The 56089-nt window shown below is 61.3% G+C and carries 55 protein-coding genes (1 of these 55 cut by a window edge); 33 read left to right on the top strand and 22 right to left on the bottom strand.

The genetic code is table 11. The annotated features are described in order from the left end of the window. Positions 1 to 393: the 3' end of an aldehyde dehydrogenase gene (locus ACU680_RS22270; protein ID WP_448180537.1), read on the top strand. It extends 1101 nt beyond the left edge of the window; only the last 393 of its 1494 coding nucleotides appear in the window; the start codon falls outside the window, past its left edge; its stop codon occupies positions 391 to 393. A gap of 243 nt (positions 394 to 636) precedes the next feature. Further along, on the top strand, positions 637 to 1779 hold the full coding sequence (locus ACU680_RS22265; RefSeq protein WP_448180536.1) for an MFS transporter: 1143 nt from the start codon (positions 637 to 639) through the stop codon (positions 1777 to 1779). Between the two features lie 87 nt (positions 1780 to 1866). On the opposite strand, the gene ACU680_RS22260 is transcribed toward ACU680_RS22265, so the two are convergent. Further along, positions 1867 to 3435 carry a phospholipase D family protein gene (locus ACU680_RS22260; protein ID WP_367082047.1) on the bottom strand — a complete coding sequence of 523 codons (1569 nt, stop codon included), beginning with the start codon at positions 3433 to 3435 and terminating at the stop codon, positions 1867 to 1869. Between the two features lie 60 nt (positions 3436 to 3495). Further along, a complete protein-coding gene (locus tag ACU680_RS22255) occupies positions 3496 to 4917 on the bottom strand; it encodes an aminotransferase-like domain-containing protein (RefSeq protein ID WP_448180535.1) in 1422 nt (473 codons plus the stop codon). 179 nt (positions 4918 to 5096) lie between these two features. Between ACU680_RS22255 and ACU680_RS22250 the strand changes: the two genes are divergently transcribed. Beyond that, positions 5097 to 5342, top strand: coding sequence for a DUF1127 domain-containing protein (locus tag ACU680_RS22250; RefSeq protein ID WP_448180534.1), 246 nt, complete (start codon positions 5097 to 5099; stop codon positions 5340 to 5342). A gap of 142 nt (positions 5343 to 5484) precedes the next feature. On the opposite strand, the gene ACU680_RS22245 is transcribed toward ACU680_RS22250, so the two are convergent. Then, on the bottom strand, positions 5485 to 6795 hold the full coding sequence (locus ACU680_RS22245) for an NAD(P)/FAD-dependent oxidoreductase (RefSeq protein ID WP_448180533.1): 1311 nt from the start codon (positions 6793 to 6795) through the stop codon (positions 5485 to 5487). Positions 6796 to 6942: 147 nt separating this feature from the next. On the opposite strand from ACU680_RS22245, the gene ACU680_RS22240 reads away from it, so the two are divergent. Further along, positions 6943 to 7296 (top strand): YkgJ family cysteine cluster protein, encoded by a 354-nt coding sequence (locus ACU680_RS22240; protein WP_367082042.1) that lies wholly within the window; start codon positions 6943 to 6945, stop codon positions 7294 to 7296. A 143-nt stretch (positions 7297 to 7439) separates the two neighbouring features. Here the strand turns inward: ACU680_RS22240 and ACU680_RS22235 are convergent, their stop codons facing one another. Continuing rightward, a complete protein-coding gene (locus ACU680_RS22235) occupies positions 7440 to 7928 on the bottom strand; it encodes an Lrp/AsnC ligand binding domain-containing protein (protein ID WP_003177284.1) in 489 nt (162 codons plus the stop codon). Positions 7929 to 8085: 157 nt separating this feature from the next. Here ACU680_RS22235 and dadA point away from each other — a divergent pair, with 157 nt between their 5' ends. The 6 genes from dadA (at position 8086) to ACU680_RS22205 (ending at position 14178) form a co-directional block, all read left to right on the top strand. Further along, positions 8086 to 9390 carry a D-amino acid dehydrogenase gene (dadA, locus tag ACU680_RS22230; RefSeq protein ID WP_025112723.1) on the top strand — a complete coding sequence of 435 codons (1305 nt, stop codon included), beginning with the start codon at positions 8086 to 8088 and terminating at the stop codon, positions 9388 to 9390. Beyond that, positions 9362 to 9715, top strand: coding sequence for a RidA family protein (locus ACU680_RS22225; RefSeq protein WP_448180532.1), 354 nt, complete (start codon positions 9362 to 9364; stop codon positions 9713 to 9715). Before dadA ends, ACU680_RS22225 begins: the two co-directional genes overlap by 29 nt. Before the next feature lie 96 nt (positions 9716 to 9811). Then, complete coding sequence (gene alr / locus ACU680_RS22220) at positions 9812 to 10885, top strand: alanine racemase (RefSeq protein WP_448180531.1); 1074 nt, start codon at positions 9812 to 9814, stop codon at positions 10883 to 10885. Between the two features lie 88 nt (positions 10886 to 10973). After that, positions 10974 to 11522 (top strand): cupin domain-containing protein, encoded by a 549-nt coding sequence (locus tag ACU680_RS22215; RefSeq protein WP_007920393.1) that lies wholly within the window; start codon positions 10974 to 10976, stop codon positions 11520 to 11522. Positions 11523 to 11703: 181 nt separating this feature from the next. Further along, complete coding sequence (locus tag ACU680_RS22210) at positions 11704 to 12120, top strand: c-type cytochrome (RefSeq protein WP_108588940.1); 417 nt, start codon at positions 11704 to 11706, stop codon at positions 12118 to 12120. Positions 12121 to 12255: 135 nt separating this feature from the next. After that, the gene (locus tag ACU680_RS22205; RefSeq protein ID WP_448180530.1) at positions 12256 to 14178 is read left to right on the top strand and encodes an acetyl-CoA hydrolase/transferase C-terminal domain-containing protein; all 1923 of its coding nucleotides are present in this window, start codon (positions 12256 to 12258) and stop codon (positions 14176 to 14178) included. A 127-nt stretch (positions 14179 to 14305) separates the two neighbouring features. On the opposite strand, the gene ACU680_RS22200 is transcribed toward ACU680_RS22205, so the two are convergent. Further along, positions 14306 to 14878, bottom strand: coding sequence for a xanthine phosphoribosyltransferase (locus tag ACU680_RS22200; protein ID WP_007962388.1), 573 nt, complete (start codon positions 14876 to 14878; stop codon positions 14306 to 14308). A 55-nt stretch (positions 14879 to 14933) separates the two neighbouring features. Continuing rightward, a complete protein-coding gene (gene rep / locus ACU680_RS22195; protein ID WP_448180529.1) occupies positions 14934 to 16943 on the bottom strand; it encodes a DNA helicase Rep in 2010 nt (669 codons plus the stop codon). 262 nt (positions 16944 to 17205) lie between these two features. Between rep and ACU680_RS22190 the strand changes: the two genes are divergently transcribed. Next, a complete protein-coding gene (locus ACU680_RS22190; protein WP_448180528.1) occupies positions 17206 to 18876 on the top strand; it encodes a putative bifunctional diguanylate cyclase/phosphodiesterase in 1671 nt (556 codons plus the stop codon). A gap of 70 nt (positions 18877 to 18946) precedes the next feature. Here the strand turns inward: ACU680_RS22190 and ACU680_RS22185 are convergent, their stop codons facing one another. Then, on the bottom strand, positions 18947 to 20341 hold the full coding sequence (locus ACU680_RS22185) for a NorM family multidrug efflux MATE transporter (RefSeq protein ID WP_448180527.1): 1395 nt from the start codon (positions 20339 to 20341) through the stop codon (positions 18947 to 18949). Between the two features lie 158 nt (positions 20342 to 20499). On the opposite strand from ACU680_RS22185, the gene ACU680_RS22180 reads away from it, so the two are divergent. The 3 genes from ACU680_RS22180 to ACU680_RS22170 all read left to right on the top strand — a co-directional run bounded on the left by ACU680_RS22180 (position 20500) and on the right by ACU680_RS22170 (position 25019). Then, positions 20500 to 21420 (top strand): LysR substrate-binding domain-containing protein, encoded by a 921-nt coding sequence (locus tag ACU680_RS22180; protein WP_202369178.1) that lies wholly within the window; start codon positions 20500 to 20502, stop codon positions 21418 to 21420. A gap of 188 nt (positions 21421 to 21608) precedes the next feature. Continuing rightward, positions 21609 to 23585 (top strand): methyl-accepting chemotaxis protein, encoded by a 1977-nt coding sequence (locus tag ACU680_RS22175; protein WP_448180526.1) that lies wholly within the window; start codon positions 21609 to 21611, stop codon positions 23583 to 23585. 219 nt (positions 23586 to 23804) lie between these two features. Then, positions 23805 to 25019: an aldose 1-epimerase family protein gene (locus ACU680_RS22170; protein WP_448180525.1), complete on the top strand. Its 1215-nt coding sequence runs from the start codon at positions 23805 to 23807 to the stop codon at positions 25017 to 25019. Here ACU680_RS22170 and ACU680_RS22165 read toward each other — a convergent pair. Both ACU680_RS22165 and ACU680_RS22160 read right to left on the bottom strand, forming a co-directional pair. Continuing rightward, a complete protein-coding gene (locus ACU680_RS22165) occupies positions 25016 to 26509 on the bottom strand; it encodes a YifB family Mg chelatase-like AAA ATPase (protein WP_448180524.1) in 1494 nt (497 codons plus the stop codon). The two genes, ACU680_RS22170 and ACU680_RS22165, sit on opposite strands and share 4 nt — an antisense overlap. Positions 26510 to 27271: 762 nt before the next feature. Beyond that, positions 27272 to 27532, bottom strand: coding sequence for an accessory factor UbiK family protein (locus ACU680_RS22160; RefSeq protein ID WP_011336527.1), 261 nt, complete (start codon positions 27530 to 27532; stop codon positions 27272 to 27274). Between the two features lie 413 nt (positions 27533 to 27945). On the opposite strand from ACU680_RS22160, the gene glnK reads away from it, so the two are divergent. The 4 genes from glnK to sutA all read left to right on the top strand — a co-directional run bounded on the left by glnK (position 27946) and on the right by sutA (position 30730). After that, the gene (gene glnK, locus ACU680_RS22155; RefSeq protein WP_002555808.1) at positions 27946 to 28284 is read left to right on the top strand and encodes a P-II family nitrogen regulator; all 339 of its coding nucleotides are present in this window, start codon (positions 27946 to 27948) and stop codon (positions 28282 to 28284) included. A 37-nt stretch (positions 28285 to 28321) separates the two neighbouring features. After that, positions 28322 to 29659: an ammonium transporter gene (locus ACU680_RS22150; protein ID WP_448180523.1), complete on the top strand. Its 1338-nt coding sequence runs from the start codon at positions 28322 to 28324 to the stop codon at positions 29657 to 29659. 216 nt (positions 29660 to 29875) lie between these two features. After that, the gene (locus ACU680_RS22145) at positions 29876 to 30301 is read left to right on the top strand and encodes a secondary thiamine-phosphate synthase enzyme YjbQ (protein ID WP_367082020.1); all 426 of its coding nucleotides are present in this window, start codon (positions 29876 to 29878) and stop codon (positions 30299 to 30301) included. Positions 30302 to 30403: 102 nt separating this feature from the next. Next, entirely contained in the window at positions 30404 to 30730 is a 327-nt protein-coding gene (sutA, locus tag ACU680_RS22140) for a dormancy-specific transcriptional regulator SutA (protein ID WP_007964546.1), read from the top strand. A 233-nt stretch (positions 30731 to 30963) separates the two neighbouring features. Here the strand turns inward: sutA and ACU680_RS22135 are convergent, their stop codons facing one another. The 6 genes from ACU680_RS22135 to lptM are packed head-to-tail and all read right to left on the bottom strand — an operon-like array spanning position 30964 to position 35573. Beyond that, a complete protein-coding gene (locus ACU680_RS22135; RefSeq protein ID WP_448180522.1) occupies positions 30964 to 31671 on the bottom strand; it encodes an HAD family hydrolase in 708 nt (235 codons plus the stop codon). After that, positions 31668 to 32567 carry a tyrosine recombinase XerC gene (gene xerC / locus ACU680_RS22130; RefSeq protein WP_367082016.1) on the bottom strand — a complete coding sequence of 300 codons (900 nt, stop codon included), beginning with the start codon at positions 32565 to 32567 and terminating at the stop codon, positions 31668 to 31670. The genes ACU680_RS22135 and xerC overlap by 4 nt, the downstream gene beginning before the upstream one ends. A gap of 2 nt (positions 32568 to 32569) precedes the next feature. Then, positions 32570 to 33295 carry a DUF484 family protein gene (locus ACU680_RS22125; protein WP_097089519.1) on the bottom strand — a complete coding sequence of 242 codons (726 nt, stop codon included), beginning with the start codon at positions 33293 to 33295 and terminating at the stop codon, positions 32570 to 32572. Positions 33296 to 33308: 13 nt separating this feature from the next. Beyond that, positions 33309 to 34139, bottom strand: coding sequence for a diaminopimelate epimerase (dapF, locus tag ACU680_RS22120; RefSeq protein ID WP_007964539.1), 831 nt, complete (start codon positions 34137 to 34139; stop codon positions 33309 to 33311). Positions 34140 to 34142: 3 nt separating this feature from the next. Further along, positions 34143 to 35390, bottom strand: coding sequence for a diaminopimelate decarboxylase (gene lysA, locus ACU680_RS22115; RefSeq protein ID WP_098966238.1), 1248 nt, complete (start codon positions 35388 to 35390; stop codon positions 34143 to 34145). A gap of 9 nt (positions 35391 to 35399) precedes the next feature. After that, positions 35400 to 35573, bottom strand: coding sequence for an LPS translocon maturation chaperone LptM (gene lptM, locus ACU680_RS22110; protein WP_007911098.1), 174 nt, complete (start codon positions 35571 to 35573; stop codon positions 35400 to 35402). Between the two features lie 317 nt (positions 35574 to 35890). On the opposite strand from lptM, the gene cyaY reads away from it, so the two are divergent. The 3 genes from cyaY (at position 35891) to rnk (ending at position 37112) form a co-directional block, all read left to right on the top strand. Continuing rightward, a complete protein-coding gene (gene cyaY / locus ACU680_RS22105; protein WP_007964535.1) occupies positions 35891 to 36217 on the top strand; it encodes an iron donor protein CyaY in 327 nt (108 codons plus the stop codon). A 2-nt stretch (positions 36218 to 36219) separates the two neighbouring features. Further along, positions 36220 to 36435: a DUF1289 domain-containing protein gene (locus ACU680_RS22100; protein WP_367082010.1), complete on the top strand. Its 216-nt coding sequence runs from the start codon at positions 36220 to 36222 to the stop codon at positions 36433 to 36435. A gap of 257 nt (positions 36436 to 36692) precedes the next feature. Beyond that, on the top strand, positions 36693 to 37112 hold the full coding sequence (rnk, locus tag ACU680_RS22095; RefSeq protein ID WP_003229397.1) for a nucleoside diphosphate kinase regulator: 420 nt from the start codon (positions 36693 to 36695) through the stop codon (positions 37110 to 37112). A gap of 7 nt (positions 37113 to 37119) precedes the next feature. Here the strand turns inward: rnk and ACU680_RS22090 are convergent, their stop codons facing one another. The 3 genes from ACU680_RS22090 to ACU680_RS22080 form a co-directional block, all read right to left on the bottom strand. Further along, a complete protein-coding gene (locus ACU680_RS22090) occupies positions 37120 to 39963 on the bottom strand; it encodes a class I adenylate cyclase (protein WP_448180521.1) in 2844 nt (947 codons plus the stop codon). 181 nt (positions 39964 to 40144) lie between these two features. Continuing rightward, the gene (locus tag ACU680_RS22085) at positions 40145 to 40390 is read right to left on the bottom strand and encodes a TIGR02647 family protein (RefSeq protein WP_007964531.1); all 246 of its coding nucleotides are present in this window, start codon (positions 40388 to 40390) and stop codon (positions 40145 to 40147) included. A gap of 223 nt (positions 40391 to 40613) precedes the next feature. Continuing rightward, the gene (locus ACU680_RS22080; RefSeq protein WP_367082007.1) at positions 40614 to 40898 is read right to left on the bottom strand and encodes a hypothetical protein; all 285 of its coding nucleotides are present in this window, start codon (positions 40896 to 40898) and stop codon (positions 40614 to 40616) included. Between the two features lie 123 nt (positions 40899 to 41021). Here ACU680_RS22080 and ACU680_RS22075 point away from each other — a divergent pair, with 123 nt between their 5' ends. After that, a complete protein-coding gene (locus tag ACU680_RS22075; protein ID WP_448180520.1) occupies positions 41022 to 41681 on the top strand; it encodes a glutathione S-transferase family protein in 660 nt (219 codons plus the stop codon). Positions 41682 to 41801: 120 nt separating this feature from the next. Here the strand turns inward: ACU680_RS22075 and argH are convergent, their stop codons facing one another. After that, positions 41802 to 43196 carry an argininosuccinate lyase gene (argH, locus tag ACU680_RS22070; protein WP_027610449.1) on the bottom strand — a complete coding sequence of 465 codons (1395 nt, stop codon included), beginning with the start codon at positions 43194 to 43196 and terminating at the stop codon, positions 41802 to 41804. 472 nt (positions 43197 to 43668) lie between these two features. Here argH and ACU680_RS22065 point away from each other — a divergent pair, with 472 nt between their 5' ends. The 7 genes from ACU680_RS22065 to rsd all read left to right on the top strand — a co-directional run bounded on the left by ACU680_RS22065 (position 43669) and on the right by rsd (position 50067). After that, the gene (locus ACU680_RS22065) at positions 43669 to 44415 is read left to right on the top strand and encodes a LytR/AlgR family response regulator transcription factor (protein ID WP_003229385.1); all 747 of its coding nucleotides are present in this window, start codon (positions 43669 to 43671) and stop codon (positions 44413 to 44415) included. Positions 44416 to 44552: 137 nt separating this feature from the next. Then, positions 44553 to 45494, top strand: coding sequence for a hydroxymethylbilane synthase (gene hemC, locus ACU680_RS22060; protein ID WP_448180519.1), 942 nt, complete (start codon positions 44553 to 44555; stop codon positions 45492 to 45494). Beyond that, positions 45491 to 46258: a uroporphyrinogen-III synthase gene (locus ACU680_RS22055; RefSeq protein WP_448180518.1), complete on the top strand. Its 768-nt coding sequence runs from the start codon at positions 45491 to 45493 to the stop codon at positions 46256 to 46258. The genes hemC and ACU680_RS22055 overlap by 4 nt, the downstream gene beginning before the upstream one ends. A gap of 16 nt (positions 46259 to 46274) precedes the next feature. Beyond that, positions 46275 to 47417: a uroporphyrinogen-III C-methyltransferase gene (locus ACU680_RS22050; RefSeq protein ID WP_346649947.1), complete on the top strand. Its 1143-nt coding sequence runs from the start codon at positions 46275 to 46277 to the stop codon at positions 47415 to 47417. Continuing rightward, the gene (locus ACU680_RS22045) at positions 47414 to 48652 is read left to right on the top strand and encodes a heme biosynthesis protein HemY (protein ID WP_367082001.1); all 1239 of its coding nucleotides are present in this window, start codon (positions 47414 to 47416) and stop codon (positions 48650 to 48652) included. The genes ACU680_RS22050 and ACU680_RS22045 overlap by 4 nt, the downstream gene beginning before the upstream one ends. Positions 48653 to 48870: 218 nt before the next feature. Beyond that, entirely contained in the window at positions 48871 to 49422 is a 552-nt protein-coding gene (locus ACU680_RS22040; RefSeq protein ID WP_448180517.1) for a disulfide bond formation protein B, read from the top strand. Positions 49423 to 49608: 186 nt separating this feature from the next. Continuing rightward, positions 49609 to 50067, top strand: a complete 459-nt coding sequence (gene rsd / locus ACU680_RS22035; protein WP_448180516.1) for a sigma D regulator — start codon at positions 49609 to 49611, stop codon at positions 50065 to 50067. A gap of 77 nt (positions 50068 to 50144) precedes the next feature. On the opposite strand, the gene ACU680_RS22030 is transcribed toward rsd, so the two are convergent. Next, complete coding sequence (locus tag ACU680_RS22030) at positions 50145 to 50810, bottom strand: FKBP-type peptidyl-prolyl cis-trans isomerase (protein ID WP_448180515.1); 666 nt, start codon at positions 50808 to 50810, stop codon at positions 50145 to 50147. A 192-nt stretch (positions 50811 to 51002) separates the two neighbouring features. Between ACU680_RS22030 and ACU680_RS22025 the strand changes: the two genes are divergently transcribed. Next, positions 51003 to 52124, top strand: coding sequence for an AlgP family protein (locus ACU680_RS22025; RefSeq protein WP_448180514.1), 1122 nt, complete (start codon positions 51003 to 51005; stop codon positions 52122 to 52124). Here ACU680_RS22025 and ACU680_RS22020 read toward each other — a convergent pair. Continuing rightward, positions 52121 to 52585 carry a TIGR02444 family protein gene (locus ACU680_RS22020; protein ID WP_448180513.1) on the bottom strand — a complete coding sequence of 155 codons (465 nt, stop codon included), beginning with the start codon at positions 52583 to 52585 and terminating at the stop codon, positions 52121 to 52123. The two genes, ACU680_RS22025 and ACU680_RS22020, sit on opposite strands and share 4 nt — an antisense overlap. A gap of 50 nt (positions 52586 to 52635) precedes the next feature. On the opposite strand from ACU680_RS22020, the gene ACU680_RS22015 reads away from it, so the two are divergent. The 3 genes from ACU680_RS22015 (at position 52636) to rhtB (ending at position 55927) form a co-directional block, all read left to right on the top strand. Next, entirely contained in the window at positions 52636 to 54546 is a 1911-nt protein-coding gene (locus ACU680_RS22015) for an ATP-binding cassette domain-containing protein (protein ID WP_448180512.1), read from the top strand. Further along, positions 54546 to 55127, top strand: a complete 582-nt coding sequence (locus tag ACU680_RS22010; protein WP_367081993.1) for a mechanosensitive ion channel domain-containing protein — start codon at positions 54546 to 54548, stop codon at positions 55125 to 55127. Before ACU680_RS22015 ends, ACU680_RS22010 begins: the two co-directional genes overlap by 1 nt. Before the next feature lie 167 nt (positions 55128 to 55294). After that, entirely contained in the window at positions 55295 to 55927 is a 633-nt protein-coding gene (gene rhtB / locus ACU680_RS22005; protein WP_448180511.1) for a homoserine/homoserine lactone efflux protein, read from the top strand. A gap of 39 nt (positions 55928 to 55966) precedes the next feature. On the opposite strand, the gene ACU680_RS22000 is transcribed toward rhtB, so the two are convergent. Then, positions 55967 to 56089: integrase core domain-containing protein (locus ACU680_RS22000; RefSeq protein WP_448180583.1), on the bottom strand; the 123-nt coding region annotated here is incomplete at its 5' end.

Genomic DNA, 56089 nt, shown 5'->3' with positions numbered 1-56089 from the left:
GTGGCGGGCGGCAAGCGCATCCTCCAGGAAACCGGCGGTACTTACGTCGAGCCGACGATTTTCGACGGTGTGAGCAACGCGATGAAGATCGCTCAGGAAGAGATCTTCGGCCCGGTGCTGTCGGTCATCGCCTTCGATACCGCCGAAGAAGCGATCCAGATCGCCAACGACACGCCGTATGGCCTGGCCGCTGCGGTCTGGACTCAGGACATTTCCAAAGCACACCTGACGGCCAAGGCACTGCGCGCCGGCAGCGTGTGGGTCAACCAGTACGACGGCGGCGACATGACTGCACCGTTCGGCGGCTTCAAGCAGTCGGGCAACGGTCGCGACAAGTCGCTGCACGCGTTCGACAAGTACACCGAGCTGAAAGCGACGTGGATCAAGCTGTAAGCCATTGAAAGGAGCCTGACTCGGTCAGGCTCCCGGACATACAGAGATCCCCTGTGGGAGCAAGTCTCTGTGGTGAGGGGATTTATCCCCGATCGGCTGCGAAGCAGTCGCAAAACCATTGCATCTGATGGTGCAGGTTTTGAGGTCGCTGCGCGACCTGTCGGGATGAATCCCCTCACTACAGGGTTTGCTCCCACATTTGGTTTTGTGGCGCACATAAAAATATCCACAGGAGCGTGGACCATGCGTTGGGCGACGTATTTCGCCGTGTTGGCGTCTGTCTTGAGTGTCGGTCTGGCCCTGGGGGTCAGCATGCCGCTGGTGTCGTTGCGCCTGGAGGGCTGGGGTTACGGTTCTTTTGCCATCGGTGTGATGGCGGCGATGCCGGCCATTGGCGTGTTGCTGGGGGCGAAGATTTCCAGTCATCTGGCGGCACGTTTCGGCACCGCCAACCTCATGCGCCTGTGCCTGTGGGCCGGGGCGTTGTCGATCGGCTTGCTGGCGCTGTTGCCGAGTTATCCGGTATGGCTGGTGCTGCGCCTGATGATCGGGGTGATTCTGACCATCGTATTCATCCTCGGCGAGAGCTGGATCAACCAGTTGGTAGTGGAGAACTGGCGCGGGCGCCTGGTCGCTCTGTATGGCAGCAGTTATGCATTGAGCCAACTGTCTGGTCCGCTGCTGCTGGGCGCGCTGGGCACTGAACATGATTACGGGTTCTGGGTCGGTGTCGGGCTGCTGACAGTTTCGCCTTTTCTGCTGATGGGCCGCAGCGGTGCGCCGAGCAGTGAGGCCAGCAGCGTGACGTTCAGCGATCTGTGGGGTTTTGCCCGCGAGCTGCCGGCGATTGCCTGGGCGGTGTCACTGTTCGCCGCGTTCGAGGCGATGATCCTCACGTTGTTGCCGGTGTATTGCCTGCGGCAGGGCTTCACCGCCGAGATTGCGTTGGCGATGGTCAGCACCGTGGTGGTCGGTGACGCGCTGCTGCAGCTGCCGATTGGCGCGTTGGCGGATTATCTGTCGCGACGCACGTTGTTCGCCGGTTGCGCGGTGATACTGATGCTGTCGAGCCTGGCGATTCCGCTGTTGATCGACACGCTGCTGATCTGGCCGTTGTGGGTGTTGTTCGGCGCCAGCGCGGGTGGCTTGTTCACTCTGTCGCTGATCCTGATCGGCGAGCGTTATCGCGACGATGCGCTGGTGCGGGCCAATGCGCACATTGCGCAGCTGTGGGGTGTGGGTTGTCTGATCGGGCCTTTGCTGGCGGGGGCGGGCAGTCAGTGGATCAGCGGGCATGCGTTGCCGTTGTTGATGGCGGCGGGGGCGTTTGGATTGGTGATTCTGCTGATGCGCCAAGGTGCATTCGGGGCGGCGCAAACGGCTTAAGGTCAAAAGATCGCAGCCTGCGGCAGCTCCTACACTGGAATGCGTTTTCCCTGTAGGAGCTGCCGCAGGCTGCGATCTTTTGCTTTTTCAAAGCATCCGCTCGAGGCCGACGCTGGTGCTGAACCAAGCATTGAAGCGCCGCCACCAGCTCCCCGGTTCCTTGGTCAGCGTGTGCATCTGGCCGTTGTCCTCGGTCACCCAGACAATCTTGCCATCCTGCAGTTTCGCCTGATAACTCAGGGCCGGCGCCATGCCTTGCAGCGCCAGTTCGCGCACATGTTCGGCCAGTTCCGGGCTGTCCACCAGGACTCCGACTTCGGTGTTCCACAACACCGAACGCGGGTCGAAATTGAACGAGCCGATGAACGCTTTCTGCCGGTCGAAAATCATCGCCTTGCTGTGCAGACTGGAATCCGAACCACGAAACGACTTGCTGTAGAACAGATGCGGGCCGCTGCCATAGTTATCCCCGGGCTGACGGCGCAGCTCATACAGTTTCACGCCGTGCTCCAGCAGCGCCTTGCGATACGGCGCATAACCGCCGTGTACCGCCGGCACATCGGTGGCTTCCAGTGAGTTGGTCAGCAGGCTTACCGAGACCCCGGCGTCGGCGCGCCCGGTCAGGTACACCAGCCCTGGCTGGCCGGGCACGAAGTACGCCGAAATCATGATCAGCTCTTTGCTGACGCCGCGCAGCTCCGGCGCCAGTTGCGTGGTCAGCAGCAGTTGCGGATCCGGCTCGTCCTTGGCCAGCACCTTGCTCGGCGCGTCCCACAGCGCCTGGTTCCAGGCCCAGATCAGCTCTTTGCGCCAGATATCCATGCGTGGCGCGGTCTTGAACGTCATCAACTGCTGATACAGCGCATGGTTCTGTTTGCGAGTTTCCTCCAGCGACTCTTCCAGGCGCGTGCGGGTGTTCTGCAGGTCCTTGGCGCTCGGCTGGCTGGAGAGGAATTCGTCGATCGGCTTGCTCAGCGCGCTGTTCCAGTACTGGTCGAAACTGTGCCCGAGCTGCTCGGCCACAGGTCCCACGCTGAGCATGTCGATGTCGGTGAAATTCAGGTTCGGTTCTGCATCGAAATATTCGTCGCCCAGATTGCGCCCGCCAACGATGGCCACGCTGTTGTCCGCCAGCCACAACTTGTTGTGCATGCGCCGGTGTTGCAGCGACAGGTTGAACAGGCGTCCGGCAGCGCGGGTCACCCCGGTGCTGCGGCCCAGGTGCAGCGGGTTGAACAGGCGAATCTGGATCTGTGGATGCGCCGCCAGCGTGGCGATGATCGTGTCCAGACCATCGCTGGTGGTGTCGTCGAGCAGGATGCGTACGCGCACGCCGCGGTCGGCCGCTTTGAGCAGTTCCTCTACAAGCATCCGCGTGCTGACGCCGTCATGGACGATGTAGTACTGCAAGTCGAGGCTGGTTTGTGCATTGCGGATCAGCTCGGCGCGAGCGGTGAACGCCTCGGTGCTGTTGGACAGCAAGCGGAAGCCGGAACGGCCCTGATAGGGCGCGGCCTGGGCCTGGATCGAGCGGCCGAAGCTGGACTTCGCCGCCGGCAAGGCCTGGCTCGGCTCACGGGGTACATCAAGGCTGGCGCAGCCGCTCAGGAGCGAGGCGAACATCAGCAAAGCGAGTAGGGGCTGTCTGAAGCTCACGTAGGAACGTTCCGGTCGGCTGCAAAGGTCGGCATATGGACGCTGATCACTGGAAAAAGGTCAGTCGGTTTCGGCCAGCAATCTGATTGCTGCTGCGCCGACCTTGCGCACCGCTTCTTCGATCTGCGGTGTCGGTTTGGCAGCGTAGTTCATTCGCAGGCAATTGCGGTACTTGCCCGAGGCGGAAAAGATGCTGCCCACGGCAATCTGTACGCCTTGGTCATGCAACGCACGATTGAGTTTCAGCGTATCGAAACCTTCCGGCAACTCGACCCAGAGCATGAAGCTGCCTTGCGGACGACTGGCGCGGGTGCCGGCCGGGAAGTAGCGGGTGACCCAGTCGATCATGACGTCGCGATTGCGCTGATATTGAGTGCGCATCCGCCGCAAGTGTGGTTCGAAGTAGCCACCCTTGAGAAATTCGGCAATGGCAATTTGTGGCTGTGGCGCGGTGGAGCCGGTGCTGATGTATTTCATGTGCAGCACCCGTTCCAGATACCGTCCCGGCGCGACCCAACCAATGCGCAGTCCTGGCGCCAGGGTTTTGGAAAACGAACTGCACAGCAATACGCGGCCGTCCTCGTCGAAGGATTTGATCGTGCGCGGACGTGGGTAGGTGTAGGCCAGTTCGCCATACACATCGTCTTCGATGATCGCCACGTCGTAGCGTTGCGCAAGGTTGAGCAGGGCGCGTTTGCGCGACTCCGGCATGATGTAGCCGAGCGGGTTGTTGCAGTTGGGCGTGATCTGGATGACCTTGATCGGCCACTGCTCCAGCGCCAGTTCCAGCGCTTCGAGGCTGATGCCGGTCAATGGATCGGTGGGGATTTCCAGGGCTTTCATGCCCAGCCCTTTGAGCGTCTGCATGGCGCCATGAAAGCTCGGCGAATCCACCGCGACGATGTCGCCCGGCTCGCAGATCGCGTGGATGCTGGTGGACAGCGCTTCATGACAACCGGTGGTGATCACCAGCTCGCTGGCGCTCAACTGGCAGCCGGAATCGAGCATCAGTCGGGCGATCTGTTCGCGCAGTTCGAGGGTGCCGTGGATGTTGTCGTAATACAGACCGGGCATGTCCTGGCGACGGCTGATCCGCGCCAGTCCGCGCAGCAGTGGTTTCATGGTGGGCGTTGTCACGTCGGGCATGCCGCGCCCCAGTTGCACCACGTCCTTGCGCGGCACCGCGCGAATCAGCTCCAGCACCTGATCCCACTGCGAAATCTCCACCGGCCGCTGCGCCGGACGCCCGACCGCAGGCAGCTCCGGCAGCTCGCGGCCCACCGGCACGAAATAGCCGGACTTGGGTTTCGGTGTCGCCAGACCACTGTCTTCAAGCATGCGATAAGCCTGCTGCACCGTGCTCAGGCTGACCCCGTGTTCTACGCTCAAGGCGCGCACCGACGGCAGGCGATCGCCAGGACGGTAGAAGCCTTGTTCGATGCGGGTGCCGAGCAGTTCGGCGAGATTCACATACAGGGTCATGGCACTGCCTCGATGCAGGTGATTCGTTAAACCAGTACAGATGCGGCAAAAATCGGTGATTCAGACGCAGAAACGGCAAATCTGTATGGAGTTAATACAGATGCTTTGAATCTGTAATGTTTTTGCCGTCCCGCGCATCATGGAATCTCTGGCTACCCAAGTAAACAGGAGCGACAAAAATGAACGGCTTGAGCGATGTGCGGCTGACGTTACACAGTCAGGAACTGGCGGCAGGGCAGGAGGACAGTGCATGGAATAGCGCCATGCGCAAGGCGCCGTCCGGCCTGAGTCGCTGGGGCCTGTTCTGGCATCGTCTGCACACGCGCAAGGCGCTGTTGAACCTGACGCCGGAGCAGCTCAAGGATATCGGGTTGACCCGGGAGCAGGCGCAGGAGGAGGGGTTGAAACCGTTCTGGCGGATCTGAGATCTGTATTGTTCTTGCGGGCCTCATCGCTGGCAAGCCAGCTCCCACAGTATTTTTGGTGTTCACAATATTTGTATTCGCCGCAAAAACCTGTGGGAGCTGGCTTGCCAGCGATGGCGGCTTCAAAGACGCAGCAAAAACCTCAGGCCAACTCTTTGAGCCGATGCCACAACATCCCCAACGCCAGCAGCGGCGAGCGCAGATGCTTGCCGCCGGGGAAGGTGATGTGCGGCACCTTGGCAAACAGATCGAACCCGCCGCTGTGTTGCCCGCTGATCGCCTCGGCCAGCAGTTTGCCCGCCAGGTGCGTGGCATTCACGCCGTGCCCGGAATAGGCCTGGGCGTAATACACGTTCGGCTGATCAGCGAGACGGCCAATCTGCGGCAGACGGTTGGCGCCGATGCCGATCATCCCGCCCCATTGATAGTCGATCTTCACGCCTGCCAGCTGCGGGAACACTTCGAGCATCTTCGGCTGCATGTAGGCGCCGATGTCTTTCGGATCGCGCCCCGAGTAATGACACGCGCCGCCGAACAGCAGACGTCGATCGGCCGAGAGCCGGTAGTAATCCAGCGCCACGCGCTGGTCGCAGACTGCCATGTTTTGCGGCAGCAGGCTGTGCGCCAGTTCTGCGGAAAGCGGTTCGGTCGCGATGATGTAACTGCCGGCGGGCAGTACTTTGCCGCTCAGTTGCGGGTTGAGACCGTTGAGATAAGCGTTGCAGCCCAGCACCAGGGTTTTCGCCCGCACTGAACCTTGAGCAGTGTGTACGCGAATCTCGGGGCCGTAGTCGATGCGGGTGACGGCCGACTGTTCAAACAGTTTGACGCCCATTTGTTGCGCAGCGGCGGCTTCGCCCAGCGCCAGATTCAGCGGATGCAAATGCCCGGAACCCATGTCGATCAAGCCGCCGACATAACGCTTGGAGCCGACCACGGTGTGCATCTCGTTGGCCTGGAGCAGACGGGTTTCGTAGCGATAGCCAAGACTGCGCAGCTCTTCGGCGTCTTCGGCAAAGCCTTCGAGATCGGCAGGCTTGTTGGCGAGATCGCAGTAGCCCCAAGTCAGATCGCACTGGATCTGGAAACGCTCGACGCGCCGGCGGACGATTTCCACCGCTTCCAGGCCCATCAGTTTCATCTGGCGCACGCCGTCGGCACCGATAATGTTGGCGAACTGATCGAGGCCGTGACCGACCCCGCGAATCAACTGTCCGCCGTTACGGCCGCTGGCGCCCCAGCCGATGCGGTGCGCTTCCAGCAATACCACGCTGAGGCCGCGTTCAGCCAGTTCCAGCGCGGTGTTCAACCCCGAGAAGCCACCGCCGACCACGCACACGTCGGCAATCACTTCGCCTTGCAGCACCGGATGGTCAGGCTGTGGCAGGCTGCTGGCGGCATAGTAAGAGGCAACGTGGGGTTGGCTCGCGAAGGTTCGGGCGCGGGCATTCATGGGCATCGTCCAACGGCTGAGTGTCGAGAAAATTTGACGGAGCATAAGCCGCACGCCCGAAGACGGGCAACACTGGTCGGCCATTGCTGTCTGGATCACGGCGTTTGCGGCACAATTGCCGCCTATTTCACGTCGGTCACCGTTTCAATGAGTTGCAACCGCCAGACAATCCGCGCCCTGCGTCAGCAGATCCCCTCATTCGAGTGCGTGCCCGGCTGCCATGACTGCTGTGGACCGGTGACCACTTCGCCGGAAGAAATGGCCCGCCTGCCGCGCAAGACCCGCGCCGAGCAGGATGCTGCGATGGATGAGCTGAACTGTGTGCACCTGGGGCCGAATGGCTGCACGGTGTATGGCGAGCGGCCGTTGATTTGCCGCCTGTTCGGTACCACCAAAACCCTGCCGTGCCCGAACGGGCGAGGGCCGGTGGAGCTGATTCATCCGCGGGTGGAAAAGCAGATATTCGAGTACATGGCTTCGAATCGGCAGGTGCTGGTTTAACGCAATTGCGGTGAACCGAGTCGACCCAATCGCTGGCAAGCCAGCTCCCACAGTGATCGTTGTCGCTCACAGAATATGTGCTAACCACTGAACCTGTGGGAGCTGGCTTGCCAGCGATGGGGCCGGATCAGGCAGCACAAATCTCAGTCCGGAATCGGCAGGCTCAGACTCTCCTTCACCTCTTCCATCACGATATAGCTCTTCGACTCACGCACATGCGGCAGCTTCAACAGAATGTCGCCCAGCAGCTTGCGGTACGAGGCCATCTCGGAAATCCGCGCCTTCACCAGATAGTCGAAATCCCCTGACACCAGGTGGCATTCCAGCACGTGCGGCAGTTTCAGCACCGCGCGGCGGAACTCCTCGAACGTGTCGCCGGATTTGTAATCCAGACTGATCTCGACGAACACCAGCAGGCTACCCTTCAAATGCTGCGGATTGAGCCGGGCGTTGTAGCCCATGATGATCCCCTCGCGCTCCAGCCGCCGCACCCGCTCCGTACATGGCGTGGTGGACAGGCCGACCTTTTCCCCGAGTTCGGTAAACGATATGCGCCCGTCCGCCTGCAGGATCCGCAAGATGTTGCGGTCGATCTTGTCCAGCTCACGTTTGGTCTGAGTGTTGGTACGCATAGGGGATGCGCCTCCGTGAAAAGGGTTTTTGCCGAGAATTGTCGCCAAATATAGGCGCTTATATAGTGAAATGCACTGGCCATTCTTTTTTACACTGCGCGCATCATTGCTCTAACAACAGACGTACGCGGCCCCTGCCGCGATGAGGGATACAAAAATGCGCGTAATGGTCTTGGGTAGCGGCGTCATCGGTACCGCCAGTGCTTACTATCTGGCCCGTGCCGGGTTTGAAGTGGTGGTGGTCGACCGGCAGCCAGCCGTGGCCATGGAGACCAGTTTCGCCAACGCCGGCCAGGTGTCGCCGGGTTATGCCTCGCCGTGGGCCGCACCGGGCGTGCCGCTCAAGGCCATCAAGTGGCTGTTGCAGCGCCACGCGCCGCTGGCGATCAAGGCCACTGCCGACATCGATCAGTACCTGTGGATGGCGCAGATGCTGCGCAACTGCACCGCCAGCCGTTACGCGGTGAACAAGGAGCGCATGGTGCGTCTGTCCGAGTACAGCCGCGACTGCCTCGACGAACTGCGCGCCGAAACCGGTATCGCCTACGAAGGCCGCAGCCTCGGTACCACCCAACTGTTCCGCACTCAGGCGCAGCTCGATGGCGCCGCCAAAGACATCGCCGTGCTGAAAGAATCCGGCGTGCCGTTTGAAGTCCTCGACCGCGCCGGCATTGCCCGCGTCGAACCGGCCCTGGCCAATGTCACCGACATCCTCGCCGGCGCCCTGCGGCTGCCGAACGACCAGACCGGCGACTGCCAGATGTTCACCACGCGCCTGGCGGAAATGGCCGTGAAACTCGGTGTGGAATTCCGCTTCGGTCAGGACATTCAGCGCCTCGACTACGCCGGTGACCGCATCAACGGCGTGTGGATCGACGGCAAGCTGGAAACCGCCGATCGTTACGTGCTGGCCCTAGGCAGCTACTCGCCGCAACTGCTCAAGCCGCTGGGCATCAAGGCGCCGGTGTATCCGCTCAAGGGTTACTCGCTGACCGTGCCGATCACCAACCCGGACATGGCCCCGACTTCGACCATTCTCGACGAGACCTACAAGGTTGCGATCACCCGTTTCGACAACCGCATCCGCGTCGGCGGCATGGCGGAGATCGCCGGTTTTGACCTGTCGCTGAATCCGCGTCGGCGCGAAACCCTGGAGATGATCGTCAACGACCTTTATCCTCAGGGCGGCAATCTGGCCGAGGCGAGCTTCTGGACCGGTCTGCGTCCGACCACCCCGGACGGTACACCGATCGTTGGCGCCACGCCGTTCAAGAACCTGTTCCTCAACACCGGTCACGGCACCCTGGGTTGGACCATGGCGTGCGGTTCCGGTCGTTTGCTGGCCGATCTGATGGCGAAGAAAAAACCGCAGATCAGCGCCGAAGGCCTCGATATTTCCCGTTACGGCAACAAGCCTCAGGAGTCCGCAAAACATGGCAATCCAGCGCCAGCTCACCAATGAGCGCATGAGTCAGATCGTCAGCCACAACGGTACGGTGTATCTGGCCGGACAGGTCGGCGACGACTTCAACGCCGGGATTGAACAACAAACCCGCGACGTGCTCGCCAACATCGAGCGTTTGCTGGATCTGGCCGGTACTGACAAGCAGCATCTGCTGTCGGCAACGATCTACCTGAACGACATCGAGGCGCACTTTGCCGGGATGAACTCGGTGTGGGATCAGTGGCTGCCCAAAGGTGCTGCTCCGGCTCGCGCCACCGTCGAAGCGAAGATGGCCAAGCCGAGCATTCTGGTAGAAATCTCTATCGTCGCCGCGCTGCCGTAACCCGTTGTAAAGATCCCTCTCCCGGCGCTGTTGGCGGTTCACGTCGTCAGTCGGCGCCGGTTTTTTATTTCCATGACCGCCTAGAAGTCTGCCGCCATGCGTCCTGCCCGTGCCCTGATCGACCTAGAAGCCCTGCGTCACAACTACCGAATTGCCCGCGAAGTCACCGGCGCCAAGGCGCTGGCTGTGATCAAGGCTGATGCCTACGGTCATGGTGCGGTGCGCTGCGCCCAGGCGCTGGAAACCGAGGCCGACGGGTTTGCCGTCGCATGCATCGAAGAAGCGCTGGAGCTGCGCGCGGCCGGCATCAAGGCCCCGGTGCTGCTGCTCGAAGGGATCTTCGAAGCCGATGAACTGGCGCTGATCGTCGAGCATGATTTCTGGACCGTGGTGCATTCGCTGTGGCAGCTCGAAGCTATCGAGCAGGCGGCACTGAGCAAACCGATCACCGTGTGGCTCAAGCTCGATTCCGGCATGCACCGTGTGGGCCTGCATCCGAAGGATTACGCGGCTGCCTACCAGCGTCTGCTGGCCAGCGGCAAAGTGGCGAAGATCGTGCTGATGAGCCACTTCGCTCGTGCTGATGAACTGCATGAGCAAAGCAGTGCCGATCAGGTCGCGGTGTTCGAAGCGGCGCGTCAGGGCCTCGCCGCCGAAATCAGCCTGCGCAACTCGCCGGCTGTACTTGGTTGGCCGCAGATTCACAGCGACTGGGTACGCCCGGGCATCATGCTCTACGGCGCCACGCCGTTCGAAGAAGCCAACGCCGTGGCCGAGCGTCTGCAGCCAGTGATGACCCTCGAATCGAAAGTCATCTGCGTGCGTGAACTGCCCGCCGGCGAGCCGATCGGCTACGGCGCCAAATTCATCACCGACAAGCCGATGCGCATCGGCGTGGTCGCCATGGGCTATGCCGACGGCTACCCGCGTCAGGCACCGACCGGCACGCCGGTTCTGGTGGCCGGCAAGCGCAGCCGGATTCTTGGCCGTGTGTCGATGGACATGCTGTGTATCGACCTCACCGATGTGCCGGAGGCGGACCTCGGTTCTACCGTCGAACTGTGGGGCAAAAACATCCTCGCCAGTGAAGTGGCGCAGTGGGCGGACACCATTCCGTACCAGATCTTCTGCAACCTGCGTCGGGTGCCAAGGCTCTATTCCGAGGGTTGAAGCCGCTGCGGGGACCAAGTGTTGTAAATACTGAACGCTGTCGCCATGATAACGCTCAATATTCTTACAACATCAGGAGGCTCCCGCCTTGGACGTCGGTGAACGACTGCAATCGATCCGCAAGCTCAAAGGGCTTTCCCAGCGTGAACTCGCCAAACGCGCGGGCGTCACCAACAGCACCATTTCGATGATCGAAAAGAACAGCGTCAGTCCTTCGATCAGTTCGCTGAGGAAGGTTCTGGGCGGGATTCCCATGTCCATGGTCGAGTTCTTTTCCGAAGAAATCCTGCAGGAAGTCCCGACCCAGATCGTCTACAAGGCCAACGAGCTGATCGACATCTCCGACGGCGCGGTGACCATGAAACTGGTCGGCCGCGCGCACCCGAGCCGGGCCATCGCGTTTCTCAACGAAATCTACCCGCCGGGCGCTGATACCGGCGAAGAAATGCTCACCCATGAAGGCGAAGAAACCGGGATTCTGGTGGAAGGGCGTCTGGAATTGGTGGTGGGTCTGGAAACTTTTATTCTCGAAGCCGGCGACAGCTACTACTTTGAAAGTACCAAGCCGCATCGTTTCCGTAATCCGTTCGACGCGCCCGCGCGACTAATCAGCGCAGCCACGCCGGCGAATTTTTAAACAGAGAGGCGCCAGACCATGACGGCAAAGGCGTCCGCAGAGTTTTCCACAGCGCGGTATAACCCCTTCGACTATGGGGTTGTTTCAGTGTGGCGGGCTACCCGCTATACTTGCGCCCGCCTGCGAACCGTGGCCGCAGGCGTGAATAGCCACCATTGAGGGTGAACGCGTGAACCTAATTATGAAAATGCTGGCCGCACCAGCAACCGTACTGGCCCTCTGGGCTGTCAGCGCTCAAGCTGCGACGAATGACGACATTGCCAAGCGCCTCGAGCCAGTCGGCCAGGTGTGTGTTCAGGGGCAGGAATGCAAGGGCATGGAAGTCGCTGCCGCCGCTGGCGGTGGTGGTGGGGCGAAAACCCCTGATGAAGTGATTGCAAAACATTGCAACGCTTGCCACGGTACCGGCCTGCTGGGCGCACCGAAAATCGGTGACGCAGCGGCCTGGAAAGACCGTGCTGATCACCAGGGCGGCCTCGACGGCCTGCTGGCCAAAGCCATCACCGGCCTGAATTCGATGCCACCCAAAGGTACCTGCGCCGACTGCTCGGATGACGAGTTGAAGGGCGCGATCCAGAAGATGTCCGGCCTGAAGTAAGCCGCGCTTCTGACGAAAAATACCGTCTTCGGACGGTTTTTTTGTGCCTGCGATTCACGGCTTTCGCTGTCCTTTGCAGCAAAGTCGAGGCAAGCTCGGTCTACCTCTATTCACGGAATGGGCAGGAGGCTTCAGATGGTGCAGTTGTGTTCGATCGAACAGGCAGTGGACGAGGTGCTCGCACGCTTGCCGGCGCATATCCACATGGGCATGCCGCTGGGGCTGGGCAAGCCCAATCACTTCGTCAACGCGCTGTACCGGCGCATCAAGAGCCTGCCCGAGCGGCAACTGACGATCTACACCGCGCTGTGCCTGGGGCGGCCGACGCTGGGCGACGGTCTGCAGAAGCGCTTTATCGAACCCTTCGTCGAGCGCGTCTTCGGCGACTACCCCGAATTTGATTTCCTTGCCGACCTGCACCGCGACAGCCTGCCCGCCAATATCCGCATCGAACAGTTTTTCATGCAGCCCGGCAGCCTGCTCAACAGCCCGCCGGCCCAGCAGGATTACGTCAGCAGCAACTACAGCCACGCCGCCCGCGACATCAACGCCGCCGGCCTCAATCTGGTAGCACAATTGCTCGCCAGCAGCAGCGAACATCCCGATCGCCTGAGCCTGAGCTGCAATCCGGACATCACCCTCGACCTGTTGCCGATGATCGCCAAGCGCCGTGAGGCGGGGGAAACCATTCTGCTGGTCGGCCAGGTGCACACCGATCTGCCGTACATGCCCGGCGATGCCGAAGTCGATATCGACACCTTCGACCTGCTGATCGACGCGAAGGACAGCAGTACGCTGTTTTCCACGCCGAACATGCCGGTGGGCTTTCAGGATCATTTCATCGGCCTGCACGCCAGCACCCTGGTGCGCGACGGCGGCACGTTGCAGATCGGCATCGGCTCAATGGGCGATGCACTGACCGCCGCACTGCTGGCGCGGCAGGCAGATAACGCCGGTTACCAAGCGTTGCTCAATGACATCAATCTCAGCCAGTGGGCGAAGTTGATCGAGCGCGAGGGCGGTACCGCGCCATTCGCCAAAGGCCTGTATGGCTGCAGTGAAATGTTCGTCAACGGTCTGCTGGTGCTGGCGGATGCCGGGATCATCCGGCGCAAGGTCTACCCCGACGTGCACACTCAGGAGCAGGCCAACGCCGGCACCCTCGATGAGTCGGCGCAGACCGATGGCATCTCTGTGCACGGCGGTTTCTTCCTCGGCCCGCGCAGTTTCTACGAGCGCCTGCGTGAACTGCCGTTGAGCAAGCGCCTTGAATTCAACATGACCCGCATCAGCTACATCAACGAGCTGTACGGGCAGGAAGAGCTCAAGCGCTTGCAGCGCCTTGATGCGCGGTTCATCAATACCGTGTTCACCATGACGCTGATGGGCGCGGGTGTGGCTGATCAACTGGAAGACGGGCGGGTGCTCAGCGGCGTTGGCGGGCAATACAACTTCGTCGCTCAGGGCCACGCGCTGCACGATGCGCGCTCGATTCTGATCCTGCGCAGCTGGCGCGAGTCCGGCGGCGAGGTCAGCTCGAACATCGTCTGGGAGTACGGGCACTGCACGATTCCACGGCACCTGCGCGACATCGTGGTCACCGAGTACGGCATCGCCGATCTGCGCGGCAAGTCCGATGCGGTGGTGATCGAGTCGTTGCTCAATATCAGCGATTCACGCTTCCAACCGGGGCTGATCGAGCAAGCACAGAAGGTCGGCAAACTGCCGAAGGATTTCCGCCTCGATCCACGCTTTGCCGATAACACCCCGCAACGTTTGCAGGCGATTGCGGCGAAGCATCCGAACCTGTTTCCGGAGTATCCGCTGGGTTGTGATTTCAGCGCGATCGAGCGGGATCTGCTGCGGGCGCTGAACTGGTTGAAGAGCAAGTTCAAGCTGAGCGAGATATTGGAGCTGGGCAAGGCTGCGCTGGATGCGCCGGATGCATCGTTGTTTCCCGAGCACCTGGAACGAATGCAACTGACCAACCCGGAAGGCTTGAAGGAAGACCTGTTCCAGCGCTTGCTGCTCACTGGCCTGAAGGCCACCGCACAATAATCGTCTACCACAAACCTGTAGGAGCTGCGGCACGCTGCGATCTTTTGAGGTTGATTCTAAAAATCAGGATCAAAAGATCGCAGCCTCGTTGCACTCGACAGCTCCTACAGGGGGGCTGCGGGTGGCTTTATTCGATGAAAGTGACGACGCCATCCTTCAGCGATTTGACGCGCGCCAGCGATTCGACGCGGTAGCCCTGCGAATCCAGTTCGGCACGGCCGCCCTGGAACGACTTCTCGATCACGATCCCGAGGCCCGCCACGGTGGCGCCAGCCTGCTTGATGATCGAAATCAGCGCTTGCGAGGCCTTACCGTTGGCCAGGAAGTCATCGATGATCAGCACGCGGTCGCTGCTGGTCAGGTGCCGTGGCGAGATGGCCACGGTGCTTTCGGTCTTTTTGGTGAACGAGTAAACGGTCGCCGACAGCAGGTTTTCGGTCAGGGTCAGGGACTGTTGCTTGCGGGCGAAGATCACCGGCACGCCCAGGTTCAGACCGGTCATGATCGCCGGGGCGATGCCCGAGGCTTCGATGGTGACGATCTTGGTGATGCCCGAGTCCTTGAACAGCGTGGCGAATTCGTCGCCGATCAGCTTCATCAGGGCCGGGTCGATCTGGTGGTTCAGAAAGGCGTCGACTTTCAGGACCTGGTCGGAAAGCACGATGCCTTGTTCGCGGATTTTCTGCTGCAATGCTTCCATGAAGCTGTCCTCGTTCAGCGCTTGTGCGCTCTAAGCTTTAAAAAAGTGGTCAATTCTAGCGCTTTAACATCGCGCGTATATCAGCCAATGCGCTATTGCCGCGCACGGCTTTGACTTCGGTCGGTGTGTCGTCGTTGCCTTCCCACGCCAGGTCGTCCGGCGGCAGTTCATCGAGGAAGCGACTGGGCGCGCAGTCGATGATTTCGCCGTACTGTTTGCGTTTGGCGGCGAAGGTGAACGCCAGGGTCTGACGGGCGCGGGTGATGCCCACGTAGGCCAGGCGGCGCTCTTCTTCGATGGTGTCGGCTTCGATACTGGAGCGGTGCGGAAGGATTTCCTCCTCCATGCCCATGATGAACACGTAAGGGAATTCCAGCCCTTTGGACGCATGCAGGGTCATCATCTGCACGCCTTCGGCGCCGTCCTCTTCTTCCTGCTGACGTTCCAGCATGTCGCGCAGGACCAGTTTGCCGATGGCGTCCTCGACGGTCATCTCGCCGTCTTCGTCTTTTTCCAGGGTGTTCTTCAAGGCTTCGATGAGGAACCAGACGTTGCTCATCCGGTAGTCCGCAGCCTTGTCGCTGGAACTGTTGGTGCGCAGCCAGTTCTCGTAGTCGATGTCCATGACCATGCTGCGCAGGGCCGAGATCGGGTCTTCGCCGGCACACTGCTCGCGCACCTTGTCCATGAAGCGCTTGAAGCGCGACAGGCGATCGGTGAAGCGGCTGTCGAGATGTTCGCCCAGACCGATTTCATCGGTGGCGGCGTACATCGAGATCTTGCGTTCGGTGGCGTAGTTGCCGAGTTTTTCCAGGGTCGTGGAGCCGATTTCCCGGCGCGGCACGTTGATCACCCGCAGAAAGGCGTTGTCGTCGTCCGGGTTCACGATCAGGCGGAAGTAGGCCATCAGGTCCTTCACTTCCTGGCGGCCGAAGAAGCTGTTGCCGCCGCTCAGGCGGTACGGCACCTGATGGTGCTGCAACTTCAGTTCGATCAGCTTGGCCTGGTAGTTGCCGCGATAGAGGATCGCGAAATCGCTGTAAGGGCGGTCGGTGCGCAAGTGCAGGCTGAGGATTTCCATGGCCACGCGCTCGGCTTCGGCGTCCTCGTTGCGGCAGCGGATCACGCGGATCTCGTCACCGTGGCCCATCTCACTCCACAGCTGCTTTTCGAATTCGTGCGGGTTGTTCGAGATCAGCACGTTGGCGCAGCGCAGGATGCGGCTGGTGGAGCGGTAGTTCTGCTCCAGCATCACCACTTTCAGCGAAGGGTAATCGTCCTTGAGCAGCATCAGGTTTTCCGGCCGCGCGCCACGCCAGGCGTAGATCGACTGGTCGTCGTCGCCCACCACGGTGAACTGGTTGCGCTTACCGATCAGCATCTTCACCAGCAGGTACTGGCTGGCGTTGGTGTCCTGATATTCGTCGACCAGCAGGTAACGCACCTTGTTCTGCCACTTTTCGAGAATGTCGGCGTGCTCTTCGAAGAGCTTTACCGGCAGCAGGATCAGGTCGTCGAAGTCCACCGCGTTGAACGCTTTCAGCGTGCGCTGGTAGTGGGTGTAGACGATGGCAGCGGTCTGTTCTTTCGGATTACGCGCGTTTTCCAGCGCCTGGGCCGGCAGGATCAGGTCGTTTTTCCAGGCGCCGATCATGTTCTTGATCTCGTCGACGCCGTCGTCGCCTGCATATTCCTTCTGCATGATGTCGGTCATCAGGGCTTTGACGTCGGTCTCGTCGAAGATCGAAAAACCGGGTTTGTAGCCCAGCCGCACGTGCTCCTTGCGGATGATGTTCAAGCCCAGGTTGTGGAACGTGCAGACCGTCAGGCCGCGACCTTCGCCGGCACGCAGCAAGGTGCCGACCCGCTCTTTCATCTCGCGCGCAGCCTTGTTGGTAAAGGTCATGGCGACGATGTACTGGGCGCGGATGCCGCAGTTCTGGATCAGGTGCGCGATCTTGCGGGTGATCACGCTGGTCTTGCCGGAGCCGGCGCCGGCGAGCACCAATAGAGGGCCGCCGACGTAGTTCACGGCTTCTTGCTGCCGGGGATTGAGTCGGGACATACGAAAATTCGGGAGTCGTTGACGAAATGGGCCGGCATTTTAACAGGCTCAGCGATTTGTGCTGCTCTCTCCGACTTGTGACGCACCACGCGATTCAAATTTGCCGGTTTTGTTACTTTCGCGGAGGATGCGCGGTGATTTTGCGGCTAATGTACTCATTCGTGACACAAAATAACGTTTTGATAACCGTTGTCATTTGGTCATTGTTGCGCGCAACGGCATAATGCCCCGCCCACATCATTGCAGAGTCTAGGGAGCTAGCTTGTCTACGCCTGTCGAACCCTTGCGTTTGCTGCTACTGGCCGAAGAGCCAGCGTGGACAGCGTTATTGCGCGAGTGTCTGGCTCCGTTGGGGAGCGCGGCGGTGCTGATCAGCGCGCCGAGCTGGGAGTCGGTCAGCAGTCTGTTCGAAGACAATCGCCACGCGGTGTTGTTGACCATTCCTGCGTTGCAGCCGGCCCCGGGTCGTTGCAGCCTGCCGACGGTGCTGCTGCTGGAACACGAACCGGCTACCGCGCCGGTTGGCGTCAGCGACTGGCTGGTGTTCGACGCGCTCGACGCAGATATGCTGCGCCGCTGCCTGCGCCACGTGCGTGAACGCGGCGTTCTCGAAAATACTCTGCAACGCCTGGCCGAACAGGATCCGCTGACCGGCATCGCCAACCGTCAGGGTTTTCAGACCCTGCTGGCGGCGCGCCTCGCGGAAAACGACGGGCGCGGTCTGGCCCTCGGGCATCTCGATCTCGACAACTTCCGTCACGCCAACGACGCCCTCGGCCATCAGGCTGGCGATCGCCTGATCCTGCAAGTCGTTGCGCGGTTGAAAAGCCAGCTCGAGGCCGGTGATCAATTGGCGCGGCTGGGCAGCGACGAATTTGCCCTGTTGATCGATACCCGTCGTGCGCCGCAACGCGCCGAGTGGATGGCCGAACGCATCACCGAAGCCTTGTCCGAGCCGTATTGGGTCGATGGCGAAAGCCTGTTGATCGGCTCCAGCCTCGGCATCGCCCATGCCCGTGCGCAGGGCGGTGCCGACCCGCTGATGTGGCACGCGCACATCGCCATGCAGCAGGCCAAGAGCACGCAGGGCTGCACCTTCCATATCTTCAACGAACGCATCAACCGCAACGCGCGGAGCATGGCCGACCTCGAAAGCGAGCTGCGCCGGGCCTTGCGCCGTGATGAGCTGGAACTGCACTACCAGCCACGGCTGAATCTTGCAGACGGGCAGATCGTCGGCCTCGAAGCCCTGGTGCGCTGGCGTCATGGCGAACGCGGTCTGCTGCCGCCGAGCGAATTCGTGCCGCTGGCCGAGCAGAGCGGTCTGATCGTGCCGCTGGGCTACTGGGTGATTTCCCGCGCCCTGCGTGACATGCAGGCGCTGCGTGAGCGCGGGCTGCCGGCGCTGCACATGGCGATCAACCTGTCGTTTCGCCAGTTTCAGGACAGCCAGTTGCTGCCGACGCTCAGTCGGCTGATTGCCGAGCGTGGGGTCGAGGCGCAGTGGCTGGAATTTGAACTGACCGAAACCGCCGTCATGCGCCGCAGCGATCTGGTCAAACAGACCATGGACGCCCTCGGCCGTCTCGGCGTGCGTTTCTCGCTGGATGATTTTGGCACCGGTTTCTCCTCGTTCGTGCACCTCAACAGTCTGCCGATCACCTTGCTGAAGATCGACAAAAGCTTTGTCGGCGGCATGGAGCAGCGCGAAGAGAATCGCAAACTGGTGCACGCGATGATCAACCTCGCGCACAACCTGCATCTGGAAGTGGTGGCCGAAGGGGTGGAAACACCGGAGCAACTTGAACTGCTGCGCGGGTTTGGCTGTGATCAGGTGCAGGGGTATCTGATCAGCCGGCCGTTGCCGTTGGCGGAACTGGTGGAGTACCTGACGTTTGGTGCCAGCCAGCAAAGTCTGGTTGAGGCCATTTAAAAGATCGCAGCCTTCGGCAGCTCCTACACAGATCCCTGTAGGAGCTGCCGAAGGCTGCGATCTTTTGATCTTAATCTGCGCGAACAGCCTCAAACCTCTGTGACACAGGCTCCAGCCGAATCATCCGCTTCATCTTCCATTCAAACGCCAGCGTCAAACTCACCGCCGCACACGCCAACCCCAGCGCCAGCCCCCACCAGACGCCAGTCGGCCCCCAATGCAGGTGAAACGCCATCCACCACGCCGCCGGCGCGCCGATCAGCCAGTAGCAGCCGAGCCCGACCAGAAACGTGGTTTTCGCGTCTTTGAGCCCACGGATACAGCCCATGGCGATGGTCTGCGTACCGTCGAACAGCTCGAACCACGCGGCCACCGCCAACAGGCTTACGGCCAGACGAATCACCTCGGCAAACGCCGGGTCGTTATGGTCGAGGAACAGCCCGACCAGTTGATTCGGCAGCAGCCAGAACACCATGGCGAAACCCAGCATCACCACCGCACCAAAGACGATGCCGACCCGCCCGGACATCCGCGCATCGCTCAGTTGCCCGGCGCCGTAATGCTGGCCGACGCGCATGGTGATCGCATACGACATGCCCGCCGGCACCATGAACGCCACCGAAACGATCTGCAGGGCGATCTGGTGCGCGCCCAACTGCGTGCTGCCCATGGTGCCCATGCACAGCGCGGCGAAGGCGAACAAGCCGACCTCCACGGCGTAGGTGCCGCCAATCGGCAGGCCGAGGCGCCACAGTTCTTTCAGGTACTGACGATTTGGTCGCGACAGGCCGGCGCGCAATGGGTAGGCGTCGTAGGCCGGATGCCGGCGGATGTGCCAGGCCAGCGCCAGCGCCATGCAATTGGCCACAATCGCGGTGACCAGACCGATGCCGGTCAGCCCCAGTTTCGGCAGACCGAACATGCCGGTGATCAACGCGTAGTTGAGCAGGAAGTTGGCCACGGTGCCGCCGAGGCTGATGACCATTACCGGTGTCGCCCGGCCGATCGCACTGGTGAAGCCGCGCAGGGCCATGAAACTCAGATAGCCGGGCAGGGCGAAGGGCAGGGCGATGAGGAATTGCCCGGCGGCGTTGACGTTGGTTTCGGTCTGGCCGAACAGCAGCAACACCGGTTTCAGATTCCACAGCAGCAGCCCGGCGCCCAGCGCCATCAGCCACGCCAGCCACAACCCGGCCTGGGTCAGGCGTGCCGCGCCGATGATGTCGCCGGCGCCCTGACGGATCGCCACCAGGGTGCCGACCGCCGCGATCACGCCGATGCAGAAAATCGACACGAACGAATAGCTCGCCGCGCCAAGACCGCCACCGGCCAGCGCTTCGGGACTCAGGCGCGCCATCATCAGGGTGTCGGTCAGCACCATCAGCATGTGCGCCAACTGTGAAGCGATCAACGGCCCTGCCAGCCGCAGGATGGCCCAGAGTTCGGTACGCACGGGATGCTGCATGGTCATCACCATTCATAAAAAGAGGGAACAGGGAACCGTCGATTCTCGGCGCTTAAACGCTTTCGCACAAAGGGATAAAAAGGATGGGTGGCATGATTAAAACTCATCCTGAGCAGATTCTGCTAAGTTGGCCACAACCCGCTATAGGAGCTTTCTGAATGTCCCGTCGTCTTCCTCCCTTGTATGCCCTGCGCGCATTCGAAGCGGCGGCGCGGCACAGTTCGTTCACCCGCGCCGCCGAAGAGCTGTCGATTACCCAGAGTGCGGTGAGTCGGCACATTCGCACGCTTGAAGAGCATTTCGCCTGCAAGCTGTTTCATCGCAGCGGACGCAACCTGCAACTGACCGAGTCAGCGCGCATGCTGTTGCCGGGGATCCGTGACGGTTTTGCGGCCCTAGAGCGCGCTTGCAACACCTTGCGCGCCGAAGACGACATCCTGCGCATGAAAGCGCCGTCGACCCTGACCATGCGCTGGTTGCTGGCGCGGCTCAGTCGCTTTCGTCATCTGCAACCGGGCAACGAAGTGCAACTGACCAGCGCCTGGATGGATGTGGACTCGGTGGATTTCAACAATGAACCGTTCGACTGCGCCGTGCTGCTGAGTGACGGGCATTTTCCGCCGGACTGGGAGGCCAGCCTGTTGTTTCCGGAAGAGCTGATTCCAGTGGGTGCGCCGAATCTGCTGAATGACCAGCCGTGGGATGTCGCACGCCTGGCCTCCACCGAACTGCTGCACCCGACCCCGGACCGGCGCGACTGGCGCAGTTGGCTGGAGCACATGGGCCTGTCCGATCAGGTGTCGCTCAAGGGCGGGCAGGTGTTCGATACCCTGGAATTGGGCATGATCGCCGCCGCCCGAGGCTACGGTGTGTCGATGGGCGATCTGCTGATGGTCGCCGAGGATGTCGCGCAGGGACGCTTGAGTCTGCCGTGGCCGACTGCCGTCGCCAGCGGACTGAATTATTACCTGGTGTGGCCAAAAACCCGTCCGGGAGGTGAACGTTTGCGCCGTCTCAGCGACTTCCTGCAAGGCGAAGTGCGCGCCATGGCGTTGCCGGTGGTCAAGCGCTTGAGCTGAAACGTTCGAGCCCGCACAATGCCGGCCTCGGGCCATAACCCCGCTATTTACTCAAGTATTCGCATTCACCGCCGAAAATGAGCATGTGGAACCGCCGTGCCGGTTGCCACGATTCACCCCCATTATTAGAACATTCCGAGCAATTGCTGCGATCAGGGAGGATCCGGTGGCTCGGCCAGGAGCTGTCCATGTCTCAACCTCGTGCCCGGATCGCCTCGCAGCTGGGTCTTGCGCTCGCCGTGATTCTTGCGATTGTCATCAGTGGCAGTACGGTGTTCGCCCTGCGTTCGCTGGATACCGCCAACCTTGCCACCCGTGAAGAACACCTCGCCAGTGAGGCGCGACTGCTGGCCGACCAGTTGAGTACCTTCCACGGCACGCTGCGCGAAAGCACCCAGCGTCTGAGCGGGTTGTTCGAAAAGCGCTTCAGTGCCGGCCTGAGCATTCACCCGGATGAACCGGTGAGTGTCGCTGGCACCCAGACGCCGGGCCTGCACCTGGGCAGCGAAGTGTTGAACAACAACTTCAAGGAAGTCGACGAGTTCAAGCAGATGACCGCTGGGGTCGCCACCCTGTTCGTGCGCAGCGGCGAAGACTTCGTCCGCGTCAGCACTTCCCTGACCAAGCAGGACGGCACTCGTGCGATCGGCACCTTGCTCGACCACGCCCACCCGGCCTATGCGAAGTTGATGGCAGGCCAAGGTTATGTCGGTCGCGCCTTGCTGTTCGACCGCTCCTACATGACTCAGTACACGCCAGTGCTCGACGGCAGCGGCAAGGTGATTGCGGTGCTGTTCGTCGGCTTCGACTACACCGATGCGCAGAACGCCCAGTTCGCCAACCTCAAGCGCTTCCGTATCGGTCAGAACGGTTCGCTGGCGTTGCTCGATGAGCAAAACAAATGGCTGGTCGCCCCGGCCGGTGTGCAAGCGCTGGATCAGGCCGTTCCGGTGATCAAGCGGCTGGCGGCGAAACCGGGCAAGGGTGAGTTCTGGAGCGACACCGCTGAAGACTTCTACAGCATTGCCGTACCGTTCGACGGCGGGCCGTGGTCGGTGGTGGCGAGCATGCCGAAAGCCGAGATTCGCGCGGTGACCTGGAGCGTCGGCACCCAACTCGCCATCGGCAGCCTGCTGGCGATGCTGATCGCGGTGGGGGCGGCGATGTGGCTGCTGCGCAGCAAGCTGCAACCGCTGGGCGACCTGGTGCGTCAGGCCGAAGCGCTGGGCGCCGGTGATCTGAGCGTGCGCCTGAACGTAGCGAGCAACGACGAAATCGGTCAGCTGTCGCGCGCGTTCAACCAGATGAGCCAGGCGCTGTCGACGATGGTCGAGCACATCCGTCGTTCTTCGGAAGAGGTCAACAGCCGCGCACAGGCGCTGTCCGGTTTGTCCGGCGGCGCGTACGAAGGCATGGAACAGCAGTCCGGCGAAATCACCAGCATGGCCGGCGCAGTTGAAGAGTTCAGCGCCACCTCGCTGAACATCGCCGACAACATGGGCGCGACCCAGCGTCTGGCCCAGGAAAACGCTCAGCAAACGCAGATCGGTCGCAGCTCGATGGAAGAAGCGTCGTCCTCGCTGGAGCAAATCGCTGGCGCATTGAACACCACGGCCACCGTGATCAACACCCTCGGTCAGCGCTCCCAGGAAATCGGCGGCATTGTCAGCGTGATCACCTCGATCGCCGAACAGACCAACCTGCTGGCGCTCAACGCGGCCATCGAAGCAGCGCGTGCTGGTGAACAGGGCCGTGGTTTTGCCGTGGTCGCTGATGAGGTGCGTAACCTGGCTTCGCGCACCCGTCAGGCCACTGATGAAATTTCCGGGATGATTCACAGCATCCAGCAGGAAACCGGCAACGCCATCAGCACCATGGAGCAGGGCAACCTGCTGATGCAGGAAGGCCTGTCGCGTAACGCCAATGTTGCCTCGGCGCTGGCGCGGATCGACGAGCAGAGCCGCTCGGCGGGGCAGCAGTTTGCCGCGATTACAACGGCGACGCAGGAGCAGAGCAGTACCGCCACCTTGCTCAGCAGCAATCTGCAGAGCATTGCGCTGGCCAACAGTGAGCAGCGTGAGGTGGTGTCGAACCTCGCGGTCACCGCCAAGGAGCTGGAGAAGCTGGCGGCGGACTTGCGTTCCGAGGTTGATCGCTTCCGTTGATACAGCCTTGATATAGCTTTCGCGAGCAAGCTCGCTCCCACAGTTTCCGGCGTGAATCACAGATTCTGTGAACACCCGAGATCCCTGTGGGAGCGAGCTTGCTCGCGAATGGATCCCCGCCAATTCTTGGTAAATCACACGATCGCAAGCTCCATTGCACTTGCTGAAACGTTTCCGCAGCGCTATAAAAATGGCACAACTCCAATAAAGGCTGCTGCCATGACCCCGCTCAAACTCGCCGTTGCACTCGGCGCACTCTCTGCTGCTTCCCACGCCATGGCGTGGGATTACGTACTCCTCGATACCAACAAGCCCGCGCAAAACTGGAGCATTACCAGTGAGCAACTCGGGGTGAAAACCGCCAAGCCTTTCTCCGTGAGTCTGCGAACCTTGCACGGCGGACGTCAGGAAGGTGTCAGCATCGTCGATATCGATAACGGCACGATGAAACTCTCGGTGGTGCCGACCCGCGGCATGAATGTCTTGCAGGCGTCGGTCGGTAACGTGCGTATGGGTTGGGATTCGCCGGTCAAGGAAGTGGTCAACCCGGCCTTCATTGAACTCAATGGGCGCGGTGGCCTGGGCTGGCTGGAGGGCTTCAACGAGCTGGTAACCCGCTGCGGTTACGAATGGGTCGGCCATCCCGGCATCGACAATGGCGAGTTGCTGACTCTGCACGGGCGCGCCGCCAACATCCCGGCCAGCAGCGTTACCCTGCACATTGATGAGAAGCCGCCGTACGCCATCAGCCTGCGCGGCGAACTGAAGGAGCAGGCCTTCAAGAAAGTCGACTTCTCGGTCGTCACTGAGCTTGTCACCGAGCCGGGCAGCGTGCGCTTTGCCCTCAACGATACGCTGACTAACAACGGCGATTATCCGAAGGAATACCAGGCGCTGTATCACAGCAACTTCAGCACGCCGTTCCTCGAGCAGGGTGCACGGTTCGCGGCGCCGGTGAAACAGGTCTCGCCATTCAACGACAAGGCCAAAGCCGAGTTGACAGATTGGCAGACATATCGTGGTCCAACCAAGGACTACGACGAAACCGTCTATAACGTCGTGCCCTACGCCGACGCCCAAGGTGAAACCCTGACTGTTTTGCACAACAAGGCTGGCAGCCTCGGTGTCTCTGTTGGCTTCAATACTCAACAGCTGCCAGTGTTTTCCCTGTGGAAAAACACCGACACCCAAGGGCAGGGCTATGTCACGGGCCTTGAGCCAGGCACCAGCTTTTCCTACAACCGCCACTATCAGCGTCCGTTGAATCTGGTGCCGACCATTGCGCCAAAGGCCAGCCAACAGTTTCAGATCAGCTACAGCCTGCTGGCAGACAAAGGTGCTGTGGATAATGCGTTGAAGCGCGTGAGCGAAATCCAGGCCGGACGTGACACCGAAGTGCGGCAGACGCCGCTGGTGGATCTGACCGAGCATTAAGGCGTCGCCGGCCGATACTGCAGCGCCTCGGCCAGATGCTCACGGCTGATTGCATCGACTTGCTCAAGGTCTGCCAGGGTTCTGGCGACTTTGAGCAAACGATGGGCTGAGCGCAGTGACAAGGTCAGCCGTTCACAGGCTGATTCCAGCCATTTCTCATCGGCTTTGGATAACTGGCAGTGCCGCTTCAAGCCTGGCAGATCGAGGAACGCATTGGCACAACGCTGACGCTTTTGCTGGCGTTCCCGCGCCTCGGCCACCACGGCTGCCGCACTGGCGCTGTCCTCGCCTGGCTTCACTGCCGGATTCAACGCCGTCGCTTCCCGCGCCACCGTCAGGTGCAGATCGATCCGATCCAGCAACGGCCCAGATAGCTTGTTGCGGTAGCGCTGCACCATGTCCGGTGTACACGAGCACTTGCCGCTCGGCTCGCCAAGATATCCACAGGGACAAGGATTCATTGCCGCCACCAACTGGAAACGCGCGGGAAAGCGCACGCGATCCTTGGCTCGGGCAATCACGATATGCCCGGATTCCAGCGGCTCGCGCAGTACCTCCAACACCTTGCGATCAAATTCCGGAAGCTCGTCGAGAAACAGCACACCGTGGTGGGCGAGGGTGATCTCGCCGGGTTGCGGTTTCGAGCTGCCACCGACCAGCGCCGGTCCCGATGCAGAATGGTGCGGTTGACGGAATGGTCGCTGCGGCCAATGGGTCAGTGGCACGCCGCTGGCGACCGATTGAATCGCCGCCACTTCCAGCGCCTCGCATTCGGAGAGTGGCGGCAGCAGGCCCGGCAAACGACTCGCCAACAAGGTCTTGCCCGTTCCCGGCGGCCCACTGAACAACAGGTTATGCGCGCCCGCCGCCGCAATCAGCAGCGCCCGTTTCGCGGCCATCTGCCCTTGTACTTCGTTGAGGTCGGGATAAGGTTTCGCCGCATGGATCAGCCCGTCCGAGACATAAGGCTCGACCGGCGTATGCCCGTTGAAATGCGCCACCGCCTCGAGCAGATGATCCACCGCAAATACTTTTAACCCCGACGCCAGGCAAGCCTCCTCGGCATTCGCCCGCGGCACCACCAGTGCCCGCCCGGCCTTGCGCGCCGCCAGTGCCGCCGGCAACACCCCGCGTACCGGACGCACAGCGCCGGACAACGCCAATTCACCAAGGCATTCCACCTCATCCAGCGTCAGACACGGCACCTGCACACTCGCCGACAGAATCCCCAAGGCAATCGCCAGATCAAACCGCCCGCCGTCCTTGGGCAAGTCCGCCGGCGCCAGATTCAAGGTGATCCGCCGCGCCGGAAACTGCAGCCCGGAATTGATGATCGCGCTGCGCACCCGGTCCTTGCTCTCCTTCACCGCCGCCTCGGGCAGCCCGACCATGGTCAGCGACGGCAGACCGTTGGCCAGATGAACTTCGACAGTGACAGCGGGAGCATCCACGCCAATCTGGGCGCGACTGTGGACGATGGAGAGGGACATGGTCGTTCCTTGAGCTGAATCGGGGGGCCGCTTCCTGCGGGTTTTTGAAGGGTAGTTGGGGAAGGACGATCAGGCGGGAGCGAACTTTCACTGAATGTTGCGGGAAAGTAATCAACCAATTTCGAGGCGAAAAAAAACCGCCTTGAGTAGACGGTTTTCAGTTTGCAGGCTTCGGTGAGGCCAAGGCCTGCGTATCCTTTGCGGACACACTCACGTGGGGTCAGGTTATGCATGTTTGCTCATTGGCGCAAGTATCAGATGGGCGTGAAAGAGGGCAACGGTCCTGTTGCTAGCGCCTCCTAACGACTTGATACAAGTTGTTTAAATCGCTTTCTAAGGGCGGTCATAAAATCCGCAATGACGATGCCCACTCATGAAGTATTCGCGAAGTGTGGCCGGGAGCGTAAAGACTTCATGTTCCTCGACACGGTGTGAGACCCGTGCCGGTGCTGTATTCGGGGAACCCACACCCGGCCGCCTTAGCGGACATACTCACGTGTAGTCCCGAAGGTGTTCGTACGCCGGAAAGTGCATCGGAGGTTTGGCCCCACGCAAGGAGGGCCAAAGTATGTCTAAGTTTCTTAAACATATGTGGCGCCTCGTCAGAATCGCGTTATGGGCTTTTCGCCTGTACGAGTTTCTGCGAGACCGTTGGAATAATTCGTTGTAGAGGATTGGTCTGACGGAAACCGCTCCTGCCTCGGCAGGAGCGGTTTGATTTCTTTCGCAAATTTCAAGGCATTTGGCTCAGGGTCTGCAGACTTACTCGGCCGGCGGCGTCAGCTTGGCTTCCAGCTCTGCGACTTTCGCCTCAAGGCTTTCGAGGCGAGCGCGGGTGCGGGCCAACACAACCATCTGACTGTCAAATTCTTCGCGGCTGACCAGGTCGAGTTTGCTGAACGCACTCTGCAGCAGCATCTTGAACTGGCTTTCGATTTCGGCTTTGGGCAGCGGGGTGTCGCCGCTGAACAGGCGGGAGGCGGTGCCGCTCAGGGCGTCGAGGAAGTCTTTGGGCGCGAGCATGGAATGTGTCCTGTAAACAGTGGCGGGCAGTGTATCACGCAGTGTCTATAGTCATTGACGCAGGCACGGATGCACGCTTTTCGCGCAGGCGGACGGACGGCAACGCACCGTTGTTGTGCGTAACCGTCGGGGCTTTTTTGCGCGGGCGCCTGCGGCAGCGGCCAAGAGATTGAAATCAGAGGAATTTGGCGAGATGGCAAGCTTTCTGCTTAGTCGGTAGTGACCCATGCACTGATGCAGTCGCTGTGACGAATGCAGTGCGGCAGGCGGGACGGGGAGTTTCGTCGGCAGCGGTTAGCTGGCGTCAGTCGGGCAGGTAGGGCCGACGATGCGTTACAAAGCCAGGCACTGCGCTTAGACTTGAGTCGGGTTTGTTTTCCTGGGGCAAGTCCACCAATTCGGGAGAGAGTTTCATGAAGCTAGTCACTGCCATCATCAAGCCGTTCAAGTTGGACGACGTGCGCGAGTCGCTGTCCGAAATCGGCGTGCAGGGCATTACCGTTACTGAAGTCAAAGGCTTCGGCCGGCAGAAGGGTCACACCGAGCTGTATCGCGGCGCGGAGTATGTGGTCGATTTTCTGCCCAAGGTGAAAATCGACGTTGCCATCGACGACAAGGATCTGGATCGGGTTATCGAGGCGATAACCAAGGCTGCCAACACCGGCAAGATCGGTGACGGCAAGATCTTCGTGGTCAATCTGGAACAGGCGATCCGCATCCGTACCGGCGAAACCGATACCGACGCGATCTAAACGCCGCCACAAACCCAACGCCCCAGGAGAAAACAATATGACTCTGCGTAAATTCGCAGGGCTAGGCGCCCTGTTGTCCATCGTAATGCCCGGCCTGGCTATGGCGGCAGATCCGGTGGCGCCTCCAGTCCTCAATTCCGGCGACACCGCCTGGATGCTGACCTCCACAGCCCTCGTGCTGTTCATGACCATTCCAGGCCTGGCGCTGTTCTACGGCGGCATGGTGCGCTCGAAAAACATTCTTTCGGTGATGATGCAGTGCTTCGCCATTACCGGTCTGATCAGCGTTCTGTGGGTCATTTATGGCTACAGCATTGCGTTCGACACCACCGGCATGGAGCAGGGCGTCGTCAACTTCAACTCGTTCTTCGGCGGCATGGGCAAGGCGTTCCTCGCCGGGGTCACGCCTTCAAGCCTGACCGGTCCCGCGGCGCTGTTCCCGGAGGCGGTGTTCGTCACCTTCCAGATGACTTTCGCGATCATCACCCCGGCACTGATCGTCGGTGCGTTCGCCGAGCGAATGAAATTTTCCGCGATGCTGATCTTCATGGGCGTCTGGTTCACCCTCGTCTATGCGCCGATCGCACACATGGTCTGGTCCGGTAATGGCGGCCTGCTGTGGGACTGGGGCGTACTCGACTTCGCGGGCGGCACCGTGGTGCATATCAACGCCGGTATCGCCGGTCTGGTCGCGTGCTTGGTACTGGGCAAGCGCAAAGGCTTCCCGACCACCCCGATGGCGCCGCACAACCTCGGTTACACCCTGATGGGCGCGGCGATGCTGTGGGTCGGCTGGTTCGGCTTCAACGCCGGTTCCGCCGCAGCCGCCAACGGCACTGCCGGCATGGCGATGCTGGTCACTCAGATTGCAACCGCTGCAGCGGCTCTGGGCTGGATGTTCGCGGAGTGGATCACTCACGGCAAACCAAGCGCTCTGGGCATTGCTTCGGGTGTGGTTGCCGGTCTGGTGGCGATCACTCCGGCTGCGGGCACCGTTGGCCCGATGGGCGCACTGGTGATCGGTCTGGCGGCAGGCGTGGTGTGCTTCTTCTGTGCCACCACCCTGAAACGCAAACTTGGCTATGACGACTCCCTGGATGCCTTCGGCGTACACGGTATCGGCGGTATTCTCGGGGCGATCCTCACCGGTGTGTTCGCTGCACCGTCGCTGGGTGGCTTCGGCACAGTCACCGACATCGCCGCTCAAGTATGGATTCAGTGCAAAGGTGTCGGCTTCACGGTGATCTACACCGCAATCGTCACCTTCATCATCCTCAAGGTCCTGGACGCCGTGATGGGTCTGCGTGTGGCCGAGGAAGAAGAGGCTGTGGGTCTGGACCTGGCACAACACAACGAACGCGGCTACAACCTGTAAGTACGCGCATCGAAAAAACTTGCCCGGCTTGCCGGGCATTTTTTTGTCTGGAATTTGTCATTCAGGTGGTGGCTGAAAGGATTTTTCGTACGGCTTTGGTCGTGTTTACGACAAGCGTTTTTCTGCGGCCAATCGCTTACATCATTGCAGGAATATTAGGGCCTTTGTTTTTTCCCAGAGCGCGCTAGAATGCGCCCCGAACGTGCGGAGAACTGTATGTGGCAACAGACTCTGATAACCCTGCGGGCACGGCCCCGGGGCTTTCATCTGGTAACGGACGAGTTACTCGCCGGCCTGCCTGAACTCAAGGCGTGCCGGATCGGTCTGTTGCATTTGTGGCTGCAGCATACCTCGGCGTCGTTGACCATCAACGAGAACGCCGATCCGGCGGTCCGTCGCGACTTCGAACGATTTTTCAATCGTCTGATCCCACAAGGAACAGACGGCTATGAGCATAACGACGAAGGCCTGGACGACCTCCCGGCGCACTTCAAGGCCAGCGTGCTTGGCTGCCAGATCAGTCTGCCGGTTTCGGCAGGTCGTCTGGCACTGGGAACCTGGCAAGGCGTTTATCTGGGCGAGCACCGTGATCATGGCGGTGCGCGTAAAGTCCTCGCCACCCTGCACGGTGAAGGGGCGTAAACCGTTGGTCACCAGCGGTTACCGATTTTTTTCCGGCGACTTTCGACAGTCGCCAAAGCTGGTCTATAACTAATCTGCTTTTCGCAAGTCATGAGGTAGAACATGAGCGACGATGATCTGGAAAACGACGACCTCGAAGTAGGCGACGAAGACGAGGCCGAGGAAGGCCTGGAAGCAGCAGCGGAAGACGTTGCTGACGACGATGGCGGTGACGATACGCCGGCCCCGGCTGCCAAAGGCAAAGCCAAGGCTGCGGTGTCGGTAGACGAGTTGCCGAGCATCGAAGCCAAGAACAAGGAGCGTGACGCCCTGGCCAAGGCCATGGAAGAATTCCTTGCGCGCGGCGGCAAGGTGCAGGAAGTGGAGGCCAACGTGGTCGCCGATCCGCCCAAGAAGCCGGACAACAAGTACGGCAGCCGCCCTATCTGAGGCGTGCTACCTGCTTGCTGAAAAAGCCCGCCGTCGCTGCGGGCTTTTTCATGCCTGAAACAAAAGCGCTCGTTCACTGCGATATTGTGGCGAGGGAGCTTGCTCCCGCTGGGTCGCGAAGCGACCCCAAAATCTGCAGGCGCAGTTTTTCAGGAATATTGTGTTGGCTGGTTTTACGACTGCTGCGCAGCCGAGCGGGAGCAAGCTCCCTCGCCACAAAAAAAGGTTGTGTGTCAGCTGGAGGTGGCATTCCAGCGGGCGAGCACTGCCGGCAAATCGGTCAGGCTGCGGATCTCCGCATCCGGCAGCCGCTCGGCTTCCCAGACCTTGCCCGTGGGGTTGAACCAGACCGCGCGCATGCCGGCCTGCTGCGCCCCGGCAATGTCATCGCCTGGATGATCACCAATGTGCACGGCCGCTTCAGCACTCACGCCACCACGCTGCAACGCCTCCTGAAACAGACGCGCGTCCGGTTTGGCGATACCGATGTCTTCAGCGCACAAGGCAAACTTGAAGTAATCCGCCAGCCCCAACCGGCGCACGTCGGCGTTGCCGTTGGTGACCACGCCGAGGGCGTAATGATTGGCGAGGATTTCCAGGGTCGGTTCGACCTCCGGGAACACTTCGATCTGATGCCGTGCATGCAAAAACACCTCAAAACTCTTGTCCGCCAGCTCGGAAGCTTCGCCATGGGCATAGCCAGCGTCTTCCAGTGCGTGGAACAACACCCGTCGGCGCAACGCACTGATGCGATGCTTGAGGCCCGGTTCGCTGGCCAGAACCCGCTCCCGGATCGCCCACAGATGCTCCACCGGCACTGCGCCCAGGTTCGGTGCGTGTTCGCTCAGCCATTGGCGCAATACCGCTTCGGCGCTAACGATCACCGGGGCGGTGTCCCACAGGGTGTCGTCGAGGTCGAAGGTGATCAACTGGATATTCATGAATCGTCGCCTTTGCTGCGTTTGGCCCGTGGGTGGGCGCTGTCGTAGACCGCCGCCAGGTGCTGGAAGTCCAGGTGGGTGTAGATCTGCGTGGTCTTGATGTCCGAGTGGCCGAGCAGTTCCTGCACCGCGCGCAGGTCCTGCGAGGACTCCAGCAAGTGGCTGGCGAAAGAGTGCCGCAGCATGTGCGGGTGCAAGTTCTGCCCCAGCTCGCGCTCGCCGGCCAGTTTCACCCGCACCTGAATCGCCCGTGGGCCGAGGCGCCGACCTCGCTGGCTGACGAATACGGCGTCGTCGGCCGGGTTGGTCATGGCTCGCAGCGGCAGCCATTGCTCCAGTGCTTCGCGCGCCTTTTTGCCGACCGGCAGCAGGCGGGTCTTGCTGCCCTTGCCGAGCACCTGAACCATGCCGTCGGCCAGATCCAGCTGATCGAGATTGAGCCCGGTCAGCTCGGACAGGCGCAGGCCCGAGGAATAGAACAGTTCGAGAATCGCCTGATCACGACGAGCGAGAAAGTCGTCCTCGACCGCACCTTCCAGCAGTTGCAACGCACGGTCAGTGTCGAGGGTTTTTGGCAGGCGCCGTTCACCTTTTGGCGGCGCCAGACCGGTCGCCGGGTCGTGGTCGCACAGACCTTCGCGATTCAGATAGTGATAGAGCCCGCGCACCGCCGAAAGCAATCGGGCGAGACTGCGTGACGACTGACCCTGCGCATGCAGTCGGGCGATCAGGCTGCGTAGACGCTGAATATCCAGCGCCGCCCAACTGCCGATATTCTGCTTGATGCACCAGCCGAGGACTTTATCGAGGTCGCGGCGGTAGGCCGACAGGGTGTGCGGCGACACCTGTCGCTCACTGCGCAAGTGTTCGCAGTAAGCGTCCAGTTGCCGTTCCATGTTCAGCGTACCGAGCGCAGGGAGCTGTTGACCCGTGGCAGCACGCGGCCCATGACTTCGGCGATGTAGCTGAGGAACAGCGTACCGACCGAACTCTTGTAATGCTGCGGATCACGGCTGGCGATTGCGAGAATGCCGTGGATGCCTTGATGGCTGACCGCGACCACCGCTGTGGAGCCGATCTGCTTGCGCTGTTCTTCGCCGAACAGGAAGTCCAGTTCATGTTCACGCAGAGTGCCGCTGACGCTCTTGCCTTCGGTGAGCAGCCCGCCGATCGCGGTTTGCGCGTCGGCGTGGGTGACCCAGCGGCCGACCGGTGCCGGGTTGTCGCCGAGCAGGATCAGGCTGACAAAAGGCACCTGAAAGTCCTGGCGCAGGCTGTCTTCGACGCTGATCACCACATCTTCCAGACTGGCGGCATCCATCAGGGACAGGATCAGGCGACGGGTCTTGTCGAACAGCCGGTCGTTGTCGCGGGCGACGTCCATCAACTGCGAGAGACGATGACGCATCTCGATGTTGCGGTCGCGCAGGATGCTCATCTGCCGTTCGACCAGCGATACGGTGTCACCGCGCTGATGAGGAATGCGCATGGCAGGCAGCAGTTCTTCGTGCTCGACGAAGAAGTCCGGATGAGCCTCCAGGTATGCGGCAACCGCTGCCGCCTCCAGGCTCTCGGACGCTGATTCGTCGGACTGTCGGGCGGGTACCTGAGGCTTATCGGTCATGGCTTCTGCTCACTCAAAGACGCACTTGTCCTTCGTATACACGCACTGCCGGGCCGGTCATCAGCACCGGTTGGCCAGGGCCTGCCCATTCAATGGACAGACGCCCGCCGGGCAGGTCGATCAACAGCGGCGAATCCATCCACCCCTGGCTGATGGCCGCGACAGCCGCGGCGCAAGCGCCGGTGCCGCAGGCCTGGGTTTCCCCGGCGCCGCGTTCCCAGACGCGCAACTGCGCGCGGTTGCGGTCGATGACCTGGATGAAACCGACATTGACCCGTGCCGGGAAGCGCGGGTGGTGTTCGATTTTCGGCCCCAGTTCATGCACCGGTGCGTTGTTGATGTCCTGCACGCGCAATACGGCGTGCGGGTTGCCCATCGACACGGCGGCCAGTTCGACCGTGGTGCCGTCGACTTCCAGCTGATAGCTGCTGGCCTGCGCCGGCGCGTCGAACGGAATGTCCGCCGGCACCAGACGCGGCGCGCCCATGTTCACCCCGATCTGGCCGTCGTTACGCACGTCCAGCTCGATGATGCCGCCCTTGGTCTCGACGCGAATCTGCCGCTTGGCGGTCAGGCGCTTGTCCAGAACGAAGCGGGCGAAGCAGCGTGCACCGTTGCCGCACTGTTCCACTTCCGAGCCATCGGAGTTGAAGATCCGGTAGCGGAAATCCACGTCCGGGTTGCTCGGCGCTTCGACGATCAGCAACTGGTCGAAACCGATACCGGTGTGCCGGTCGCCCCATTGCTTGGCGTGCTTGGGCTGAATATGCGCGTGCTGGCTGACCAGGTCGAGAACCATGAAGTCATTGCCCAGGCCGTGCATTTTGGTAAAACGCAGCAGCATGGGTTACTCCGGCAGCAGGCTTTCGCCGGCAAACAGCTCGGCCACGGTTTCGCGGCGGCGCACTTCAAAAACCTGATCACCGTCTACCAACACTTCAGCGGCACGGCCACGGGTGTTGTAGTTGGAACTCATCACGAAGCCGTAGGCCCCGGCCGAATGCACGGCCAGCAGGTCGCCTTCTTCCAGCGCCAGCTCACGATCCTTGGCGAGGAAATCGCCGGTTTCGCAGATCGGGCCGACGATGTCGTATTTGCGCGCAGCGGAGTCACGCGGTTTGATCGCAGTGACGTCCATCCAGGCCTGATACAGCGCCGGGCGGATCAGGTCGTTCATCGCCGCGTCGACGATGGCGAAATCCTTGTGTTCGGTGTGCTTGAGGTACTCGACCTGGGTCAGCAGCACGCCAGCGTTGGCGACGATGAAGCGGCCCGGTTCGAACACCAGCGCCAGGTCACGCCCGTTCAGACGCTCGCGTACGGCCTTGATGTAGTCGCCGGCCAGTGGCGGCTCTTCATCGCGATACCGCACGCCCAGGCCACCACCGAGATCGATGTGGCGCAGGTGGATGCCGCAATCGCCGAGGCGGTCGACCAGATCCAGCAGACGGTCGAGAGCATCGAGGAACGGCGGCAAAGTGGTCAGTTGCGAGCCGATGTGGCAGTCGACGCCGATCACTTCCAGGTTCGGCAGATGCGCGGCACGCACGTACACGTCTTCGGCGTCGGCAATGGCGATGCCGAACTTGTTCTCTTTGAGACCGGTGGAAATGTACGGGTGGGTGCCGGCGTCGACGTCCGGGTTGACGCGCAGCGAGACCGGGGCGCGAACACCCAGCTCGGCAGCCACGACTTGCAGGCGCTCGAGTTCGTCAGTGGATTCGACGTTGAAGCAGTGCACGCCGACTTCCAGCGCGCGACGCATGTCGTCACGGGTCTTGCCGACGCCGGAGAACACGATCTTGTCGGCACTGCCGCCAGCGGCCAGTACACGTTCCAGTTCGCCACGGGAAACGATATCGAAACCGGCGCCGAGACGGGCCAGGACATTCAGCACGCCGAGGTTGGAGTTGGCCTTGACGGCGTAGCAGACCAGGTGCGGCATGCCGGCCAGGGCATCGGCGTAGGCCAGATACTGGGCTTCGATGTGTGCGCGCGAATAAACATAGGTGGGCGTGCCGAAGCGGTCGGCGATGGCGGACAGCGCCACACCTTCCGCGAACAGCTCCCCGCCACGGTAGTTAAAAGCGTCCATGGCGATCCCTTATTGGTAAACGTCGTGCTTGTGAGCTTTGGACGGCTGCTTCTGCGAAGACTGGGCTTGCTCGGCCGGGTCCTGATCGTCATCCGGCAGGTACAGCGGGCCTTTTTGACCACAGGCCGAAACGAGGCAGGCAACCGCGACGAGCGCAGCAAGGGAAGAGATCAGGCGCTTCATGGCGAAATCCTTGAAAATGCGTTAATTGCGCCGGAGTATACCGGCCACCCGGCAGCTTGCCTATGCGAGGGGGTTTCCGTCCGGCGGGGCTCCCTGAATACGCCTGGAGCCTTGTGGGAGCGAGCCTGCTCGCGAAGAGGCCGGCACATCCGATATGTTTACTGCCAGACACACCGCTATTCGCGAGCAGGCTCGCTCCCACAGGGTTCGGTGTTGATGGGCGGGCAGGCCCTTGGTCGTTATCCTTTGCAATCGGCCGGCAGCGTCCGTATCTTGCGGCGCTTGAGCCTGATCAGACATTTTTTGAGGTTGCCACAATGAGTTTGTCCGAAGCGCGTTTCCACGATCTGGTCGATGCCACCCAGCAGGCGTTGGAAGAGTTGCTGGAGGATCATGCCGACGATATCGAGATCACGGCCGGCATGATGACCATCAAGTTCGATAACGGCAGCCAGTTGATCATCAGTCGCCAGGAGCCGCTGCGTCAGCTGTGGCTGGCAGCGCGTTCCGGTGGATTCCATTTCGACTACGACGAAGAGTCGGGCAAATGGAGTTGCGAGAAGTCCGAAGAGTTGCTCGGTGAAGTGCTGGCTCGTTGTGTCCAGGACCAGGCCGGCCTCGAGCTGGATTTCGAAGAGATCTGATCGTGACCGAGGTTGCCCCGCGCCCACCCAAACCGCTCTACAGCAACGTCAGCCCCGCGGTGCCGTCGCCGTGCACCGGCGTGTGCCGATTGGATGAGCAGAAGGTCTGCCTCGGTTGTGCGCGGCATGTCGAGGACATTCGCGAGTGGCGCTCGGCGGACGATCAACGCCGCCGGATCATCTGCCAGCAGGCTGCCGCACGAAAATCACATGCCTGATCCGATCTGTGGCGAGGGAGCTTGCTCCCGCTCGGCTGCGCAGCAGTCGTAGGAATTTCAGGGCCGCTACGCGCCCCAGCGGGAGCAAGCTCCCTCGCCACAAGGCGTCTCCTCCGGTCTGGAAGGTGACTTGTATATTTTTTGAGCTGTGATAGTGTCCGAACACGCCTCAACCCATCGAGGCCTGGTGAAAACCCCGTCTTTTTTGGCGGGGTTTTGCTTTTTTTGTGTGCAGAAGAAAGGAGTCTGCCCGGATCATGACCGCACCTTCCATCACTCTTACCCGTCTGGACGTGCAACGTCTGGAGCGCTTGATCGACAACCTGAATGAGAAAGACCAGGCTGCGCCGGGCGTGATCGCGCTGCAAACCGAACTGGACCGCGCCGATACACTGGTCGGCCACGATGAAGTGCCCGCCGATGTCGTGACCATGAATTCTCGCGTGCACTGCCGCGAAGAAGGCAGTGGCAAGGATTACCACCTGACGCTGGTCTATCCCAAGGACGCCAACGCCGACGAGGGCAAGATCTCGATCCTCGCACCGGTCGGCAGCGCGCTGCTGGGCCTGAAGGTCGGTCAGCACATCGACTGGCCGGCGCCCGGCGGCAAGACCCTGAAACTGACCTTGCTGGAAGTCGAATCGCAGCCGGCCAACGGCGGTGAATTCCGCGAGTGACCCCGCCTCAGACCTGTTCGAGCGCCTCGTTCAGGGCGCGCTCCAGGTCGGCCTTGTAGCGCAGATACAAATTGCTTGAACTCTGACCATCACCGAGCAGGCCCGAGAGGTCCAGGTCGGTGATGTAGCAGCGATAGCGCTCGGTCTCGCGGCGCTGCTCGACGATTTCCCGGGCGACCACGTGGAACAGCTGATCGCCATGTTCCAGCTCGCTGAATTCTCGTTGATTGCAATACAAGGTGACTTGCACCTCGCCCGGTGCCGCTTTGCCGACGATCGCTTGCACGTCGTAGAACGGTTTGTTGACCGGTGTCTGCGGCGCCGGCCGTGCTTCGACCCGGCGCGCGCGCCCAAGGCCTGAAGGCAATAACTGGTAATACAAGGTGTCGAGGCTGACCGCCGGGCTACCGTCCATCGGCAACAGCGCTTCACGTCGGTACTGGATCGATTGCAGGAAGCGCTGCAGCGGCACCAGCAGGCTCTGTTCGTCGTGATACGGCAGATGCTGCTGCCACAGCGCGTTGAACTCATCCAGCACGTACAGCTCGGCCTGTTGTTCGGTGATCCGGTAGAACACCTGAATCGATTCCGGCTGGCCCATCGGCAGGATCAGCGCGAGATCGTGATCCTCCAGTGCCATCGGGTCCAGGTGCAGCGGGCTGTAGCGCGGTTGTTCTTCGCCCAGATAATCGAGCAATGCCGGCAGCGTGGCGAGAGCGACATGGTTGACCTGTCCCGGCACCAACTCCAGCACGTGATAGTGCTGTTGCACCTGAATCAGGTAGCGGTGATTGAGCTCGCTGAGCAGCAGGTTCTGCGCCGTGTCGACGATTTCTTCGACGCGCCGGGCAATGAACTGGGCGCGGTTGTGGCAGAAGCAGCGCACTTTCAATGACGGCTGCTGCGGGCCACGCGGCAGGTTGTTGAGGTAGTCGCGCAGGCAATCGAGCAACGCGTGGGGGCCGTCAAAACGGTTGACCAGCACTTCGTTCCAGCTGTTGAGCGTGACCTGGTCGAGGGTCAGCACAAGGTTTTCGCGCACCCCGGCGTAACTCAGTGAGTCGGTGCGCTCGGTGGTCATCAGGATATTCAGGTCGCGGTGGTGCTTGAGCGGATCGACACCGACGTTGACCAGCATCAGCACTTCGCTCGGCACCGCGGCACGCAGCAGCGGTTCTTCGGCAACGGTCGGCAAGGGCAGGGCGATGCACTGCTGCAGGCTGCCGAGCAGGTTGAACAACTCGAACTCGCTCATGTCGCTGGTGCCGGGGTGCAGCGCCAGTCGGGTGCTGCTGTCGATCACACCGTTGCGATGGCACCAGGTCAGGAGTTCAAGCAACTCGCGGCTGCGCTTGATCGGCGCGAAGTGCTCCCATTCCAGGGCATTCAGGCTGCCGTTGTACAAACCCCACTGGGTTTGCCCGGGCTCTTTTTTGTTCGGCGATTGCACCAGCGTCAGGGTGTCTTCGGCCAGATCCGGGGCGATGCCAGGATTGATGAATTCGACCTTGTCGGCCTTGCGCTCGAACGCGGCGTACAGGCGACGACCGAGCACGTTCAGGTCGCGCTTGTTGATCAGGCTGACGGTCTGTTCGGTGCGGGCGAACTGGGTCAGGAAGCGATAGCTGTAATTCAGCTCATTGACCAGCGCGCGGCGTTCGGCACTGACCTGACGGACTTTCCACTGGCTGCGGCTGTCGAGCAAGGCCAGCTGGCGCTGATCCCAATGCCATTCGTGCGCCAGGCGTTCCAGCAACGAGCGCTGCCAGCTTTGGGTGCGGCTGTTGCCGGTGAGCTTGCGGTTGACCTTGAGGTACAGCGCGCGCCGCACCAGCTCCAGACGTTCCGGCTCGTTGCGGGCGCTGAGGTATTCCTCGATGCGTCGGTACACCACCATGTACGGATCGAGCTCATCCAGATCCAGCTGATTGGCGAACACGGCTTGCTTGTAGCGCAGGCTCAGGCACTGCACGTTCGGGTGTTCGCTGGCGTAGACCTCGGTCAGCAACAGCTTGAGCACCGACTTGTAGGGCGACTCGATGCCCTTGAACAACTGCCACAGGCCGGCGCCGATGAACTCGCCCGGCGGAATCGTTGCCAGATGCCCGAGATCAAGCGTCTCGTCGGCGCGAATGAAGCGCTTGGACAACAAGGTGTGGGTGTAAAGGTCGTAAGCGCGTTCTTCGTAGACTGGCACCAGCCACCAGATCGGCGTACGCCCGGCCAGCCAGATCGCGGTGCGATAAAACTCGTCCAGCAACAGATAGTGCTGAGTGCTGCCGCAGTTTTCCGAGCTGAGCTGGGTGTCGCGTTCGCCTTTGACGAAACGCACCGGGTCGATCAGGAAGAAGTGCGCCTCGGCGCCTTGGGTCGCGGCCCAGGCCTCGAGCAGCTGACATTTCTTGCTCAATTCCGCCAGTTCGCTGTCCGTCAGGTCTGGCGCATGGCAGACCCACACGTCCATGTCGCTCTGATCGGCCTGAGCCAGGGTGCCAAGGCTGCCCATCAGGAATAGTCCGTGAATCGGCCGTGGCGGGTTGCTGCCGTGGCGTGGCTTGTAGGAGAACGAGCGGGTCAGGCGCTGCGCTTCGGCCAGCGCATTGGCGTCCGGCTCGTAATTGGACAGGCCGGCTGGCGTGCTGCCCGAGACATAACCCGGCAGCAGCGGGTGATTGACGTGGAAGAACAGTGGCAGCAGGGTCAATACACCTTGCTGGCGGGTCGACAAGCCTTCAAGTGCCCGGCCGAGCCGACCTTCATTGAGCTTGAGAAAACGCGCACGCAACTGGCTGAGTACCTTGCGGTCGATGCCTTCATCCAGGTCGGGGCGGATTTCGTGGGTGCGCGTCATGTCAGCTCAAACCGGCTCGCAGGCCGGACGAATAAGGTCTCGGAATGGGAGGCAGTTTAGCCTTTGCGCAGCGGGACTTTTAAGCTGAATTTGTTTTTTGACGTCAGATTTTTAGCGGGGGTGCCAGGTGGGCCCGCGGAAATCCCGTGGCAGGAGTTCCCGTGGGCAAAGACGGGAAAAATCAGGCGGTTGCCTGCTCTCTCAGAATGGTCAGCACGGTTTGCACATTTTGCGCGGCATCGCGACCCAGGCTGGTCAGATACCCGCCATCAGGCTGGTCGGTGAGTTCTTTCTCGAAGAGGCGTTTGGCGGCGGCGATATGTTTCGGGGCAGCGGTCTGATGAATTTTCAAACCTTCCTGGGAACTGTCCAGGTTGAAGAGTGCGAGGACTTCCAGTTCGGCAACCAACTCAGGGGTAAGCGACATAAGGACTCCAGACTTTCTAGGAATTGGACGACAGCGCCCCTAAGGTGAACCCGCTTTTGCGGCATGTCCAGTGCCGGAAACAGGCTTTTGCCTTGGAATGCTGTCTGTGGCGAGGGAGCTTGCTCCCGTTGGGGCGCGTAGCGGCCCCAAAATCTTGACGACTGCTACGCAGCCGAGCGGGAGCAAGCTCCCTCGCCACAGAGTCTAGTCTGGAAAATTTGCGTTACTGCTTTTCCGGTGGCAACTCAGGCAACGCACGCAGCGCGGTTTCATACCACTGGGTATCGAACGCCCGGTCTTCATCGAGCATCGCGTCAATCTCGTAGGCCAGCACGTGCGCCATCAGATTGAGGATCTCTTCACGCTCGACGCCCACCAGCGTCAGCTTGTTGAAGGTCGCCTTGGCCGCTGGCGGGTTGTCGCTTTCGATCTGGTTCTCGATGGCTTCGATCAACGTCGCCTCGGTGAACTCTTCTTCGTCGTTGTCGATGTCTGTCGGCTCGCTCATGGCAGGCTCCTCAAGGAAAGGCGCCAGTTTACCCGCATTCAGCGGCGTGATGCTGCTGGCAGGATCGTGGCGGGCGATCTATAAACAGTGACTGCCCACCCCGCACGGCCTGGAGGCTATGTGATGTTCAAACTCTACGGATTCGCTGTCAGCAACTACTACAACATGGTCAAACTCGCGCTGCTGGAGAAGGGCCTGGCGTTCGAAGAGGTCACCTTCTACCCGACGCCGACCCCGGAATCGCTGGCGATCAGCCCGCGCGGCAAAGTGCCGGTGCTGGGCGTCGAAGCGGGGTTCATCAACGAAACCGCGATCATCCTCGAATACCTCGAACAGACCCAGAAAGGCACACCGCTGCTGCCGAGCGATCCATTCGAGCGTGCGCAGGTATTGGCGATTGCCAAGGAAATCGAGTTGTACATCGAGCTGCCGGGGCGCGCCTGTTATGGCGAAGCGTTCTTTGGCTCGCCTGTACCGGAGGCGATCAAGGAGAAAACCAAAGCCGAGCTGCTGCTGGGTTTCGCGGCGCTGGGTCGACACGGCAAATTCGCCCCGTACGTGGCGGGCGACAGCCTGAGCATTGCGGATTTGTACTTCCTGTACAGCGTGCCGCTGGCCTGTGCGGTCGGGCAGAAGTTGTTCGGAATCGATTGGCTGGCAGAGATGCCGAAAGCCAAGGCGCTGCTGGAGCGGCTTGAGCAGAATCCGCATGTGCAGAAGATTGCAGCGGACAAAGAGGCGGCGATGCCGGCGTTTTTGGCGATGATCGCTGCCAAGAAGTGAGTATTGTGGCGTTTGTAAATAGGTAATCGCTGGCAAGCCAGCTCCCACAGGTCTTTGGGTCGAACGCAAAATTGTGTTCCAACAAAGAACCCTGTGGGAGCTGGCTTGCCAGCGATGCTTTTAGCGGCTGGCGATCAGGGCCTGACCGCGAACCACGGCGGCCTTGACCTGCGCCGGTGCAGTCCCGCCGATGTGGTCACGGGCGTTCACCGAACCTTCCAGGGTCAGCACGGCGAACACGTCCTGCTCGATCTGGTCGCTGAACTGGCGCAGTTCTTCCAGGCTCATCTCGGCCAGATCCTTGCCAGTGTCCACGCCGTACTTCACCGCGTGACCGACGATTTCGTGGCAGTCACGGAACGGCAGGCCACGGCGCACCAGGTAGTCCGCCAGGTCGGTCGCGGTGGAGAAACCGCGCAGCGCCGCTTCACGCATGATCGCGTGCTTTGGCTTGATCGCCGGGATCATGTCGGCAAAGGCGCGCAGCGAATCGCGCAGGGTGTCGGCGGCGTCGAACAGCGGCTCTTTGTCTTCCTGGTTGTCCTTGTTGTAGGCCAGTGGCTGGCCCTTCATCAGGGTCAGCAGGCCCATCAGTGCGCCGAATACGCGGCCGGTCTTGCCGCGTACCAGCTCCGGCACATCCGGGTTTTTCTTTTGCGGCATGATCGAGCTGCCGGTGCAGAAGCGGTCCGGCAGATCGATGAACTGGAACTGCGCGCTGGTCCACAGCACCAGCTCTTCGGAGAAGCGCGACAGGTGCATCATCGCGATGCTCGCGGCCGAGCAGAATTCGATGGCGAAGTCGCGATCGGAAACATTGTCCAGCGAGTTGCCGCCGACGGCGTCGAAGCCCAGCAGTTGTGCGGTGTATTCGCGGTCGATCGGGTAGGTGGTGCCGGCCAGCGCGGCGCTGCCCAGTGGCATGCGGTTGGTGCGCTTGCGGCAGTCGACCAGACGCTCGTAGTCGCGGCTGAGCATTTCGAACCACGCCAGCATGTGGTGGCCGAAGGTCACTGGCTGAGCAGTTTGCAGGTGAGTGAAGCCGGGCATGATGCTCGCGGCTTCGCGCTCGGCCTGCTCCAGCAGGCCTTTTTGCAGGCGGGTGATCTCGGCCAGGATCAGGTCGATTTCATCACGCAGCCACAGCCGGATGTCGGTGGCGACCTGGTCGTTGCGGCTGCGCCCGGTGTGCAGTTTCTTGCCGGTGATGCCGATGCGATCGGTCAGGCGCGCTTCGATGTTCATGTGCACGTCTTCGAGGTCGACGCGCCAGTCGAACTGGCCGGCCTCGATTTCGCCCTGAATGGTTTTCAGGCCGTCGATGATGCTGTCGCGCTCGGCATCGGTCAGCACGCCGACCTTGGCCAGCATGGTGGCGTGGGCAATCGAGCCCATGATGTCGTGGCGATACAGGCGCTGGTCGAAAGTGACGGAGGCGGTGAAGCGGGCGACGAAGGCGTCGACGGGTTCACTGAAGCGGCCGCCCCAGGACTGATTGGTCTTGTCAGTGCTCATGAATTCGCTCGTATCGGCTTGAAGAAAGAAGGCGTGAAACGCTGGCGCGGATAATAACAGGGTTGCCAATCCTGTCGCTGACACCGGTCGATACGTTTTTTTCTCATCTGCTCATTCATAGTCGGCGCCGTCTGCGGGGGATTTGCGCAAGGATATTTTTCGATTGAGCAATATCGGCCCGGCAAGCGTCTACAGTTGGACATAAGGGTCGGCGCGACTGCGGAACGCGCAAAGGTCTTGACGCCGACTATAAGAAGAGGGGGTGGGTGGTTTTGTCCTTTGGCATACCCCGTGAAAAACGCAGGAAACAGCGGGCTTTGAGCGGTACGACCCGGACACTGGCAAATATTGCTGGCCGACGTACGGCACTTTTTGGCGCTCGGGCTAGTCTTAGCGTGGATCGCGGTGACGGACGTCACTTCACCTGTCTACGCTATCCTTGTGCGAGACTCACGCAGGAATCCAGCGCAATATGAATGTCCTGATCGTTGATGACGAACCACTGGCTCGCGAGCGCCTAAGCCGAATGGTAAGCGAGCTCGAGGGTTATACAGTCCTGGAGCCCAGCGCCACGAATGGCGAAGAGGCGCTGGCGCTGATCGACAGCCACAAGCCGGATATCGTGCTGCTCGATATCCGCATGCCGGGCCTCGATGGCCTGCAGGTCGCTGCCCGTCTGTGCGAGCGCGAAACGCCACCGGCCGTGGTGTTTTGCACCGGCCCCGATGAATTTGCCGTGGAAGCCCTGCAGGCCAGCGCCGTGGGCTATGTGGTGAAACCCGTGCGAACCGAACATCTGCATGACGCCCTGAAACGGGCTGAACGTCCCAACCGGGCGCAACTCTCGGCCCTGACCCGTCCCGCCGCCGAAAGCGGTAACGGCCCGCGCAGTCACATCAGCGCCCGTACCCGCAAAGGCATCGAGCTGATCCCGCTGGATCAGGTGGTCTATTTCATAGCCGATCACAAATACGTGACCCTGCGCCATGAAAGCGGCGAAGTGCTGCTGGACGAACCGCTGAAAGCCCTCGAAGATGAATTCGGCGAGCGTTTTGTGCGCATCCACCGCAACGCGCTGGTCGCCCGCGACCGCATCGAGCGTCTGCAACGCACACCGCTGGGGCATTTCCAGCTATTCCTCAAAGGCCTCAATGGTGATGCGCTGATCGTCAGCCGTCGGCATGTGGCCGGTGTGCGCAAGATGATGCAGGGCCTCTGACCCGGTCTTCGCGCACGGTTTCACGTTCTTCTGCCGGGCATTGCAGGCCAGGGAGGCCACGCCGTTTCTGATTCAAGTCAAAGTGGATTTGGCTGAGCTGTTATTATCCGCCGTATCTATTCAGTACGGATTGATCCATGTCCTCTCGCGAAATCCGCATCGCCACCCGTAAAAGTGCGCTGGCCCTCTGGCAGGCCGAATACGTCAAAGCCCGTCTGGAAGCGGCCCATCCGGGTCTGCTGGTGACGCTGGTGCCCATGGTCAGTCGCGGCGACAAGCTGCTCGACTCGCCGCTGTCGAAAATCGGCGGCAAGGGCCTGTTCGTCAAGGAACTGGAAACCGCGCTGTTGGAAAACGAAGCCGACATCGCCGTGCACTCGATGAAAGACGTGCCGATGGACTTCCCCGAAGGCCTTGGTCTGTTCTGCATTTGCGAACGCGAAGACCCGCGTGATGCCTTCGTTTCCAATACCTATCAAAGCCTGGATGCGCTGCCTGCCGGCGCCATCGTTGGCACTTCCAGCCTGCGGCGTCAGGCGCAACTGCTGACCCGTCGTCCTGATCTGGAAATCCGCTTCCTGCGCGGCAACGTCAATACTCGCCTGGCCAAACTCGATGCCGGCGAGTACGACGCGATCATCCTCGCGGCAGCCGGCCTGATCCGTCTCGGTTTCGAAGAGCGCATCACCTCAGCCATCAGTGTTGACGACAGTCTGCCGGCCGGTGGCCAGGGCGCTGTCGGCATCGAATGCCGCAGTGCCGACACGCAGATTCACGCCTTGCTCGCACCGTTGCATCACGCCGACACCGCTTCGCGCGTGACCGCTGAACGTGCCCTCAACAAACACCTGAATGGCGGCTGCCAGGTGCCGATCGCCTGCTACGCCGTGCTCGAAGGTGAGCAACTGTGGCTGCGTGGTCTGGTCGGCGAGCCGAGCGGTGGCAAGCTGCTCAGCGCCGAAGCGCGTGCGCCGCGGGCCAATGCCGAAGCGTTGGGCGTGCAGGTCGCTGAAGATCTGCTCGGTCAGGGTGCCGACGACATTCTCAAAGCAGTGTATGGCGAGGCAGGTCACGAGTGACTGGCTGGCGCCTGCTGCTGACGCGTCCTGCGGATGACTGCGCGGCGCTGGCCGAGGTGTTGGCCGGACAGGGGATTTCCAGCAGTTGCCTGCCGCTTCTGGACATAGCGCCGCTGCCGGTCTCTGACAAGATACGTCAGGCGCTGGCGCGGCTTTCGGGTTGCAGCGCGGTCATCGTGGTCAGCAAACCGGCGGCGCGGATTGCGCTTGATCTGCTGGACGCTCATGGGCTTCAGTCGCTGTCGATGCCGTGGTTCAGCGTCGGTGCGGCGACCGCGCAGATTCTTCGCGATCACGGTCTCGACGTACACTTTCCCGCCGACGGCGATGACAGTGAAGCCCTGCTGCAATTGCCGCGTCTGCGCGAGGCGGTCACCGAGTCCGGCGCGCAGGTGTTGATCCTGCGTGGCGAGGGTGGTCGCGAGCTGCTCGCCGAGCGCCTGCGCGCGCTTGGTGCTAGTGTCGAGTATCTGGAGTTGTATCGGCGTGACCTGCCGGCCTACCCGCCGCAAGAGCTGCCGCGGCGCATTGCAGCGGAACGCTTGAACGGGCTGGTGGTCAGCAGTGGACAGGGTTTCGAGCACCTGCGCCAGATGGCCGGCGATGCCTGGCCTGCGATTGCGCAGCTGCCGTTGTTTGTGCCAAGCCCAAGGGTCGCCGAGCTGGCACATGCCGCCGGGGCCCGAACAGTTGTGGATTGCCGCGGCGCGAGTGCCGCGGCTTTGCTGACGGCGTTACGGGAGCATCCCGTGCCCGTTCTCTAATGCAAAGGATGGATACGTGAGCGAAACAGCCTTGCCTAAAGATGATGTCCAGCCTGTGATCGATGCCCAGGTTGAAACTCCACCGCCGGCCAAAGAGCCGCGCCGAGGCAACGGACTGGCCATCGTCGCCCTGTTGCTCGGCGCTGCCGGCGTGGCGATCGGTGGCTGGGGTGTCTGGCAGGTGCGTCACCTGCAGAGCAACACTGCACAACAGTCAGGCCAGGTGCAGGCACTGAACGATCAGGCACAGAGCCTCAAGCTCAACGAACAGCGCCTGACCGAGCGCCTCGCGCAACTGCCTGGTGCCGATGAACTCGCCGAGCGTCAGCGTCTGGTGACGCAACTGCAGGGGGATCAGCAGCGCCTCAACCAGCGTCTGGAAACCGTTCTCGGCGCCAGTCGCAAGGACTGGCGTCTGGCCGAGGCCGAGCATCTGCTGCGTCTGGCGAGTCTGCGTCTTTCGGCCTTGCAGGACATCAGCAGCGCCCAAGCGCTGGTGCAGGGCGCCGACGAGATTCTGCGTGAACAAAACGACCCGGGTTCGTTCGCCGCCCGCGAGCAAGTGGCGAAAACCCTTGTCGCCCTGCGCAGCACCGAGCAGCCGGATCGCACCGGTCTGTTCCTGCGCATCGGTGCCTTGCGTGATCAGGTCATCGAACTGACCGAGCTGGCGCCGGAGTACAAGGATCGCGGCGAATCACTGCTGGGCCTGACCGCTGACGGCGATGGCGCCAGTCGCTGGGCGCAGTGGTGGGATCAGGTGTCGCGCTACATCCGCATCGATTTCAATGCCGACAAGAATGTGAAGCCACTGCTGGCCGGGCAAAGTCTGAGCCAGGTGCGTCTGGCCCTCAGCCTCGCGCTGGAGCAGGCGCAATGGGCTGCGCTCAATGGCCAGGCGCCGGTCTACACCCAGGCACTGACCGAGGCGCGGGACGTGCTCAAGGGCAATTTCAATCCGGATAATCCGCAGAGCAAAATCATGCTCGAACAGGTTGCCGAGCTGAGCCAGCAACCGGTCACCGTCAAGACCCCGGACCTGACCGGCACGCTGAGCGCGGTGCAGGCTTATCTGGAACGCCGCAACGTCAACGCTGAAGAATCGGTCAAACCGTTCGCCAAACCTGCCGCCAACACTGCGCAGGAGACCACGCCATGAAGCGCCTGTATGTGATCGTGTTTCTGGTGATCGCGGCGACAGCGGCGCTGGGCCTGGCGATTGCCGAGCATTCCGGTTACGTGCTGGTTGCCTACAAGAGCTTTCGCTATGAATCGAGTCTATGGGCGGCGCTGGCACTGATCGCAGTGTTGTGGCTGCTGATCTGGGGCATCAAGGCCTTGGTCGAGCTGGTCATGGCCTCCAGTGGCGTGGTCAATCCGTGGTCGCGCCGTAACCGTAGCCGGCGGGTGCAGGTGGCCATCGAACACGGGCAGCTGGATCTGGCCGAGGGTCGCTGGGCCAGCGCGCAACGTCACCTGTCTCGCGCCGCCGAGGCCGAGCGCCAGCCGCTGTTGTATTACCTCGGCGCGGCACGCGCGGCCAACGAACAAGGCAAGTACGAAGAGTGCGATCAGTTGCTTGAACGTGCGCTGGAGCGCCAGCCGCAGGCCGAGTTGGCGATTGCCTTGAGTCATGCGCAGTTGCAGACCGATCGTGGTGACACCGACGGCGCCCTGGTGACCCTGCAAGCGATGCACGAGCGGCATCCGCATAACGTGCAGACTTTGCGACAGTTGCAGCGTCTGCATCAGCAACGCGGCGACTGGTCGGCGGTGATTCGCCTGTTGCCGGAATTGCGCAAGGACAAGGCTTTGCCGCCAGCCGAACTGGCTGAACTCGAACGACGCGCCTGGGGTAACAACCTGTCGCTGGCGGCACACCGCGACGAAGACGGCAAGGTCGGTCTGCAGTCACTCACCCGTGCCTGGGAGCAGTTGACTTCCGCGCAGCGTCAGGAGCCGGCGCTGGTGCTGGCATACGCTGAACAACTGCGTCAGCTGGGTGCCCAGGTGGAAGCCGAGGAAGTCCTGCGCAGCGCCCTCAAGCGCAAGTACGACAGCCATCTCGCGCGTCAGTATGGGCTGGTGCGCGGCAGCGATCCGGCGCGTCAGTTGCAGGCCGCTGAAGGCTGGCTCAAGGAGCATCCGGCGGATCCGAGCCTGTTGCTGACCCTCGGTCGGCTGTGTCTGCAAACCAGCTTGTGGGGCAAGGCACGGGATTATCTGGAAAGCAGTCTGCGCGTGCAGCGCAACCCGGAAGCCTGCGCCGAGCTGGCGCGTCTGCTTGCGCAACTGGGTGACACCGAGCGCAGTAATCAGCTGTTCCAGGAAGGTCTCGGATTGCTGGATGAGCGTCTGCTGGCCGCGCCGTTGCCGGTGCCGGTTCACGCCTGATATCGCGAGGGAGCATGCTCCCTCGTCAACGTGCAGTGAGCGAAAAATTACCTGTGGCGGGCGTCTTGGGCAAAGTCCTACAACGGGATACACCTTTTCTTCTCGCGCCTGTCGGGTTTTCCCTACACTTCTGGTGAACTGTCGCCATGCACCTGCCTTGAAAGGCTGACAAGCTTTCCTCTACCGTAACTGCCTGTCTCCACTGTTACGGAAAAGCCATGTCGTTGGCCTGTTCACGCTCCTTGTTTTTCACGGCTTTCACTGCAGGGGCCATGGCCCTGGGAGCTTCCTATTATCTCGAATACGCGGTGGGGCTGACGCCCTGCAGCCTGTGCCTGGCCCAACGCTTCTTCATGGCGTTGCTGGCAGCCTGTTGCGGGCTGGCGGCGATCCATGGCCCACGGCGTGTCGGCCTGTCGCTCTATTGGGCTGCCGCGCTTGGCCTGAGCCTGGCTGGTACCACGGCGGCCTGGCGGCAGGTGCTGCTGCAGAGTGATCCGCTGGTGCAAATGACCCGCTGCGCGCCCGATTCCGAAGCGCTGTTCAGCAACCTGCCATGGTTGTGTGCAACGATGCGGATGTTCAAGGGTGGTGTCGATTGCGCGGAAATTTCCTGGACGCTGTTCGATTTGAGCATCCCGGAATGGAGTCTGCTGTTCTTTGTGGCGATGTCGATCCTGGCGGTGTACCAATTGCTGCGTCTGGTCTGGAGCGCCCTGCAACGACCGCTCAGCGGCGAAGCGTCGCACCGGGTGCTGGTCGGGGATTAAACACTTGTATGAACTTTATCTCCTGCGTACCTTGAAGCCATAGGCGTGCGGGCATAATCTGGCCCGCACGTGTCATTGGATTTATGTTGCTCGATGACGCTCTGCCCGGTCGGCCTCCAAGCGATAAAAGCCAGAAGAGGGGCGCGGGTGTAGAGCAGCATGACCCACAAGGGAAGAGAGATCGCCATGCTCGAAAGTTGTCAGAATGCTCAGGAACGCTGGGGTGGAGTTCATCTGCTGATCGACCGCTGGTTGCAGGAGCGTGAAGAACTGATCGGTGCCTACGACAAGTTGGGCGACAAACCACAGGCTCTGTCCGAGAACCGTAAACCCTTGCTGGAATTCTGCGGCGTGCTGGTCGATTACGTTTCGGCCGGGCACTTCGAGATCTACGAACAGCTGACCGGTGAAGCCAAGGCCTTCAACGACAAGCGCGGTCTGGAACTCGCCGAAACCCTCTACCCGCGTATCGACGTCATCACCGAAAAACTCCTCGCGTTCAACGACCTTTGCGACGAAGGCAAATGCGTCGCCGAGAAGTTCAAGGAGCTGGGTGGCCTGCTGCACGAACGCTTCGAACTGGAAGACTGCCTGATCGAAGTGCTGCACACGGCACACAAGGAAGAAGATACCGCTCAGGCCTGATTGGTTTTCTCAGGCAAAAAAAAACGCGATGCGCCGAAAGCGCACCGCGTTTTTTTATGCCGGCGAATCGGCGTCGGTCAGCTCGTTGCACCGCGCAATTCGACTTCAAACACCAGCGGTGTGAACGGCGCGATCAGATCGCCCGCACCGTCGGCGCCATAGGCCTGATCCGATGGAATCACCAGTCGCCATTTCGCGCCCACCGGCATGTTTTGCAAAGCGGTGCGCCACCCGGCAATCACGCTGTCGAGGCTGAACCATTGTGGCTGAGTGTTCTGATCGAACACGGTGCCATCCGGCAGGCGACCGACATACAGCACCTGCACTTTTCCATCAGGGCCTGCCTTGGTGCCGGTGCCTGGTGTCAGCTCGGTGAGCAGGATGCCGTCAGCCAGTTGCTTCACACCCGGTTTGGCTTTTTCAGCCGTCAGAAAACGCTGCTCGTTTTCCATCGCGGCGTCGCTCGAAGGCATCGCGGCGTGTTCGGCATTTTGCGATTCATGGTCGGCCAAAATCTGTTCGATGCGCGCTTCACTCAGCGCCAGCGGCTTGCCTTGATAGGCCTGCTGCAAACCATCGACCAGTGCCTGAATCTGCAGTTGCGGCACCTCTTGGCGCAGCCGCTCACCGAGGCTGGCGCCGAGGCTGTAGGCCAGATCGTGAGCGTCGTTCGCGGTGGTTTTTTCGTCGGCGTGTGCCGCTGAAAAAATCATGCAGAGGGATAAAAAAAGGTAGCGCGACATGAGCTCTCTCCGTCCTGAATTGCGGTGGATTATGCCAGCGCGAACGTCTGCAACGGTGAACTGCTTTTGACTTTGTGCAGAACATTTTCGCTTCGTTGCAACGCAACGGTTTCGTTACTGTCAAGATGACCTAGCGGCGGTAACTGCAGAGGTCTAGTATGAGCCGCACTCACGTCAGCCAGGAGGTAAACCATGTCGGCCACCAAGAAGCCTGTAAACACTCCGTTGCACTTACTCCAACAACTCTCGGGCAGCCTGCTCGAGCATTTGGAAAACGCTTGCTCCCAAGCCTTGGCTGATGCTGAAAAACTGCTCGCCAAACTGGAAAAGCAACGCGGCAAGGCGCAAGAAAAACTGCACAAGTCCCGCACCAAATTGCAGGACGCCGCTGCTGCCGGTAAAGCCAAGGCACAGAACAAGGCCAAGGCTGCCGTCAAGGAACTTGAAGACCTGCTCGATGCGTTGAAGGATCGTCAGTCCGACACTCGCGGCTACATTCTGCAACTCAAGCGCGATGCCCAGGAAAGCCTGAAACTGGCCCAGGGTGTCGGCCGGGTGCAAGAGGCCGCCGGCAAGGCGTTGTCTTCCCGCGCTGCCAAACCTGCTGCAGCGTCTGCGAAAAAAGCGCCAGCCAAACCGGCTGCGGCGAAAGCCCCGGCGAAAACTGCTGCAGCCAAACCAGCGGCAAAACCAGCGGCCAAGGCCCCGGCTAAAACTGCCGCCAAACCTGCTGCAAAAACCGCAGTGAAAAAACCGGCTGCGGCGAGCGCTGCAAAACCGGCCGCACGTACTGCTGCTGCCAAGCCTGCAGCGGCAAAACCGGCTGCCAAGCCAGCGGCAAAACCAGCTGCGCGCAAAGCCGCTCCGGCCAAAACCGCTGCTGCCAAACCTGCGGCGAAAACCGCCGCTGCAAAACCGGCAGCCAAGACTGCGGCCAAACCGGTCGCGGCAAAACCTGCTGCCAAGGTTGCTGCCAAACCGGCGGCCAAGCCTGCCGCTAAAACCGCTGCCAAACCAGCGAGCAAACCTGCAGCAGCAAAACCTGCAACTGCTGCGGCCAAGCCTGCTGCCAAACCAGTAGCCGCAAAGCCAGCAGTTAAACCAGCCGCCAAGCCGGTTGCCAAACCTGCCGCGAAAAAACCGGCTGTTGCCAAACCCGCTGCCGCCAAGCCGACGACTTCACCTGCCGCCAAGCCAGCCGCTCCGGCGCCGGCGGCCGCGCCTGCTCCGGCCGCTTCCACCTCGACCACCACGACTGCGCCAACGCCAGCCGCTGCGTCGAGCGCCAGCAGCAACCCGACCAGCGCTTCCTAAGTGCCGGTTGCCGCGACGCGCAGCACTTGCAGCGCGTCGCGGTTCGGGCTGGCGGTCGATCCCGCCAGACTCTCCAGCCATTGCCTCGACGCTGAGACGTCATCGCGCGGCCAGGCCTGCGCAATCTGTTCCAGTTGCCACAGCAGATGCCGTTCGGCTTCCAGCTCCAGCGCTTTCATTTGTTCTCGCAGACCCTTGAGTATCGGATCGTCTTCGGCCAGGGTTTTCCATTGAGTGCGCAATGCACGCAGTGGCTGCACCACCTCCGCATCCCAAGGCCCCACCAGCGTTTTCAACTGCTCCAGGCGTTGTTCGTCGCAGGCCACGCCACGTTGTTCCAACCACAGACCGCACAGCAGCAGGCAGACATTGGCCCCTGCCGTTTGCAGTTGCAGGCAGGCAGGTTCCACGCCCGGTCGGGCGTAGGTGGCAAGGGAAAAGCTCCACAGGTCAGAGGACATCGTGCTACTCGCGCCAGTTGTGAGCGAAGCTGGTAGACTCCGCCGCCATTATGATCCGACTTCAGAACCTGACTTTACAGCGTGGCCCGCAACGTCTGCTAGAAGACGCCGAGCTGACCCTGCACGCCGGCCACAAAGCCGGCCTCATCGGTGCCAACGGCGCCGGAAAATCCAGCCTGTTCGCCTTGCTGCGTGGCGAGTTGCACCCGGACTCGGGCGATTGCCTGCTGCCGGCTGACTGGCGGATCGCGCACATGCGCCAGGAGGTCGACACGCTCGAGCGCCTGGCGGTCGACTATGTGCTCGATGGCGACCTGCGTCTACGTGAGGTACAACGTAACCTCGCCGTGGCCGAAGCGGCCCACGATGGCACGGCTCTGGCCCGCCTGCACGCCGAGCTCGACAGCGCCGACGGCTATACCGCCGATGCGCGGGCACGCAAGTTGCTGGCAGGTCTCGGTTTCACCAACGAGCAGATGGACCGTCAGGTAGGCGATTTCTCCGGTGGCTGGCGGATGCGTCTGAACCTGGCGCAGGCCTTGATGTGTCCGTCGGACCTGTTGCTGCTCGACGAACCGACCAACCACCTGGATCTCGACGCGATCATCTGGCTCGAAGAGTGGCTGAAAAGTTATCCGGGCACCTTGCTGCTGATTTCCCACGACCGCGACTTCCTCGATGAAGTGGTCGATCACGTGGCGCATGTCGATCAGCGCAAACTGACCCTGTACCGTGGCGGCTACACCGCGTTCGAACGTGCCCGTGCCGAACGTCTGGCCCAGCAGCAACAGGCCTACGAGAAGCAGCAGGCGCAACGTGCGCACATGGAAAGCTACATCGCCCGCTTCAAGGCCCAGGCCACCAAGGCCCGTCAGGCGCAGAGCCGGATCAAGGCCCTGGAGCGCATGGAAGAGCTGTCGGCGGCCCACGTCGATTCGCCGTTCGATTTCGTGTTCCGCGAATCGACCAAGATCTCCAGTCCGCTGATCGACCTGTCCGATGCACGTCTGGGTTACGGCGAAAAAACCATCCTGGAGAAGGTCAAGCTGCAACTGACCCCGGGTGCGCGGATCGGTCTGCTCGGGCCGAACGGTGCCGGTAAATCGACCCTGATCAAGAACCTCGCCGGTGAGCTCGAGCCGCTGGCCGGGCGTCTGACCCGTGGCGAGAACACGGTGGTTGGCTACTTCGCCCAGCATCAGCTTGACTCGCTGGATGCCAAGGCCAGCCCGCTGCTGCACCTGCAGCGTCTGGCACCGACCGAACGTGAACAAACGCTGCGTGACTTCCTCGGTGGTTTCGACTTCCGTGGCGCGCGTATCGACGAACCGGTGCTGAATTTCTCCGGTGGCGAGAAAGCGCGTCTGGCGCTGGCGTTGATCGCCTGGGAACGGCCGAACCTGTTGCTGCTCGACGAACCGACCAACCACCTCGACCTGGAAATGCGCCTGGCGCTGACCATGGCGCTGCAGGAATTCAGCGGCGCGGTACTGGTGGTGTCTCACGATCGGCACTTGCTCAAGAGCACCACCGACAACTTCTACCTGGTCGCTGACGGCAAGGTCGAAGAGTTCGATGGCGACCTCGAAGACTACGCGCGCTGGCTGGTGGAATACCGTCAGCGCAACGCCCCGGTCAGCAACACCCCGGTCAACCCGGACAAGACCGACAAGAAGGCCCAGCGGCAGGCCGCTGCTGCGCTGCGTCAGCAACTGGCACCGCACAAGCGTGAAGCCGACAAGCTCGAAGCCGAACTGGGCAAGCTCCACGAAAAACTCGCCAAGGTCGACGCCAGCCTCGCTGACAGCGACATCTACGAGCCGGCGCGCAAGAACGAGTTGCGCGATCTGCTGGCCGAGCAAGCCAAATTGAAGGTGCGCGAAGCCGAGCTGGAAGAGGCGTGGATGGAGGCACTCGAAACGCTGGAAAGCATGCAGGCGGAGCTGGAGACGTTGTCCTGATGGATGCGTTTCAGTGGCCGCTGCCGGCGGTGTGGGTCGAGCCGATCTGGCTCGGTGTGCAGATTCTGCTGATCCTGCTGGCCGGTTATTTCGCTCAGCGTGTCGTCGCTCGATTCCTCACCCGCCTGGGTGAGCGCTATCCGTTTCCGCCGCAGCTGTTGATGCCGCTGCGTGGCGTATTGCGCTGGCTGATCATGGGCAGCGCGGTGATCTTTGTGCTGGAGCGGCTAGGCGTGTCGGCCACGGTGTTGTGGACGGCGCTGTCGGGGTTCGTCGCGGTGGCGGCGGTGGCGTTCTTCGCCATGTGGAGTGTGCTGTCGAACCTGCTTTGCGCGATTCTGATCTTCACCGTCGGCCCGTTCCGTCTCGGCGATGTGGTGGAGCTGGTGGATACCACCGACAAGCCCGGCGTCAAAGGCCGGGTGGTGGCGATCAATCTGCTTTACACCACGTTGATCGAAGCCGAGGAGCTGGGGACTGGCAGCGCCATGGTGCAGGTGCCGAACAGTTTGTTTTTCCAGCGTTCGGTGCGGCGTTGGCGCGGGAGCGATGTGTTTCCTTCCAGCGGGTTCGAGAAGTAGATTTTCCAAGCAAGATCAAAAGATCGCAGCCTGCGGCAGCTCCTACATTGAAATGCGATCCCTGTGGGAGCTGCCGCAGGCTCGGGCCGCGATCGGACGATCTTTTGCTTTTAGGCCCAAACCGCATTAGCTTTGACGTCTGTCACGATTCAGAGTCGAGGTGTGCGATGGAGCTTCAAACATGGCTGGCATTCTTTGCCGCCTGCTGGGTGATCAGTCTGTCCCCGGGTGCTGGCGCCATCGCGTCGATGTCCAGCGGTCTGCAATACGGTTTCTGGCGCGGTTACTGGAACGCCCTCGGCCTGCAGATCGGCCTGGCGGTGCAGATCGCGATTGTCGGCGCCGGGGTCGGCGCGATCCTCACCGCATCGGCCACCGCATTCCACGCGATCAAATGGTTCGGTGTGGCCTATCTGGTCTATCTGGCGATCAAGCAATGGCGCGCACTGCCGATGGACATGAGCGATGACGCCGCCGTACGCCCTATCGGCCGGCCTATGGCGCTGGTGTTCCGTGGTTTTCTGGTGAACATCAGCAACCCCAAGGCCTTGGTGTTCATGCTCGCGGTGCTGCCGCAGTTCATTAATCCGCATGCGCCGCTGCTGATCCAGTACGTGGTGATCGGCGTGACCATGATCGCGGTCGACCTGATCGTCATGGCCGGCTACACCGGACTGGCGTCCAAGGTGCTGCGCCTGTTGCGTACGCCGAAGCAGCAGAAACGCATGAACCGCACCTTTGCCGGGCTGTTCATCGGTGCGGCGGCGTTCATGGCGACGTTGCGTAAAGCGGTGGTGTAAAAGCTTCGTGTCTAGTCCTGAAATAGGTTTACACGTGTTTCACCCTAACGCCCGATGCACCGCATCGGGCGTTTTGTATTTCAAGGATAGGTGCGGGCGTTCCTGGTTGTAGATCAAGATTGCCTCCCGCACCATCCGCTCCGCTTGTGCCAGGTCTGTCGG

The sequence above is a fragment of the Pseudomonas sp. LF020 genome, from assembly GCF_053456425.1.
Note: the sequence above shows the minus strand (reverse complement) of the source record. Positions and strands in the feature narration are given on the sequence as shown.

Coding starts and splice junctions, on each gene's coding strand:
- ACU680_RS22265 (WP_448180536.1), top strand. CDS start 637: ATGCGTTGGGCGACGTATTTCGCCGTGTTGGCGTCTGTCTTGAGTGTC.
- ACU680_RS22255 (WP_448180535.1), bottom strand. CDS start 4,917: ATGACCCTGTATGTGAATCTCGCCGAACTGCTCGGCACCCGCATCGAA.
- ACU680_RS22250 (WP_448180534.1), top strand. CDS start 5,097: ATGAACGGCTTGAGCGATGTGCGGCTGACGTTACACAGTCAGGAACTG.
- ACU680_RS22245 (WP_448180533.1), bottom strand. CDS start 6,795: ATGAATGCCCGCGCCCGAACCTTCGCGAGCCAACCCCACGTTGCCTCT.
- ACU680_RS22240 (WP_367082042.1), top strand. CDS start 6,943: ATGAGTTGCAACCGCCAGACAATCCGCGCCCTGCGTCAGCAGATCCCC.
- ACU680_RS22235 (WP_003177284.1), bottom strand. CDS start 7,928: ATGCGTACCAACACTCAGACCAAACGTGAGCTGGACAAGATCGACCGC.
- dadA (WP_025112723.1), top strand. CDS start 8,086: ATGCGCGTAATGGTCTTGGGTAGCGGCGTCATCGGTACCGCCAGTGCT.
- ACU680_RS22225 (WP_448180532.1), top strand. CDS start 9,362: ATGGCAATCCAGCGCCAGCTCACCAATGAGCGCATGAGTCAGATCGTC.
- alr (WP_448180531.1), top strand. CDS start 9,812: ATGCGTCCTGCCCGTGCCCTGATCGACCTAGAAGCCCTGCGTCACAAC.
- ACU680_RS22210 (WP_108588940.1), top strand. CDS start 11,704: ATGAAAATGCTGGCCGCACCAGCAACCGTACTGGCCCTCTGGGCTGTC.
- ACU680_RS22205 (WP_448180530.1), top strand. CDS start 12,256: ATGGTGCAGTTGTGTTCGATCGAACAGGCAGTGGACGAGGTGCTCGCA.
- ACU680_RS22200 (WP_007962388.1), bottom strand. CDS start 14,878: ATGGAAGCATTGCAGCAGAAAATCCGCGAACAAGGCATCGTGCTTTCC.
- rep (WP_448180529.1), bottom strand. CDS start 16,943: ATGTCCCGACTCAATCCCCGGCAGCAAGAAGCCGTGAACTACGTCGGC.
- ACU680_RS22185 (WP_448180527.1), bottom strand. CDS start 20,341: ATGCAGCATCCCGTGCGTACCGAACTCTGGGCCATCCTGCGGCTGGCA.
- ACU680_RS22180 (WP_202369178.1), top strand. CDS start 20,500: ATGTCCCGTCGTCTTCCTCCCTTGTATGCCCTGCGCGCATTCGAAGCG.
- ACU680_RS22175 (WP_448180526.1), top strand. CDS start 21,609: ATGTCTCAACCTCGTGCCCGGATCGCCTCGCAGCTGGGTCTTGCGCTC.
- ACU680_RS22170 (WP_448180525.1), top strand. CDS start 23,805: ATGACCCCGCTCAAACTCGCCGTTGCACTCGGCGCACTCTCTGCTGCT.
- ACU680_RS22165 (WP_448180524.1), bottom strand. CDS start 26,509: ATGTCCCTCTCCATCGTCCACAGTCGCGCCCAGATTGGCGTGGATGCT.
- ACU680_RS22160 (WP_011336527.1), bottom strand. CDS start 27,532: ATGCTCGCGCCCAAAGACTTCCTCGACGCCCTGAGCGGCACCGCCTCC.
- glnK (WP_002555808.1), top strand. CDS start 27,946: ATGAAGCTAGTCACTGCCATCATCAAGCCGTTCAAGTTGGACGACGTG.
- ACU680_RS22150 (WP_448180523.1), top strand. CDS start 28,322: ATGACTCTGCGTAAATTCGCAGGGCTAGGCGCCCTGTTGTCCATCGTA.
- ACU680_RS22145 (WP_367082020.1), top strand. CDS start 29,876: ATGTGGCAACAGACTCTGATAACCCTGCGGGCACGGCCCCGGGGCTTT.
- sutA (WP_007964546.1), top strand. CDS start 30,404: ATGAGCGACGATGATCTGGAAAACGACGACCTCGAAGTAGGCGACGAA.
- ACU680_RS22135 (WP_448180522.1), bottom strand. CDS start 31,671: ATGAATATCCAGTTGATCACCTTCGACCTCGACGACACCCTGTGGGAC.
- xerC (WP_367082016.1), bottom strand. CDS start 32,567: ATGGAACGGCAACTGGACGCTTACTGCGAACACTTGCGCAGTGAGCGA.
- ACU680_RS22125 (WP_097089519.1), bottom strand. CDS start 33,295: ATGACCGATAAGCCTCAGGTACCCGCCCGACAGTCCGACGAATCAGCG.
- dapF (WP_007964539.1), bottom strand. CDS start 34,139: ATGCTGCTGCGTTTTACCAAAATGCACGGCCTGGGCAATGACTTCATG.
- lysA (WP_098966238.1), bottom strand. CDS start 35,390: ATGGACGCTTTTAACTACCGTGGCGGGGAGCTGTTCGCGGAAGGTGTG.
- lptM (WP_007911098.1), bottom strand. CDS start 35,573: ATGAAGCGCCTGATCTCTTCCCTTGCTGCGCTCGTCGCGGTTGCCTGC.
- cyaY (WP_007964535.1), top strand. CDS start 35,891: ATGAGTTTGTCCGAAGCGCGTTTCCACGATCTGGTCGATGCCACCCAG.
- rnk (WP_003229397.1), top strand. CDS start 36,693: ATGACCGCACCTTCCATCACTCTTACCCGTCTGGACGTGCAACGTCTG.
- ACU680_RS22090 (WP_448180521.1), bottom strand. CDS start 39,963: ATGACGCGCACCCACGAAATCCGCCCCGACCTGGATGAAGGCATCGAC.
- ACU680_RS22085 (WP_007964531.1), bottom strand. CDS start 40,390: ATGTCGCTTACCCCTGAGTTGGTTGCCGAACTGGAAGTCCTCGCACTC.
- ACU680_RS22080 (WP_367082007.1), bottom strand. CDS start 40,898: ATGAGCGAGCCGACAGACATCGACAACGACGAAGAAGAGTTCACCGAG.
- ACU680_RS22075 (WP_448180520.1), top strand. CDS start 41,022: ATGTTCAAACTCTACGGATTCGCTGTCAGCAACTACTACAACATGGTC.
- argH (WP_027610449.1), bottom strand. CDS start 43,196: ATGAGCACTGACAAGACCAATCAGTCCTGGGGCGGCCGCTTCAGTGAA.
- ACU680_RS22065 (WP_003229385.1), top strand. CDS start 43,669: ATGAATGTCCTGATCGTTGATGACGAACCACTGGCTCGCGAGCGCCTA.
- hemC (WP_448180519.1), top strand. CDS start 44,553: ATGTCCTCTCGCGAAATCCGCATCGCCACCCGTAAAAGTGCGCTGGCC.
- ACU680_RS22045 (WP_367082001.1), top strand. CDS start 47,414: ATGAAGCGCCTGTATGTGATCGTGTTTCTGGTGATCGCGGCGACAGCG.
- ACU680_RS22040 (WP_448180517.1), top strand. CDS start 48,871: ATGTCGTTGGCCTGTTCACGCTCCTTGTTTTTCACGGCTTTCACTGCA.
- rsd (WP_448180516.1), top strand. CDS start 49,609: ATGCTCGAAAGTTGTCAGAATGCTCAGGAACGCTGGGGTGGAGTTCAT.
- ACU680_RS22030 (WP_448180515.1), bottom strand. CDS start 50,810: ATGTCGCGCTACCTTTTTTTATCCCTCTGCATGATTTTTTCAGCGGCA.
- ACU680_RS22025 (WP_448180514.1), top strand. CDS start 51,003: ATGTCGGCCACCAAGAAGCCTGTAAACACTCCGTTGCACTTACTCCAA.
- ACU680_RS22020 (WP_448180513.1), bottom strand. CDS start 52,585: ATGTCCTCTGACCTGTGGAGCTTTTCCCTTGCCACCTACGCCCGACCG.
- ACU680_RS22015 (WP_448180512.1), top strand. CDS start 52,636: ATGATCCGACTTCAGAACCTGACTTTACAGCGTGGCCCGCAACGTCTG.
- ACU680_RS22010 (WP_367081993.1), top strand. CDS start 54,546: ATGGATGCGTTTCAGTGGCCGCTGCCGGCGGTGTGGGTCGAGCCGATC.
- rhtB (WP_448180511.1), top strand. CDS start 55,295: ATGGAGCTTCAAACATGGCTGGCATTCTTTGCCGCCTGCTGGGTGATC.